This is a genomic window from Flaviflexus equikiangi (assembly GCF_014069875.1).
Taxonomy (GTDB): domain Bacteria; phylum Actinomycetota; class Actinomycetes; order Actinomycetales; family Actinomycetaceae; genus Flaviflexus; species Flaviflexus equikiangi.
Window position 1 is genome coordinate 1,433,168 of the sequence record NZ_CP059676.1, and the last position, 55,533, is coordinate 1,488,700.

A 55,533-nucleotide genomic window follows, 5' to 3' on the forward strand; every position below is an offset into this window, starting at 1 on the left:
CCGAAATCGACAACGACACCGTGTCCACGATCGACAACATGATCGGCGGCGATATCGCCGACGATATTGTTGCTGTCACGAGGGAAGGCCTGTCGAACGCGGCCCGCCACGCGAAAGCTTCCTCTGTCTCCGTGACAGTGAGCGTCGACGCTGCCGAGGTGCGCATCATCGTCGTCGATGATGGCTCAGGACCGTCTCCGTCACGCTCCCGCCGGTCTGGATTGTCGAACCTTGCGGCCCGGGCTCGGCGTCACGGAGGCGGTTTCGAGCTTGCCAGAGGAGATCAGCGCGGTGCCGTCATGACCTGGTGGGCCCCGCTCGGCTAAGGGGTGGGAGCTTCTGCCCCCACCCCACCATGTTCTACGTTCTTATCTGATCAGTGATCAGTGCTGGGCCCGCCACCCGGCGGCACGCTGGCCGGCAACCCATGCCGCAACCTGGGTTCTGCGCTGCAGCCCCATCTTCGAGAGCAGCGAGGTGATGTGGTTCTTCACCGTCTTCTCCGCCACGCCGAGACGTTCCCCGATCTCCCGGTTCGACAGCCCGTCCCCAATAAGGTCCAGGACCTTGCGTTCGGACGGCGTCAGGTCCGCCGTGGGATCATCGTGGTCCGCCCTGCGGCGGGTCAGCGTCCGTTCGTCCAGGAGAACACGGCCAGCCGCGACAGCCTTGATAACCTCGGTGATCTCGGCCCCGCGGACGGACTTGAGAAGATAGGCTTTCGCTCCCGCCTGAAGTGCCTCATCGAGAGCATCATCGTCATCGAAGGACGTGAGGACGATGGGGCGGACGGAGGGAACTTCCTTGGCCAGGCGAGTGATGATGTCGATGCCGGTGCCGTCAGGAAGGCGCAGGTCGACAAGGGCAACATCGGGACGAACGATTTTCGCACGATTGAGGGCCTCTTCAACGGACCCCGCTTCCGCGACGACAGACAGGCCATCGGCCCGTTCCACGACCTCCGAAATTCCCCGACGGACAACCTCATGGTCGTCGATGATCATGACGTTGATATCTACCTTGGCTTCACTCATAAGCCCGATTCTAGCCCAGAGACTTCCGAAACGTACCACCGAGTTGGGTGGATTTGACCGGTTTTGGACAGTGATCCGAGTCGTTGCTGGTCAGCGGTACGAGACTAAGTGCGACTAGCAAAGGGCTGGCAGATCGGACAGTACGTAGACGATCGGTTCATGAACTGAATCTTCCTCATGGTCGTACCGCAGCGGCCGCACGGCTTTCCGCCTTGACCGTAGGCGTTGAGAGAACGGGAGAAATACCCTGATGCTCCGTTGACGTTGACATAGAGGGAGTCGAAAGAGGTTCCGCCAGCCAAGAGAGCTTCCCTCAGAACTTCCCGGGACTGATGCCACAGCTCATCGAGTTGGACGTAGGACAACCCGTTGGTCTTCCGTCTCGGGTTGATGCGGGCCCGATAGAGCGCCTCGTCGCAATAGATGTTTCCCAAGCCCGACACGAGCGTCTGGTCGAGCATTGCCCGCTTGATCTCAGTCCTCTTCGTCCGTGTTCTCTTCGAGAGTGCCACAAGGTCGCAGCCTGGATCGAGTAGATCACGTGCGATATGGGCGACGGGTACGGGGATCAGTCGAGACGTCGTGCCCTGGCCGGCAGGGAAGTCATCGGGGACCTCTGTCAAGGACGATCGCTGCAGATATCCGAATGTTCTCTGGTCGAGGAACCTGATAACGGTCCCGTGGGCGAAGTCGATGCGGGCGCGCAGATGGGGATGGTCGGGGGCAGGGGCTCCCGGCCTACTGACGAGGAGCTGGCCAGACATGCCCAGGTGCACGTTGAGTGCCATCCCCTCCATGTCGAACCACAAGAATTTTCCGCGCCTGGCAACACTGTCGATGGAGCGTCCGGAGAAAGCGGTGAGCCCCTCCGGGCCGCCTTCTGATCGCCGCACCGCACGTGGATGGAAGGTGGTGATCTCCGTGACTGTCGCACCGAGCGTGAGGCGCTCCAGGCCTGCCCGGACCACCTCAACCTCGGGGAGTTCAGGCATTGACTGCCCGCCGGAGCTTCTCGTAGGCTGCTTCCGCCGCCGACATCTCCGCCTTCGCTCGGGAGGTTCCCTGGCCTGTCCCCCAGGCTTTCCCATCGATCATGACTGTCGCCTCATACCTGCGAGCATGATCAGGCCCCGATCCGACGATCTCATAGCTCACGGCGCCCATCTTCCCGTCGTTCGCGAGCATCTGGATCGAGGTCTTCCAGTCGAGGGCAGGGCCAGCATTCGTCGCGTCGATGATGAAAGGCTCTGTCAGCCGTTCGACGACGCTCCTCGTCGCATCGAGGCCCTCAGAGAGGTAGGTGGCGCCGATCAGGGCCTCGAGCGTATCGGAAAGGATCGATGGCTTGTTTCGACCATCTGTCACCAGCTCCCCGTTGCCGAGGAGAATAAACTCATCCAGGCCCAGCTGTTTCGCGATCTCGGCCAGTGGCGCCTCGGAGACCGCGGCTGCTCGAATGGGAACGAGGTCGGCCTCGGACTTGTCAGGGTACTGATGGAAGATCCTGTCCGTGACGATGATGGAGAGCACCGCGTCGCCCAACAGTTCGAGGCGTTCGTTTGTGGGCACTCCCCCGTTCTCGAAGGCCCAGGAACGGTGGGTGAGAGACAGGTCGAGAAGATCGGGGCGAACCTGAACACCCCAGCGCTCCAACAGCACCTCACGGTCTGTCCGTGCCGGCGGGTTGACCTTCCTGCGGCCTTTCGAACGGCTCATTCGCCCTGCTCTTCGGCGACGAGCTTCGCACGCAGCTCATCGAGCGGACTCATGTCAGAGCTGGTGTCGACGTGCTCGTGATCCTCGGGCAGGTCAGCCAGCCGCTCCCCACATCCCGCACACAGGCCGGGGCAGTCCTCACGGCACAGCGGGACGAACGGCATCTGACTGACGATCGTGTCGCGCAGCAGCGCCTCGATGTCGATCGCGTCGTTGACGATAAGCGGGGCTTCTTCCACCTCATCGTCACCCGATTCGAGAAGGGCCTGTGCTCGGTTCTGATAGAAGTACAGTTCCGTGACGTCCGACTGGCCGGAATGCTCCACGTCGATGAGGCACCGCGCGCATTCAGCGACCGTGTCGAAGTCGATCGTGGCAGTGACAAGGACACCCTCGGAGACGGACTGGAGCGCCCCTTCCACCTCGATCGTGTCGACGGTCCTGACAAGTGCGGTCGCGAACGTATCGGGCGCAGGTATCGATCGCTGGAAGTCGAGCCGCGACCCTTCCTGGTGGCGAAGGTCTGCGAGGGAGATGCTGAACGCATCGGACATGGGAACTCCTGTGTGGTTGGGCCCCGAGCTCGTGAAAGCTGCGGGGCCCGGTTGCTTGTCTTCTCTTAATCGGAGATGGATGCTGCCCGCAGCATCCATGCCTGCTTCTCAAGGTCGAACGCGATGCCGATGAGCAGATCTCCCGAGAGCGGATCTGCCTCGTCGACGCTGTCGATCAGCTTCTTGATGTTGTCGGAGGCTGTCTGGAGCTTCGACTCGATAATGTCGTAGGCGTCTGACACCTTAATCCACGTGGACGAGATGTCACCAATACTCGAGTCTGAACTCACGCTTGCAGCGCGACCATCCGGCGCGGTATCGAGAGCTGCCATGCGCTCCGCCACATCGTCGGAAGCCCGGCGTGCGAGATCGACGATCTCGTCGAGCTGCAGATGCAGGGAGCGGAAGCCCTGCCCGCGCAGATTCCAGTGAGCCTGCTTGGCCTGGAGGGAAATATCAATGAGGTCGACGAGAACGGACTGTAGTGCTGAGGTCACGGACATGATGTCTCCTTTCGCGTAGCTTACGTCCCAGTCTCGTGCAGTTCGCGCGAGCTCTCAACCCTTCGGGCACATCACTTCTCGTTGTCGAAGGGAGGCTCGAACTCGTCATCGAAGCGAACTTCGTTGAGGGTCGGCTGGGAATCATCGTCCGAGACGACGTCCTCTCGCACCGCGTCGGACGCTGAGGCGCTGCCGGCGCGCTCTTTCGCAACGCGGTTCTCTTCCCTGCGGGAGAGTTCCTGACGACCCGCGTGGACCTTCGAGAGAAGGCCCTCAAGTTCGCTCTGCAGGTAGGCGAGGGAATCGTCAGAGTACCGGTCCGCCCCGGCATTCATCCGCTGAGCTTGGGAGCGCGTCTCAGCCAGGATCCGCTCCGCCTCGGCATGGGCGGCCTTCGTCACGGCATGCTCCGACACGAGGTCGGCGGCGTGGCGTCGGGCCTGCTGCACGGTCTCCTCAGCATCGGCGTGTGCGCGTTCCAGGATGGTCTTCGCACGCCGCTGAGCGTCAGCCTTGACCTCGGAGGCTTCGGCGATGATCGTATCGGCTGCCTCGATCTGGTCGGGGACGATGTCTCGTGCTGTCTCGAGGAGGTCGAGCACCTCCGACCTGTTGATCATTGCTGATGCTGACATGGGGACACCGCGAGCGAGTGTCACCGTCTCGATGATCTCGTCGAGCACGGCAATGAGAGAGTCCCCCGCCGCCGCGTTGACGATGTCGAATTCGTTCTCAGACATTGCGTACCTTTCTCGTGAGCGCCGCAGCCACTGCTGGCGGCACCAAATCGTCGACCTTGCCGCCGTGGGAGGCTACGTCCTTGACGAGGGATGAGGCGATGTGGCCGAGGCCCGAATCGCCCATGACAAAGACTGTCTCGACGCCGCTCAGGTGCCTGTTGAGGAGCGCCATCGATTGTTCGCTGTCGTAGTCTGCTGACCCGCGCAGGCCTTTGACGATGGCGGAGGCGCCGACCGTGCTCGTGTAGTCAGCGAGAAGCCCGTTGATGAGTTCGACGCGCACGCCGGGCATGTGCGCAACGGCGGTCCGAGCAAGAGAGACGCGTTCCTCCGGCGTGAAAAGGTAGGTTTTGGAGGCGTTATGCGCGACGCCGATGATGACCTCATCGAAAATAGTGCGGGCGCGCCGGACCACGTCGACATGGCCGAGCGTGATGGGATCGAACGATCCCGGGCAGACAGCGATACTCATGATCTAAGACTACGTGCATACTCCCCGTGCAGTGCGTACCACACGACGGTGTCTCCCCATGATCGTTGACCATCCCCCACGATGTCGGCGGGCCAGGGCGGCTCACCCGCATGTTTGTCACGCTCGACGATGAGGAGACCATCATCGACGAGCCGGGGCGCCGAGAGTGCGAGCACCGGCGCCATCTCCTCGTCCGTCATCGCATACGGCGGGTCGAGGAAGATGACATCGAACTGCGCAGCCGATGAGGCGAGGAAGCTCTCGGCCCGCGCCTGGATGACACGAACCTGAAGTGCGCAGGAGGCCGCATTGCGCTCGATGATCGTGGAGGCTTCCCGATTCGCGTCGATTGCGGTCACTGACCGCGCTCCGCGCGAGGCGGCCTCGAGGCCGAAAGCTCCGGAGCCTGCAAAGAGGTCGAGGACATCGGTGTCGTCAAGATATCCGCGGTGCTGCAGGCTTGAGAAGATCGCCTCGCGCACCATGTCCGGTGTGGGGCGAGCAGACTTGGGCACCTTGATCGTCATGCCCTTCGCTGTTCCGCCGATGATGCGAGGCATCAGTTCCTCCCCAAGTAGTCTATCTCGCTGCGCCGCCTGGCCGCGTTCACAGCATCCCTAAGTCCCGGCCACGGCGACAAATCGGGTGCCTGCGCGACGAGCTCGATGGCATCATCTCTCGCCATCTCGATCACCCTCACATCCTTGCGGATCTCGAGGTGGCGCAGGTGCGAATGGGCTCCTGATTGGCTTGCTCCGAGCACGTCGCCCTCTCGACGCAGCTCCATGTCTCTTTCCGCGAGCGCGAACCCGTCTCGTGTGTCCGCGAACGCGGCGAGCCGTTCGGCCGCTATCGTACCCTCCGGCGCCCAGGAGAGCGCCAGGCAGAGGCCCGGTTTGGTGCCTCTGCCGATGCGTCCACGGAGCTGGTGGAGTTGGGAGAGGCCGAACCTGTCCGCGTCGAGGATGATCATGGTGGTGGCGTCCGGGACGTCGACTCCGACTTCGATGACGGTTGTGGCGACGAGGACGGGAGCAGTGCCGTCTTGGAAGGCCGCCATGATGCTCGTCTTGTCCTCGGGGCTCATGGGGCCGGTGAGTGTGCCGATAGTGATGCCTGCGAGTGCGGGGTTGCGGCGCAGCTGGTCTGCCGTGTCGACGACGCTCGAGAGGGGCGGTCGGGGGTTCTCATCGGAGCTCTCCAACCCGGTCGCCTCATCGTCGGGGTCGATGCGGGGGCAGACGACGAAGGCTCGTCCGCCCGCTGTCACGTCTTCTGCGACTCGTTCCCACACGCGATCGACCCACGATGTCTTCCCTGCGGGCACGATGGTTGTCGTCACGTCGCCTCGTCCGCGCGGGAGCTCGGTGAGTTCGGAGACCGCCAGGTCACCGAAGGCTGTCATCGCGAGCGTACGAGGGATCGGGGTCGCTGTCATGACGAGGAGGTTGACTCCCGGCCGCGCTCTGAGGGCTTCCCTCTGGTCGACTCCGAATCTGTGCTGTTCGTCGACGATGGCGAGGGAGAGGAAGGGGATCTGGACGCGGTCCGAGAGGAGAGCGTGGGTTCCGATGATGATGCCGGTCTCTCCCCCCGCGACCCTCCCGAGGACTTCCCGTGTCGCTTTCGCGCCCATCGTCCCCGTCAACAGGTCCACTCTCGTCCCCAGGTCCGAGAGGAGCCCTCCCAGTGCGAGTTCGCCGAGCATCGACGTGATCGAACGGAAATGCTGTTCCGCGAGCACCTCAGTCGGTGCGAGGAGGGCCGCTTGCCCGCCGCCGTCGACGACTTGGAGCATGGCCCGCAGTGCGACGATCGTCTTCCCAGATCCGACATCGCCCTGGAGGAGCCTGGTCATGGGCCGGCTGGATGCGAGGTCGGCGGAGATCTGGTCGCCGACGAGTCGTTGCCCCTCCGTCAGCTCGAAGGGGAGCCGAGCGTCGAATGCTGCCGCGAGTCCGTCGGGGCGGGCGGGCCGGGGTGTTGAATCGACTGCCGCGGCCTCGTGTCCGCGCTGGATGAGAACCGTCTGGAGGATGAGTGCTTCTTCGAACTTCATTCGTTCCCTGGCCCGCTGCCAGTCGGCGTCGAGGCCGGGGCGATGGAGGCCCATCAGTGCGTCGTATGCTCCGAGGAGGCCATGGCGCGTGCGGAAGCTCTCGGGGAGCGGCTCGGGAATGTCGGCAGGTTGGACCTGATCGAGGATCGTGGCGATGGCTTTCTCGATCGTCCACGTCGGCACGTTGACGGCCGAGGGGTAGAGGGGGCGGGGGCGTGCGATCTCGTCCTTGTCGACGTCCCCGCCATCCTCGAGAACCTCGTATTCGGGATGGGTGAGCTGGAGTTCGCCTCGATAGGAGGACACGGTTCCGGAGAAGGTGGCCACGGTGCCGGGTTTGAGCTTCATCTCGTGGAAAGCGAGAGGACGCGACGATTTCGCGAAGAACGTGAGGGACATGTCGACGTTTCCGTCGGAGATCATGACTTTGAGGAGGAAGCCTCTGCGCGCATTCATCGGCCGCATGCTGGTTCCGAGGACTGTCGCGACGACCGTGACGCTGTCGCCCTCGTGCGCGTGCGAGAGGGGAACGAGTTCTCCTCGGCGGACGTAGCGCCGCGGAGCGTGATTGAGGAGATCGGACACGGTCTCGAGCCCGAGCCTGCTGAGCGCTTTTGCCGTGCGGGCGCCGAGAACCCTGTCGAGCGGGCTCTCCAGAAGCGTCCGCCCATCAGTTGCCACTGCTTCCATATCGCCTCCCCGCACTAGAGTAGCGGTTAACCCTGCCAGACTGAGAGGGAGCCCCCGCTGGGGACTGGCGGCAAAAGAGTGTGGGACAACACGTTCCCAGCCGGGCCATATTATTGGTGCTTCGGGCACTGCTCGGTTACTATAAACAAGTTGCATGCCACCGTGTATGTATGTCAGGAGACGCCGCTGGCGTCTTGTCAGCGAGAAGATCAGGAGAGAACCGTGGCCTCAGTATGTGACGTCTGCGGCAAGGGCCCGGGCTTCGGCAAGAGCGTCTCGCACTCCCACGTGCGGACCAACCGCCGTTGGAACCCGAACATTCAGCGCGTCCGCGCCCTCGTCGAAGGAACACCGAAGCGACTTAACGTATGCACGACGTGCATCAAGTCCGACCGGATTGTTCGTAACACGAAGTAACCGTGATGTTTGAGCCCCCACCACTGGTGGGGGCTCAGTCGTACCCGGCCTCAGGAGCCGGTATCGAAGTGGTCCCATCCTCCCAGTGTGTCGGGCTGTCCGCCGTCGACGGTCACACCGTGCCCCACGGCGACGGTGCCGACAGTCCGCCATCCGGGTGGGCAGGTGTCTGGGACGGTCGCGAGGAAGCCATGATCCTCTCCCCCGGTGAGTGCCTCTGTCAGTGTGACGCCCGGGCTCGACGCGGCACGCACGAGCTCGGTATCCAGGTCGATGGCGACGCCTGATGCGGAGGCGAGTCGGCGGCAGTCCCGGACCAGACCATCCGAGACGTCCATCATCGCCGTGGCGGGAATCGTGAGGGCCTGGCGGACGGGTGGCACAGGGCGTGTGAAGAGAGACGTGTGTGATCCTGACCGGCCTGCCGTGAGCAGCGCCAGGCCGTGCGCGGAGGCCCCCAGGTTCCCGCAGTGGACGAGACGGTCTCCGGGTTGGGCTCCTGAGCGGAGGATCGGGGTGCGCCCCTCCATGTCTCCGAGCACGGTGGCACTTGCTGTGATGACGGGGCCGCGCGACATGTCGCCGCCATCAATCGCGATCGGGCCGGTCTGCTGTGCGACATGGTCGCAGGCCTGCCTCAGGCCCCGAGCGAAGTCCTCGATCCACGATGGATCGACATAGTCGGGAATCGTCAGGGCGACGACGAGAGACATGGGCCGCGCTCCCATCGCGGCAGCGTCGGCGACGTTCTGCATGACGCACCGCCATCCCACATCCGCACCCGTCGACCAGTCGGTTCGGAAGTGGACGCCCTCGACGAGGATGTCTGTCGAGACTGCGATGTCACCGACGGGCGACAGGATCGCCGAATCATCCCCCGTGGGGACTGTCGCGGTCGAGGGTGGCAGGTGGCGGCCGATGAGGCGGAGGATCTCGTCTTCACTCATGCCGCCATTGTCTCACCGATCGTGGCGGCCGCCGTTCCGTGCTGGCACCGCTCGTGGCGCGTTCCCGATAGGCTTGGAGAGTGAAGTCCTATTCCCTGCTTGCGATCCTTGCACTCTCGGCCTGTTCCCCCACCGTGGGCCTCGATCCTGCGCCGAACGCCTCCGATCCGATCTGTGCCCGCATGCTTCTCGCCACCCCGGGCGAGATCGGCGGCTTCGATCGCGCGAAGACGACTGCTCAGGCGACGACAGCGTGGAGCGACGGCTCGTCGTTCCGCTGCGGCCTGGAACAGCCGGGACCGTCAACGGACCGCTGTATCACTGTCGCCGGCATTGACTGGCTCAGCCTCGACGCGGGCGATGAGAGGGTTCCCGCCAACGGCGGAGACGGCACGTGGACGTTCGTTTCCTATGGTCGTACGCCGACTGTGGAGATCGTCATCACGACAGAGGCCGTCGGTGCGGGTACCGTGACGGACACGCTGGCACAGTTCTCACCGGCCCTGAGTCTTGTCCCTGCGGAGCGTGAATGCGTCGGTCTCCTCGATGCTCCTGTCGTCGAGGAGTAGCCTCTAGCGCAGGCCCGTCTCCCTTTCGCACGCGAGTGTCAGCAGCGTCTCGATCAGTTCCGCATAGGTCATGCCAGACTTCTGCCACAGCAGCGGATACATCGAGTAGGGGGTGAATCCGGGGATCGTGTTGATCTCGTTGATGGTGGCGCGACCATTGTCGTAGAAGAAATCGACCCGCGCCATCCCCTCGCAGTCCATCGCGTTGAACGCGTCGACCGCCATGGCCTGCAGCTTCTCGACATCGGCGTGGGGAATATCTGCCGGGATCTGGAGGACGAGATCGTCCGTCTCCACGTATTTCGAGTCGAAGTCGTAGAACTCGGCAGGACCATCGGCAAGGATGATCTCCCCGACCGTCGAGGCCTTCGCCGTATCCGTGCCGAAGCCTCCCAGGACCGCGCATTCGACCTCTCGGCCGGAGAGTCCCTGCTCGACGATCACCTTCGGATCGTGCCGCTGCGCTTCACGGATCGCGGCATCGAGATCATCGAGGGACTCGATGCGGGTGATGCCGAGCGATGAGCCGGCTCTCGTGGGTTTCACGAAGAGCGGCATCTTCAGCGCCGAGATCTGCTCGATGAGGGCGTCTCGCCTGTTCTGCCATCCCGCCGCCGTGACAAGCACCCAGGGTCCGACCGGGAGCCCCGCGGCCTGCAGGATGATCTTCGTATAGTGCTTGTCCATGACGGCGGCAGATGCGAAGACACCGGATCCGACATATTTCATCCCCGCCATCTCAAACAAACCCTGGATGGTCCCATCTTCGCCGAATGGGCCGTGCAGGAGCGGGAACACGACATCGATCTCCAGGTCGATATCGCCCGCATACATCCGTCCGTCGCCGTAGGAGACGGTGACGGGAGTACCCGGGCCCACCTCGGCGGTTCCGGTGCCGAGACGCTCGGGGTCGATGATGCCGGTCACCCAGCTTCCGTCTTTGCGGATGCCGACCGGGATGATCTCGTACCGTTCCCGGTCGATCGCGGCCATGACCGAGCCTGCGGTCATGCATGATACCGGATGTTCTCCGGAGCGGCCTCCGTAGACGAGGGCAACGCGTGTTTTTGAACCGTTCTTCACCGCTTGAGCCTATCAAGATAGTCTCTGTTCCATGACGAACCCAGCAACGATTCTCGCTCAATCCGGACGGCCCGATCGCATCCAGGGCAGCCCCGTCAACCCGCCGATCGTCCTCTCCTCGACGTATCGGAACTCGGGGACGGAGCCTGGAAACATCTATGCGAGATGGGACACGGAGACGTGGAATCCGTTCGAGGAGACGCTCGCGGCCTTGGAGGGTTCAGCCTTCCCCGCTCTCGTCCACTCCTCCGGCATGGCAGCGATCACAACCGCCCTTCACGCGGCCCCTCCGGGGAAGATCGTCGCCCCGAGGCACGCCTATCATGCGTCTCTCGTCGTCGCGCGAGAGATGGCGGAACGAGAGGGCGGGCAGGTTGTCACGGTCGATATCGCTGACACGGATGAGGTCGTCGCGGCGCTGCCGGGAGCGTCGGCCGTCCTGATCGAGTCCCCCACCAATCCCATGCTCGAACTGGCCGATATTCCGACGATTGCCGCAGCGGCCCACGATGCTGGGGCGCTCGTCATCGTCGACAACACGTTCGCTACCCCGCTCGGCCAGCAGCCATTGGCCATGGGCGCCGACATCGTGGTCCATTCCGCAACCAAATATCTCGCCGGTCATTCCGATGTCATCCTTGGGGCTGTCCTCGCGGCCACCGAAGATCTCCATACGAGGATGTGGAACTACCGGACCCATACGGGTGCGGTGGCGGGCCCCATGGAAACGTGGTTGGCGCTGCGCGGCATGAGAACGCTCTCCCTCCGTTTTGAGAGGATCACGGCGAACGCCGCTGAGCTTGCCAAGAGACTCAGCGACCATCCCCTCGTCGAGGCTGTCGCCCACCCATCCCTTCCCTCCCATCCCCACCGGGAGCGTGCATCGAAAGGCTGCGGTGTCGTCACCCTTCGCCCCAAGGGTGGACGCGAGGCGGCCGACAGGCTTGTCGAAGCAACACGCCTCTGGCTGCCTGCCACGTCTCTGGGCGGGGTCGAGTCGAGCCTGGAGCGCCGCAGGCGCTTCGTCGACGAAGCCCCAACGGTTCCCGAGGACCTCCTGCGCCTCTCGTGCGGGATCGAGGACATCGAGGACCTGTGGGACGATCTCGATCAGGCGCTCCGCCACGCCGTGGCAGGGTTGCAGTAGAATAACGCTTCCCTCCCAGCGGGGCGCGTCCGTATCGGCACGGCTAGATTGGTGTCATGAAGAGAATTCTTGGCGCTCTGGCCGTGACGAGCCTGCTCGCGGCATGTACGACTGACGAACCTGCCGAGAGCCCGGCAACGGACTCGCAGGCCGCCACGGAAACGACCGAGGCCGCCACGGAAACGACCGAGGCACCTACGGACGATCCGGGCGGCTCAGATCCCGGCACGGAGCCTGCCGAGACGGAATCTGGCGATCCGAGCAACACTGTCGACGCATCCGAGTTCACTCTCGACCCATCATCGTCCGCCGACTATCCCGACCTTGCCGGACAGTTCCTGCCGGTCGGGGCGCGTGTCGGCGGCCACGACGGTTATGACAGGGTCGTCATCGACTATGACGGTTCGGAGGGCGTGCTCAACTGGTCGGCTTCCTATGAGGATGCTGCGATCCAGGACGGTTCCGGTTTCGAGCTGGACATGGCGGGAGAGAAGTTCTTGACCGTCTGGGTGTCCGGGGTGCGCTATCCGACGGAGGCAGACGGCGAGATCACCATCTCGGGTCTCGACCAGTCAGACATCGTTGCGGACATCCGCGTCGACTCAGCATTCGAGGGGATGCACCTCGTCTTCATCGGCGTCGAGGAGCCCGTCCCCTACCGGGTCGAGGTCTTCGACGACCCGACACGGATCGTCATCGATCTGCTTGACGACTGAACTTCCGCCGCGACGCTTGGCGCAGGTGCCGATGGAGTACGGTAGGCACGTAGTGAACCGTCTCAGGTTCTTTGCCGCTTTTATACGGGGAGCAGCTCTCGGTCGAGCGCTGCATAGTAGGTCTGCTCGTACTCATTTGGGTTGACCATCGCTAGGCTACCGTGGAGCCTACGGTTGTTGTACCAATCGACCCACCCTGAGGTTGCGTACTCAACGTCTGTGATCGTCTTGAACGGCCCCTCGTGGAAGATCGTGGTGCGGATGCATTCAGCTTTATAGAGCCCGTTGATCGTCTCCATGAGCGCATTATCAAATGCATCGCCGACGGTCCCGATCGAGGGACTGATCCCTTCCAGGGCCAGGCGCTCGGTGTAGGTCACGGCGGTGTATTGACTGCCCGCGTCCGAGTGAGCCCGTAGCTGTCGTGGTTTGATTGGGTGGCCTTGGCGCTCTCGCTCCCACAAAGCCATCCGCAACGGAGTCATCACCAGATTGGCATGCATCGTGGTCTGGGCATGCCAGGCAACGATCCGCTGCGAGAAAACGTCAAGGATGAAGGCGACATAGACGAAGCCGGCCCAGGTGCGCACGTAGGTGAAGTCCATGACCCAGGTATGGTCCGGGCGGGGAGCTGTGAAGTTCCGATCGAGCAGGTCTCCGGCGCGGTTGCCATCCTTACCAGGAATCGTTGTACGAATGGCTTTCGCACGTGTCACGCCTGACAGGCCAAGGAATCGCATGGCTCGGTCGATTGCGCCCCAGGACGCGTCAGCGATCGCGGTCCTGCGGATCAGGGCGGTCATCTTCTTCCGCCCATACATACCCTCAGGCGTCATCCTCCTGCGCACAGTCCCGTTGGGGAGCTGTTCTTCTTGCCAGGCGGCAGAGCGGACAGCATCGATCACGTGAGCGTCTGTGATGGTGAGCTGGCTGATGGTGCCTTGTTTCCAGGATCGGTAGGTTCGTGCAGCAATCTTGACGCCCTCTTGACGGAGAACGCGAAGAATTGACTCGACTGCATGTCCTTGAGAGCGCACCTCATCAATGAATCCCAAGATCAGCGGTTGCGGGGGTCGAGTTCCCCCACGAAGAAAGTTGTTGCCGCACGCAGCACTGCCACGTCTTCGCGAAGGCGCTTGTTTTCGGCCTTTAGCTGCCTGATTTCGGCGAGTTCTTCGCTGGTCTTTCCTTCACGTTGGCCGGCATCAATATCGGCCTGTGCAACCCAGCGGCGCAATGATTCCCGTCCGATTCCCTCTTGGATTGCAACGGCAGCGATTGCTCGCGCGGTTGAGGGGTAATCCGCGCGATGGTCGCGTACCAGACGTACGGCCCGATCCTTCACTGCGGGGTCAATCTTCTTTGGCATATGGCTATCCTCCACTCAAAAGATAGCGGCATCAAACCTGAGACGGTTCATAGCGTTGTGCGGGCGGTTCCCCCATCGGTCGTCCCAGTTCGTCGCGTAGTCGGGCGACCTCGTATGCAAGAGCCGTCATGACACTGTCGGCCTGCTCCTGGTAGGTATCCCCGGACAGGGCCAGAGGCGGCCCGAAGGAGACGATGACGTGCTCGCTGCGGCGCAGGATCCTGGAGAACCGAATCCTGCCGGTCCACTGGTGGATGAGCCGTTCGTTGCCCCAGTGCGCGACGGGGATGATCGGAACGTCTGGGCGGAGTTCGGCAAGCCTGGCGATACCGGTCTTCCCCCTCATCGGCCATCCCGCCGGGTCGTGGGTGAAGGTCCCCTCGGGGAAGATGATGAGACTGTCCCCGCCGTCGAGGACGGTTGCCAGTTGGTCGATGGCACCGCCGGGCTGATCTCGGTCGATCTCGATCTGCTGGATAAGGCGGAGGAACGCTCCGAGGGGACCCCGGAACAGTTCCTTCTTCGCGACGAAGCGCGGCGGGACACCCGCCTCGTAGATGGAGACGGCCACGACGAAGCCGTCGAGGTGGCTCGTATGGTTGCTGACAAAGATGACGGGCCCAGCCGGGATGTTGTCGGCACCCCTCACGTCGAGGCGCTGGATCGACCGCGTGAAGGCGATGACGGGGCCGGAGAGGATCCTCATCGCCCTCGGCATCACCCGAGACTCGTGCCGGTTCATGGCAGGAGCGTGACGTCCGCACCCAGCTTCGCGAGCTTCTGCATGAAATGCTCGTAGCCGCGGTTGATGATGTCGATCCCGGCCACGTGACTCGTGCCCTCGGCCGCGAGAGCGGCAATGAGATGGGAGAAGCCGCCGCGCAGGTCGGGTACGACGATGTCGGCAGCTTCAAGCTTCGTGGGGCCTTGGATAATCGCCGAATGGTAGAAGTTCTGGCGGCCGAATCGGCACGACAGGCCTCCCAGGCATTCCCGATAGACCTGGATGTTCGCTCCCATGCCGAGCAGGGCGTCGGTGAATCCGAAACGGTTCTCGTAGACGGTCTCGTGGACGATCGACAGGCCTTTCGCCTGCGTCAGGGCGACGACGAGTGGCTGCTGCCAGTCCGTCATGAGGCCGGGATGTACGTCGGTCTCGAGAACGGCGGCCTGGAGCTCCCCTCCCGGGTGCCAGAACCGGATCCCGTCATCGCGGACGTCGAAGGCTCCGCCGATCTTCCGGTAGTAGTTGAGGAAGGTCGTCATGTCCTTCTGTTCGGCGCCCTTGACGACGATATCGCCCCGGGTTGCCAGTGCGGCGGATGCCCAGGAGCCTGCTTCGATCCTGTCCGGCAGCGCCGTGTGACGGTAGGAGTCGAGCTTGTCGACGCCTTCGATGCGGATGGTGCGGTCCGTATCGACGGAGATGATCGCCCCCATCTTCTGCAGGACGGCGATGAGATCCATGATCTCGGGCTCGATCGCGGCGTTCGTGAGCTCCGTGATTCCCGAGGCCATGACGGCCGTGAGAAGGGTCTGCTCGGTTGCGCCGACAGACGGGTAGGGCAGGCGCACCGGGCGCCCCTTGAGGCCCTTCGGAGCGGTCAGGTGCATGCCGTACGGGGTCGATGTGCGCGTCGCACCGAAGTCTTCGAGAACCTTGAGGTGGAAGTTCACGGGACGGTCGCCGATGTGGCATCCGCCCAGGTCCGGAACGAACGCTTCCCCGAGACGGTGCAGGAGGGGGCCGCAGAAGAGGATGGGAATACGGGAAGATCCTGCGAGCGCGTCGACCTGGAGCGGGTCGGGGAGCGACAGCGTCCCCGGTGTGATCGACAGTTCACCAGCATCCTGGTCGAAGTCGACCTCAACCCCGTGCATCTGCAGCAGCTCTGACACGACTTCGACGTCCCGGATCTGGGGGACGTTGCGGAGCGTGGAGGTGTCTTCCGAGAGAAGCGCCGCCACCATCGCTTTCGGGACGAGGTTCTTCGCCCCGCGGACAAAGATCTCGCCGACCAACGGCTTACCGCCGCGCACTTCAAGCACTGACGCCATAGTTCCTCCTCAACATACTCCTCCAAGGATACCGGGCGGAGGGCGCCAGATGAGCTTACCGCTGGTCGGGGCGCGCCGGTAGGAGCTGTGCGCCAAGCGCGTAAAGGTCGCCCTCGCCGTTCTCATAATTGGTCGACGACAGCTCGCGAACCTGTTGGTACATCTCGCCCATCTGCTCGACCAGGCGTTTGCGCTGATCAGAGGTGAGATAGACGACACCGAGCATAACCGACTGGTCCTGGTCCTTGTCCATGAGGTCTGGGACGAGGCTGCGCAGGTATTCGAGGATCGCGAACGACGCGGCCCTGCCCTCTTCGGAGCCCCTCTCCGACGGATCCGGCTCGGGCGGATTGAGCTTCTCTTCGTTGACGGACCACCACGTCTCCCGCGCGTCCTCGCCCACCCGCCTGTTGATGAGTCCGCCCGATTCGAGGATGGACAGATGGTAGGAGACCTTGTTGGCCGCCGCTCCGAGCTCCGAAGCGAGGTCCGAGGTCCGCCCCTCCTTCATCGCATCGAGTAGGACGAGTATCTGCAGCCTAAGCGGATGCGACAGTGTCTTCAGACGACTCATCTCGGTCATAGCTCTCCCATTCTGACGGCCGGGGAATGCGGCGCACTCGTGGCGATAGTATCGCGATGACGGCGCCCGCCGCTGAGATCGCGACGAAGATGATCGCAGCGAGGTGATAGCTGTAGGCCTCGAGGGTGATGCCGGCGATCAGCGGCGCGAACGCCGATAGAGCCTGGGCGACGACGCCGAGGAGGCTGCTGACCCGCCCCTGGAAGGACTGGGGCGTGCGGCCGAGAACGTAACCGAGAAGGGCGGCGTTGGTGATTGGCACGCACAGCCCGATCGCGAACGAGATACCCATCATCACCCAGTATCCATCGGAGAGGAGAAGCGGGGCCGTGCTCAGGGTGAACCAGGCGAGGGAGCCGACCGTGATGAGACCGGTGGGGTGCTCGCCGGCGATGCGGCCCGCCACAGTCGAGGAGAGGATGACACCGAGGCCGATCGCCATGCCGAGGTATCCGACCTCGACCGCCGGGTAGCCCTGGGCGATGAGGGAAAGCATCATGAGCGACTGGACGCCCGCCATGCCGAGATTGACGAGCGTGATGATGACGCCGAGCACGAGGAGTGTCCGCCTGCTCGAGAGGTAGCGAAGGCCCTCGAAGAAGTCCTCCCGCATGGTCGACCGCGGCGGCTGAGCTTCGACGGGCAGGTCCTCGACAATATCCTGTGCCGCTCCGCCGTCCGCAACTGCCGCAGCCGGGACGGGCTGCATCTCGTCGGCGGGGACGAGAGACGTCTTCACACGCGTGAAGACGAGGCCCTGGGCGGCGGAGAAGACCGTGGAGATGAGGAAGGGCAGCCAGGCGAACAGCCCGTAGAAGAAGCCCGACAGGGGCCGCGCGATAAGCTGGACGGCCGCATCCCTCCCCTGGTTCGCGGCCTGCGCCTTGACGAAATCCCCGCCCGACATGATCGATCGAAGAGCGGCGTTTGTCGCCTCACCGAAGAAGCCGTGGACGAGCGCAAGGACGCTCATGAGGATGGTGAAGGCGAGGTAGGTGAGATTTCCCGAGTACACGTAGAGGAAGATCCCGCCGCTGACGACGGACCCGAGGATGGCGTAGATGTAGATGAGCCGCCGGCGGTCCATGCGGTCGACGACGACGCCGCCCGGGATCGATGCCACCAGCATGAGCACGAGGATGATGGTCTGGAGTGTGCCCGCGGACGCCTCGGAGGCCGTGAGGTCGAAGACGACGAAGCTGACGATGAGGAGCGAGAACACGCGCCCGATCATTCCGGTCGTATCCCCCGCCAGCCACCACACGTAATCACGGTTCGACCAGATCGAGGCGGAGCCATGTTTCGTTTCCATGGCACGACGGTAGACGCTCGCTCACAATAGTTCAAGACTTTTGCGCAAATTGCTTTGCGCAATTTATTCAGTGCAGTTCTATCGGACGATGACGGGCTCTCCGTCCCTTCCCTTGACCGCCTCTGCGAGGATGCGCTCGAACACGAGGTGGTCGCGTCGCTCCCCCGCGATTTCCATGTAGGAGCGCGCCGTGCCGCAGAGGGCGAATCCGTTGCGGCGCAGGACGGTGATCGACGGCTCATTCTCCGGGAGCGTTGCGGCCTGGATCCGGCACAGACCCAGCTCGTGCCACGCGTAGTCGAGCACCTCCGAGACTGCCCTTGTCGCTATGCCGCGGCCGCAGTGGTCCTGGGCGACCCAGTAGCCGATGTCGGCGCTCTGGAGGGGCCCGAACTCGATCCTGTCGAGTGTGAGCTGGCCGACGATCATTCCATCATGAAGGATGAGGAAGGGAACTTCGGAGCCTGATTCGTGGGCCGCGAGCTTGGCTGTGATGAGCTTGCGCTGATATTCGGCCGAGAAATAAGAATCCTCGCGCCGCGGTTCGAACGGCGCGAGGTATTCTCGCGATCGCACCAGGAGGTCAGCGAGTTCATCGACATCCGCAGTGGTGACAATCTTCAGGGTTTCCATGGCCCTAGATTAGGCGAGAGGAGCTTCCTCATCGACAGGGCGTGCCGAGACGATGGAGACAGGCGGGAGGCTCTTCGCGGGCAATGTGGCCGGCTTGAACGACTGTCTCGACTTCTCGAACTCGGTGATGGCGGCTTCTTGGCGGAGCGTCAGGCCGATGTCGTCGAGGCCCTCCATGAGCCGCCAGCGCGTGTAGTCGTCGATCTCGAACGTGGTCGAGAAGCCGCCCGCGGTCACGGTCCGTTCGACGAGATCGACTGTCACCTCCGTGCCCGGTTCCGTTTCGAGAATCTTCCACAGCTGTTCGCAATCGTCCTGGGTGATGATTCCCGCGACGAGACCTTGTTTCGCGGAGTTGCCGCGGAAGATATCGGCGAAGCGGGGCGCCAGGACAACGCGGAACCCGTAGTCCTTCAGAGCCCATACGGCGTGTTCGCGCGAGGATCCCGTGCCGAAGTCCTCCCCTGCCACGAGGACGGACCCTGCCTTGTATTCGTCCTGGTTGAGGACGAAGTCGGGATCGTTGCGCCACGCAGCGAAGAGAGCATCCTCGAAGCCGGTCCGCGTCACCCTCTTGAGGTAGACGGCGGGGATGATCTGGTCCGTGTCGACGTTCGAGCGGTGGAGCGGGACGCCGATGCCGGTGTGTGTGCTGAACTTTTCCATGATCAATCCTTACAGGTCCGACGGGGTGGAGATAGTGCCGCGAATAGCGGTGGCGGCTGCGACGAGCGGGGACACGAGGTGGGTACGCCCACCCTTTCCTTGGCGCCCTTCGAAGTTGCGGTTCGACGTGGAGGCGGCGCGTTCGCCCGGCTGCAGCTGGTCCGGGTTCATGCCGAGGCACATCGAGCATCCCGCGTTCCGCCATTCGGCGCCGAACTCGGTGAAGACACGATCAAGGCCCTCAGCCTCGGCCTGGAGGCGGACGCGTGCCGATCCCGGCACGACCATGACACGCACGTTCGGATCCTTCTTCTGTCCCTTGATCACCTCGGCAATGTTCCGCAGGTCTTCGATGCGGCCGTTGGTGCACGAGCCCATGAAGACGGTGTCGACGCGAATGTCCTTGATCTTCGTTCCCGGCTCCAGACCCATGTAGTCGAGGGCGCGCTGGGCTGCGTGGCGCTGGCTCTCGTCGGCGAAATCCTCGGGATCGGGGATCGAGGCCGAGATCGGCAGGCCCTGCCCTGGGTTGGTCCCCCAGGTGACGAACGGTTCGAGGTCATCGGCATCGAGGTCGACTTCCGCATCGAATGTCGCATCGTCGTCGGTGCGGAGCGAACGCCAGTATTCGACGGCACGATCCCACTCCTCGCCCTCGGGGGCGTGCGGGCGGCCTTTGAGATAGTCGAAGGTTGTCTCGTCGGGTGCGATCATGCCTGCGCGGGCACCCGCTTCGATCGACATGTTGCAGATGGTCATGCGCGCCTCCATCGACAAGGCCTCGATCGCTTCCCCGCGGTATTCGAGGACGTAGCCAGCGCCGCCGCCCGTGCCGATCTTCGCGATGATCGCGAGAATGATGTCTTTCGCGGTCGTGCCCGGACGGAGGGTTCCGTTGACGTTGATCGCCATGGTCTTGAACGGCTGGAGTGGCAGAGTCTGCGTCGCCAGGACGTGCTCGACCTCGGAGGTGCCGATGCCCATGGCGAGAGATCCGAACGCACCGTGCGTCGATGTGTGGGAGTCGCCGCACACGACGGTCAAGCCGGGCTGGGTGAGACCGAGCTGAGGCCCGACCACGTGGACGATGCCCTGCTCGGAGTCTCCGAGAGAGTGGAGGCGGATCCCGAAGTCTTCGGCATTCTTGCGCAGCGTGTCGATCTGTTTCGCGGAGATGCGGTCAGCGATCGGCAGATCGATGTTGAGGGTCGGAACGTTGTGGTCTTCGGTTGCGATCGTGAGATCGGGCCTGCGGACCGGGCGCCCCGCCAAGCGCAATCCTTCGAAAGCCTGCGGGCTGGTGACCTCGTGGACGAGATGAAGATCGATATACAGGAGATCCGGAGCGCCGTCTTCGCCGCGTGAGACGATGTGCGACTTCCAAACCTTCTCGGCCAGGGTCGTCCCCATGACTTTCTCCTTTGTTTCGTTGGTAATGTAAGAATCTGCCTTTCCCAACTGTAGCGCACTTGCGTATCAATGGGCGAGATGACAATATCAGCACATGGACACTTCACAGGGATCAGGCGTCGGCGTTCTCGACAAGGCCGCATCGGTTCTCGGCGCTCTCGAGTCGGGCCCGCACACTCTCGCCCAGCTGGTCAGCGCCACTCATCTCGCGAGACCAACAGCACACCGTCTCGCCGTCGCCCTGGAGTATCACCGCTTCGTGACGAGAGACATGCAGGGGAGGTTCATCCTCGGCCCGCGCATGGAGGAGCTCGCAAGCGCGGCAGGCGGCGATCCCCTTCTCGCCGCCGCGAAACCCGTCCTCATCGCACTGCGTGACCACACGGGCGAGTCCGCTCAACTCTTCCGCCGCCAGGGCGACGTCAGGATCTGCGTCGCGGCCGCTGAGCGCAATCTCGGCGGACTGCGGGACTCGATCCCGGTCGGGGCGGCCCTGTCGATGCTGGCAGGATCGGCAGCTCAGGTGCTCCTCGCATGGGAGGAGCCCGATCGCCTGCACCGCGGCCTCCATGGCGCGAACTTCACGGCGACAACGCTCTCTGCCGTTCGCCGCCGCCGGTGGGCCCAGTCCGTGGCCGAGCGGGAAGCCGGCGTCGCCTCGATCTCTGCCCCCGTGTGGGGACCGAGCGGGCGTGTTGTCGCCGCCGTCTCGATCTCCGGCCCGATCGAACGCATGGGACGCCAGCCCGGCCGGCAGCATTCCGTCTCGGTCGTGGCCGCAGCCAACCGGCTCACCGAGGTTCTGAAGCGCTCCGAGGACTACTGATCTGACAAGATAGAGGAATGCAGCGCACCCTCCTCGTCACGAATGATTTTCCCCCGCGCGCGGGTGGCATCCAGACCTATCTGGAAGGCTTCGTCGGTCATCTCGATCCCGACAAGCTCGTCGTCTATGCCTCCACTCCGCCTGATGGCGGAGCCGCGGAATATGACGCCAGCGTGCCCTACGAGGTCATTCGATACCCGGGGACGATGATGCTTCCCACCCCTGCCGTGCGGAAGACGATGGAGGGGATCATCGCCGAACGTGGGGTGAAGAACGTGTGGTTCGGTGCCTCGACTCCGCTCGGCATCATGGCCTCGGCGGCGAAGCGCGCAGGAGCCACCCAGACGATCGCGACGACCCACGGCCACGAGATCGGCTGGTCGATGATCCCGGGAGCCCGCCAGGTGCTGGCTGCCATCTTCCGTGACAACGACGTGGTGACCTACCTGACGAAGGCCACGAAGGATCGACTGTCCCCTCTTCTGGGTGATACCGAGACGCTGCGCCTGCCCGGCGGGATCAACCCCGAGGCGTTCGCCTTCGATGAGGGGGTACGCCGCAGCCTGCGAGACCGGTACGGAATAGCGCAGGACGCGCCGGTTGTCGTCTGCATCTCCCGCCTTGTCGAGAGGAAGGGCCAGGATCTCCTCATCGCGACCTGGCATCGGATCGCGGCCGCATTCCCCCAGGCCCGGCTCGTCATCGTCGGCAAAGGCCCCTACCGGGGCAAGCTCGATGCCCTCCATGCAATGTCCCCCGCGCGTGACTCGATCATCTTCACCGGGCAGGTCTCCTACGCTGAACTCGCGGGCCATTATTCTCTCGGCGACGTGTATGCGATGCCGTGCAGGACGCGGGGCGGGGGCCTCGACATCGAGGGCCTCGGAATCGTCTATCTCGAAGCATATGCGGCAGGCCTGCCGGTGATTGCCGGGGATTCTGGGGGCGCCCCGGAGGCTGTCATCCCCGGGGAGACAGGGCTCGTCGTCAACGGGCGGTCGGGCAATGCGCTGGTATCGGCCCTCACGTATCTTCTCGAGGATCCCGATCGCGCGCGGGCCATGGGAGCTCGGGGCCGTCAGTGGGTCGAGGATGAATGGCGCTGGGAGCACCTCATCAAACCCCTCCAGGCGATCCTCTAGCGGAGGCGGTGCTCTCGCCGGCCACCACTGTCAGTGCCCTGCCGCTGCAACACGACACGCACGTCGCGTTGCGGCGTGGTCTTCGCGCTTAGGATCGAGGAATGAATCCCTGGTCCCTGTACGACGATCTCATCTCACCCATCCCGCCCGATATCACGGTGCGCGACTATAGCGTCGGGCACGTGTGGACTTGGCTCGAGTCCGATGAGGGGACGATGGGAGTGGCCATGACAACCAACGTCAGGTCCCGTCCCAGCATCGCCATGGACGACGTGGCGGGAGCTCCCCTGCGGGAGGTTGCCGAGCTGGCAAAATCCTGGAATCTCATCGATGCCAGCATCGGCGTCGCGGCGATCAACGCGTGGCACAACCACTCCGGCAGGGTGGACAAGGCTGGCCTTCGGACGGCGACGGGCGGGGCCTTCGACACGTATGCGGATCTCGTCAAAGGGAAGAGGGTCGCAACGATCGGGCATTTTCCCGCGATCGAGGAGCGGCTGTCGGACGCCGCCGCCTTGACGATCCTTGAACGCAGCCCCCGCCCGGGGGATTTCATCGACACCGCCGCGGAATATGTCCTGCCTGACCAGGACGTTGTGTTCGTGACAGGCTCGACGATGGTGAACAAGACACTGCCGCGACTCCTCGAACTGGCGAAGCAGGCCACCGTCATCGTCACGGGCCCGAGCACACCCCTCTCCCCCGTCCTCTTTGATCATGGGGCGAGCGGACTGTCTGGACTCATCGTCACGGACGCTGCCGGGCTGACGAGATCACTGCGCGGTGCCGGCAGAGGCAGGCCCGGACATTTCGGGCACATGATGGATCTCGCTCGAGGCTAGGGCATCACGGTGCCAGGCGGTCAATCCTCCACGAGTCGGCATCCCTGCGATAGCGGAAGCGATCGTGGAGCCGACTCGGCCGGCCCTGCCAGAACTCGACCTCGTCGGGGACGACGAGGTAGCCGCCCCAGTGCGCTGGGCGCGTCAGCTCGATCTCCCCGGATTCCACGCCGGCAGTCAGGGCGGTGATCCGAGCAGCGAGCTCATCCTTCGTGATGACGGAAGACTGCGGAGAGGCGGTCGATCCGATCCGCGAGAGCGGATGGCGGGAGTCGAAATACGCGTCCGATTCTTCTTCGCTGACTCGTGCGGCTCGACCCTCGATGCGGACGACGCGATCGAGCTCTCGCCAGTGGAAGAGAAGGGACACGCGGGGGTTCTGGGCGATCTCTCGGCCCTTGCGGGATTCGTAGTTCGTGTAGAACACGATCCCCCTCTCATCCGCGCCTCTCGCAAGCACGACCCGGCTCGACGGGATGCCGCGATCGTCAACGGTCGAGATCACCATGGCGTTCGGATCACGAAGACCATGATCGAAAGCCTCGGATAGCCAGGACTCGAACAGGACACGCGGAGAGGCTGGCAGGTCGCTCTCCCCCAGGGTGCCGCTGTCATAGTCGCGCTGATCGTAGATCTTGCCATTCTCCAGAGCCATGGCCCCATTATCGGCCACGGCAGGGTTCTTGACCATCCCCACCCGAGCAGACCGCCGCAGCGCCGTGACCTTTCTTACGAACAGAGGTCCACGGTGTGGGATCTCTTGGATCTCGAAAGAAGATCTGCCTACCATTTCGTAACTTACCGATTCGTAACTTCGAAAGGCGGCTCGTGTCTTCACCTGCTATCACCGCTGGCGTCCTCTCTGATCACCTTCCCGTGTCCCGTCTGCGCGACGTCACGCTCGTCCTCACAGGCACCCTCTTCGTCGCTCTGGCCTCCCAACTCATCATCCCGCTCTGGTTCACGCCGGTGCCTCTCTCCATGGCAACATTCGCCGTCATGCTGACGGGCGCCTCCCTCGGCCCCGCCAAGGGAGCGCTGTCCCTGGCCCTCTATATGCTCCTCGGCATCGCCGGCGCGCCGGTCTTCGCCGATGGTGCATCAGGTTGGGGCGGAGCATCCTTCGGATATGTCATCGGCTACGTCCTTGCCGCTGCTGCCGCGGGCGCGCTCGCGGAGCGCGGATTCGACCGCACGCTCGGAAAGACCGCACTCCTTGTCATCGTCTCCTCCGCCCTCGTGTACGCCATCGGCCTGCCGTGGCTCATGGTGTCGACGGGAGCGGGACTCGGTGCGGGACTGCAGATGGGAGTGCTGCCGTTCCTTATCGGCGATGCGATCAAGGGACTTGCCGCCGTTGCGCTGCTGCCCTCTGTGTGGCGCTTGATCAAGTAGCACGTGAAGAGTTCAGGGCCCCCGGTCGTCACCGCCGGGGGCCCTGCGCACACCATCCACGCTGTGAGACCGGGGCCACATGAGAGACGGTGTTGAGTACTCTGTGGCGTACCGGATCCACCAACGAAGGAGGACCTCGTGACGCACTGGCGCATCCGAGATTTCCAGCCCACCGACCTCGATGGGTTCCTGCGGCTGTGGGAGCAGTACGTCAGCCAGGTCGAGGTTCCGGTCTACGCCCTCAACGAAGTCATCGCATCCACGCGGGCTGACACGGCGGTCGTCGCGACTGTCGGGGACGACGTCGTCGGCGTGACGGTGGCCCGGGCGGCGCACGACCAGGCATGGATCGTGTTCTTCGCCGTCGACGAGAGCTGGCAGCGCCGCGGCATGTCGCGCGCCATGCTCAGCGCGATCGAGCAGCGCCTGGCCACGCAGGGAATCCATCACATGTCGATCCTTGTTCCCGATAATGTCGAGCCGAGCGCCGCACTGACCCGGGCAGGATTCGCCGATCAGAGACACCTGCGCTATTTCGAGCGCACGATACCGATCCGGCAGGAGGAGATCCTGCTCCTGCGCGAACTCGGCGGGCGCATGGTGGGCCGCGACAGGTGGGATTCGATCGGCGGCATGACGGTCGAGAAGTCTCTCCTGGAGCGACGCCTGGTTCTGCCGCTCTCCAATCCGGAGAAAGCCGCACAGTTCGGGGTGGTGCCACCTCGCGCGATTGTCCTTTTCGGCCCGCCAGGCACCGGCAAGACGACGTTCGCGAAAGCGGTCGCGTCGCGGCTCGAGTGGCCCTTTGTGGAAGTGTTCCCATCCAGGCTCGCTTCTTCCCCGCGTGGCCTGGCAGGCGAACTCAGGGAGGCGTTCGAGCGGATCGAGGGCCTCGACCATGCTGTCGTCTTCATCGACGAGGTTGAAGAAATCGCGTCCCGACGCGGCGGGGAGCCGCCCTCTCCCACGCAGGCCGTGACGAACGAACTGCTCAAGGTCATTCCGGCGTTCAGGGAGAAGCCCGGCAGGCTCCTGATCTGTGCAACGAACTTTATCCGGGCAATCGACCCCGCGTTCCTCCGGCATGGCCGATTCGACTATGTCATCCCCATCGGGCTTCCCGATGAGGAGGCCCGGCGCGCGATCTGGCTCATGTTCGTTCCCCCGACTGCGAGAGTCGATATCGACGCCCTCGTGGAGGCCACCGACGGCTTCTCGCCGGCCGACATCGAATATGCTGCTCGCCGAGCTTCACAGGAGGCATTCGAGCGTGCCATCGGATCATCGTCGACGGGAACCGATGATGGTCCGAGCGTCGAGGACTACCTGTCGGCGATCTCGCATACAAAGGTGACCGTGTCATCGGAGACTGCGCGGGAGTTCGAGGACGACATCGCTGCCCTGGCAAGGATCTAGCAGTATCCACGATTGTTGGCAAAGGAAAAAGGTCTGAGCATTGCTCAGACCTTAGCCTTGTACCCCGTACCGGATTTGAACCGGTGTTACCGCCGTGAGAGGGCGACGTCCTAGGCCGCTAGACGAACGGGGCCTACCGACAGTTCGCACTGCCGTGCCGACAGCTTGCACTGTCATAGTAGCTTGCGCTACCTGTACCCCGTACCGGATTTGAACCGGTGTTACCGCCGTGAGAGGGCGACGTCCTGGGCCGCTAGACGAACGGGGCCTCGGCTTCCGAAGAAACCTTGCTGGGGTACCAGGACTCGAACCTAGACTAAATGAACCAGAATCACTCGTGCTGCCAATTACACCATACCCCAATTGCTCACAACCTCGGTTGCGCGCAGAACTAGACTCTACCGGGTCGGCATTTTGATCGCAAAACGGTGGAGGGTGAAGGTGATCACTGCACCGCCGTGCACCGCCCGGAAAGGCGTGGCCCCGGAGGAAACCCCGGGGCCACTGTTCACTCAGCCGAGATGATCGGCAAGCTTCTGCAGCCGGGCGAGCGTCTCAGCCTTTCCGAGGATCTCCATCGAGTCGAAGACGGGAAGGGACACGTTGGTGCCCGTCACGGCCACAAACAGGGGCGCAAAGGCGATCCGAGGCTTGATGCCGAGTCCGTCGATGACAGCGACCGACATCCTGTCCTTGATCTCGGACGCCGCGAACTCTTCGAGCGCCGCCAGGTGCTCGATCGCGGCCTGGAGAACCAGGGGCGCCTGGTCGCGGAGCTTGCCGAGAGCCTTCTCGTCGTAGACGATATCGGCCGCGTCCTTGAACAGGAATCCCATCATGGGGCCGGCTTCTGAGAGGACCTGGATGCGGGTCTGGGCGAGCGGGACAGCTCGGTCGATGATGCTGCGCTCAGCGTCCGTCAGGTCGTCGTAGGACCCGGAGGAGACGGCGTCGCCGAGGAAGGGGACGATGCGGCGGGCAAGGTCATCGGTGTCGAGGCGGCGAATGTGCTCGGCGTTGATGGCGATGGCCTTCTTCTCGTCGAAGCGCGCCGGGTTCGGATTGACGTCCTCGATATCGAACGCCTCGATCAGTTCGCTGACGGTAAAGATGTCGCGGTCCGGGGCGATCGACCATCCGAGCAGGGCCAGGTAGTTGACGAGACCTTCCGGGATCATGCCGTGCTGGCGGTGCAGGAAGAGATTCGATTCTGGATCGCGCTTGGAGAGCTTCTTGTTCCCCTCCCCCATGACATACGGCAGGTGCCCGAAGATCGGGACCTGGGTGGAGATGCCGAGCTCGACGAGGGCGCGATGAAGGACGACCTGGCGGGGAGTCGATGACAAGAGGTCTTCTCCGCGCAGGACATGCGTGATGTTCATGAGAGCATCATCGACCGGGTTGGTGAGCGTGTAGAGCGGCTGCCCGTTGCCTCGCACGATGACGTAGTCGGGGACGCTGCCCGGTGAGAACGTGATCTCCCCGCGCACGGCATCGACGAACGACACATCCTCGTCTGGCATGCGGATCCGCAGCACGGGCTCGCGCCCCTCGGCACGGAACGCCGCCTTCTGCTCCTCTGTCAGATCACGGTCGTATCCGTCATAGCCGAGTTTCGGGTCACGCCCGGCTGCGCGATGACGGGCCTCGACCTCCTCGGGCGTGGAGAACGACTCGTAGGCATATCCGGCCTCGAGGAGTTTCGCGGCAACATCCGCATAGAGCTCCATTCGCTCCGACTGGCGGTAGGGACCATCCGGACCGCCGACTTCCACCCCTTCATCCCAGTCCATTCCGAGCCATCTCATGGCATCCAGGAGCTGGTGGTAGGACTCCTCCGAGTCACGCTGAGCATCCGTGTCTTCGATGCGGAAGACGAACGTGCCTCCCGTGTGCCGAGCATAGGCCCAGTTGAAGAGAGCTGTGCGGATGAGGCCGACGTGGGGGGTTCCCGTCGGCGAAGGGCAAAAACGAACGCGAACATCAGTCATAGTGCAAGACTACCGCGCTCAGGGTTCCCGCTGTTTCGCCAAAGAGCTTTAGAGTAGTCACATGTTTGAGAACGTCACCCCCGAAACTCTGCGCGCCACGGGCTCGCTCAAATGGACTGCTTTTCCGGACTGCCTCGGTATGTGGGTGGCGGAAATGGACTTCGGGGTGCCGCCCGCCGTCTCGCAGTGCTTGCGCCAGCGCGCCGACAGCGGCGCTCTCGGGTATCTCCCCTCACATCTCGCCGAGGAGCTGAGGAGTGCGACCGCCGATCTTCTAGCCCGCGACTACTCGTGGACTGTCGATCCTTCAGGCGTGCTCCTCTTTCCCGACGTGTTGACGGGCCTGCGGGCAACCCTCACTCACGTTGTCCCGGACGGCCCGGTCGTCGTTCCCACCCCTGCCTACATGCCGTTCCTCACGATCCCCGGTGAAGAGGATCGGGAACTCATCGAAGTTCCCAGCATCGTCGAGGACGGACGCTGGATACTCGATTATGAAAGGCTTGATCGTGCTCTCGCGGGCGGCGGTCTCCTGATCCTGTGCAACCCGTGGAATCCGGTCGGTCGTGTCCTCGACCGGGAGGAGCTGGCCGCGGTGAGCGAGATCGTGTCCCGGCGCGACGCCATCGTGTTCTCCGATGAGATCCACGCACCCCACGTGTTCGAGGGAACGCATGTGCCCTACGCGAGCCTCTCGGAGCAGACAGCGGCCCACACTGTCACGGCCACATCCACCTCGAAGGGATGGAACACGCCGGGCCTGAAGAGCGCGCAGGTCATTGTCAGCGAACCGATCCGTGCGCTCTTGGCAGCACCGGCCTCGATCATCGAACGCCAGATCAACACGGTCGGCGTGGAGGCCGCGATCGCGGTCTATCGTGACTCGACGGACTGGCTCGATGCGGTGAAGGACGAGTTAGAGAGGAATCGGCACCGTCTGACGGACGTCATCAACACCCTCCCCGGCCTCTCCACGGCCCGCCCCGAGGGCACCTATATCGCGTGGATCGATGCAAGCGGGCTCGCGGCCACCGTGGGGTCCCCGGTCGAGTTCTTCAGGCGCCACGGGGTTGCCCTCACGGACGGTGCACTGTGCGGCACAGGTTACGACTCGTATCTGCGTCTAGTCTTCGGAACGACGGGCACCATTCTCGACGAGGCGCTGGACCGCATGGCTGCAGCGGTGGCTGAGGCCACCGGGTAGCGCAGGCCCGCCCGCGACTCGCCTCGCTTTAGTTCGTCCGCACCTCGTTGGACAGCACTCCGAGACCCTCGATCTCGATCTCGACCACATCACCGGATTGCAGGGTTCCGACTCCCTCTGGCGTGCCCGTGAGGATCACGTCGCCGGGCAGGAGCGAGAACGAGTGGGAGATGTAGGAGACAAGCTCAGTCACGCCGCGGATCATGAGGGACGTGCGGCTGTCCTGCCTCAGTTCTCCGTTGACCCTGGATTGGATGGAGACGTCGGTCGGATCGAAGTCAAGATCGATGACGGGGCCGAGGGGGCACGATGTGTCGAACCCTTTCGCTCTCGACCACTGGGGCTCCTCGCGCTGGATGTCTCGGGCAGTCACATCGTTCGCGATCGTGTAGCCGTAGATGACCTCGGGGACGCGCGCCGGCGGCACATCCTTGCAGGGGCGTCCGATGACGATTGCGAGCTCAGCCTCATAGGCGATCTCCTGGGACCACGACGGCTGGATGATGAAGTCATCGGGGCCGATGACAGACGTGTTGGGCTTGAAGAACAGGAGGGGCGTCGCAGGTTCCTCCGACCCCATCTCTTCGATGTGGGCGGCATAGTTCCGTCCGACAGCGACGACCTTCGAGCGCGGAATAACAGGTGATAGGACGCGGGTTCCCTTCCGCGGCACACGCTGGCCCGTCGTGTCGAGACCTTGGAAGATCGGGTCGCCGGCGAGGACGACATATTCGTCGCTGTCGTGATCGACGATGGCGTAGCGGGGTCCGGATTCGAGTGAGATACGAGCAATCTGCATAGCCCTAGCCTAGCGTGGCAAACTGGGAGCGATGACTATTCTTTCCCCCGACCTGTGGTGGTCTCTGCACACAGACCACGTCGAGAAGGCCCGGCAGCGCTCGGCTGGACACGAGGCGAGACGGCGCAGCGCCGAGAAGCATGCGATCGAGGACTTTCTGTGGGAGTATTACCCGCTCCGCCCCGGCCTCCTCGCACGCTGGCATCCCGGCGCGGGCGTGGGGCTTCTGAGGCCTCCCTCGAATCATGTCGGGGCGGAGGAATACGAGAAGCGTCTCGCGTGGCGGTGGCATCGGGAGGTCGATGGTGTTCTCAGACTTGACCTCGACGACTATCTTGCCGCCCGGGGCCGGGGCGTTCGCTTCGTCCACGATCTGACCCGCAGCGTTCTCGATCGGACACCGACATTCGCGTGTTTCGGCTGGCACGAATGGTGCATGGTGTATGGCGGGGAGAAGCGGCACGACATTCCCCTTCGTCTTGGCCAGGCAGGCACTGACCGTGCTGTCGACAGTGCGCACGTCAGGTGCTCCCACTATGACGCTTTCCGTTTCTTCACAGAGCCCGCCATGCCGCACAATACGGTCCATCCCACACGGGAGAGGGTGCTCGACATGGAGCAGGGCGGCTGCCTCCACACCAACATGGATCTTCTCAAGTGGTGCCTTCAGCTGGGGCCCGCGATTCCCGGGGACCTCCTCCTTGACGTCTTCGACCTTGCGCGAGAGATCCGGTGGATGGACATGGCGGCCGCGCCCTACGATCTGTCTGGTCTCGGTCTTGAGCCCATCCCGATCGAGACGACGGAGGGACGAGTGGCCTATGTGTCTCGCCAGAAGGAGTTCGCCGGCCGCGCACATCCCCTGCGGCAGCGTCTCCACGCGATCACGGTCCGCCTCGCGGCTGTGCCAAAACCTGGCGGGAACGCCAGCGATGAGAAGGCGATCTAGGCCCTATTGCGACGTGGTCGTCCCGACTGCCACACGTAGGCCGCGAGAAGGGATAGTCCGAGGCCGAACCAGACGGCCCACCACGGGAAGCCTGGAATATCGGGGGCTGCTCCCACATTCGCCATGTCGCTGAGCGGTGTGGGGGTGATGCGGTCACCGGTGACGAGGATGCGATGCGTGTTGACACCCAGCGGTGTACACGTGACGAGGGTGACCATGTCACGGCCCGACTGGGCGTAGAGGGATTCCGTCTCATGGGGCTGGACGACCTTCGTCTCGGACACGCGATAGGTGAGAACCTCTCCGAACACTTCGATGGTGAACGTGTCGCCGATGTCGAGCTGGTCGAGATTGTTGAACATGGTGGCGGACGCGAGCCCGCGGTGGGCGGTGAGGACGGAATGGGTGTCGATGCCGCCGACTGGCAGCGATGTTCCTTCGAGGTGTCCGACGCCCTCGAGGAGGGTTTGGTCGGAGGTGCCGTGATAGACGGGGAGATCGAGGTCGATGGTCGGGATCTTCAAGCGTGCCATGACGTCGACGCCGCGAGCGCTCAGCATGTCTCGATAGGAGAGCCTCTCGTTGACGGTCGCCCCGTCGCCGGTGGGCACTCGCTCGTTGACGCCGAGAAAGGCGCCGGCCTGCAGGCTTGCGTTGTATTCGTGCGCGAGTGCGAGCTGCTCTGTTGCGGTGGGGTGAAGATCGGAATCGACGACGACCGAGTATTGTCCGATGATCTGCGACTGGTTGTACTGGGATACCCAGGCGGCTGTCGTCGGGTAGAGGAGCATGACCATGCCGACGAGTGCGATGACGGTGACGACGGCGGGCACGAGACGCAGCCGCCATCTCTCGCGCTCAGTCTTCTCACGCTCTGCTACGAGTGTTGCCATGACCAACTCCCATGGGTCGGCGGGGAGGAGAACCTCCCCGCCGTCCTGCTAGATGACTATCGGATTGTCTTGCGTCGGTGGTTGACGAGTGCTGTGCCACCGGCGATGGAGAGGAGGCCAGCTCCGCCCAGGGTGAGGAGGAGGACGCCGCTCGCGCCCGTCAGGGGCAGGTCCACGGAGGGCTTCTGCACGTTCTCCACCTCGACGAGGACTGCCTGCTCGAGGGAGCCAGCCGTCACTGTGACCGCGATGGGTCCCGCGTCGCCGGTCGTGTAGCCGACGGGGGGCTGGGTCTCGACGAGCCAGTAGTCGCCGGCCCTGAGGCCGCTGAGGATGATCTCGCCATCGGCATCCGTGCTGAAGGTCGACGTGCCCGAGATGCTGACTGGGTTCGTCAGCGCGTTCGCGTCGGCGAGAGTGGAGAAGACCTGGAACTGTGCTCCCTGGAGGTAGTCGGTCTCTTCCCCATTCATCGCGTACTTGAGGATCTGGACGGCACCCCAGTCGGTGACCGCGTCCGCGGTGCCCTCGAATTCGTTGATGAAGAAGGTTGCTTCGTTCTCGATCGTGCCGTCGCCGATCGACAGGACGGTGGTTCCGACCTCGACCGTGAGTGTTCCGCCCTGCGCGCCGGCAAGCTTGGCAAGGCCACCGGTGGTGAACGTGAGGGAGATGAGCCCGCTCGAGCCGACAGGCGGCAGGACGAGGTCGAAGTCTGTCGCGAGTAGCGCGACCGTCGCATCCGTTGCATCCGTCAGGGTGAGGGATGCTGTGGCGAATCCCAGCCTGGAATCGAGAGTATCGGTGATGGAGAAGAGGTCGAAAGTATCTCCTTCGGCGAGGTAGGGAACCTCTGACGTGATGGTCCAGTCGACGACATCGCCGAGGCCGAGGGCAGCAGCATCATCAACGACCTTGTCGATGGTCGTCACCGCGTTCTTCGGGTAGACGTTGACGTCGTAGATCCACTGGTTGTCTCCCGTGGGAAGGGGGACGCTGACGAGGAACGGCTGTGCCTTGATCGCGATGGGATTGTCGCCGACATTCGTTTCCGTCACGAGGTAGAGACCCACGGGAAGGTCGGCGAATGTTGCGGTTCCCGCTGCCTCTGCACCGGCGCCGGTCACGCCCGTATCTGCCTCGCCAAGCGGGTAGGTGACGGGGTCGGCCATGACCGCGGCAGCCGTGAGGCCCTCTGTCATGTCCCACCCCTGGTAGGTGGTGAGATCGATCGAGGTCACCTGTTGCACCGTGAACTCCACGCCGTTCAACGGGGTGTATCCCGTCATGTCCTGCGCCGTGCCATCGTTGGGAAGGCCGGTCGCCTCGGCAGGCTCTTCGTACTTGTGCACGATGATCGAGCCCGAATCTCCATCCAGGTTCGGCCCGTCGATCAGGGCAGCGGATGCTGCCATGCCGCCCCCGAGGGCCCCTATCAGTCCGAGGGTGATGGCCCCGAACCCTGCCGCGATGCGCCGCGACAATGACTTCCGTTGTGTCTGCATGAGTTCATCTTTCGTGTGCTGCCGCGTAACGCGGGATGGGTTGAATCGTCGTTGAATCGAGTGATGGGACATTTAGGCCGCCTTATCCATGCGGTTGCGATGCCGCCATGCCACCAGGAGTGCTGCACCGAGCAGTCCCCCGCCGAAGGAGAGATAGACCCCCGCCCCGGTACCGCCTGTGATGGGGATATCGATGGGAGGGATGGGTTCGTTGACGAAGCGATAGATCTCGGACGCTCCCGCGTCCACCTGGATATCGGCGGTCGTCACATCGACCCAATGCGCACTGTTCGTGTGATCCGGATTCTCAGGAGTGTCACCGATGTAGCGCTGAATGCCCCGCTGGATGAAGGCGAGTTCATTCGTGCCCGTGGTCTCTTCAGACACGGTGTAGGTGTGTGCGGGACGGACCCAGACTGTGTTCGCCGCCGCGGGATCCTCCGATCCCGTCACGGGGGCGGGGCTCGCCAGTCCGGGGACCACCGGGCTGTCGGAGGCTGCCGCCGTCAACTGCCATGAGTCGGGCCCTTGGGCCGATATCCCTTGGGGATCGTCCACGAACTTCAGGAGTGTGAGCTGGGAGGTCTCGTTCGCGATCTCGCAGTCGACCGTTCCGCCGAGCGGAACGCTGACAGCACCGTCGACGGGGGTCACTGTCTCCCCGGAGGCTTCCTCCGTGCAGACCCAGCCATCATCGGTCGGGACGTAGATCGCCGAGTATGCTCCTGCGCTCGGCCCCGCGGCATTGTCTGCCTCGGCGAGAACGTAGGGCGTGTCCGCATCGACCTCCCCTGTCACGGTGCCAGCACCGGATATCGGTGCCCCCTCCAGCGGAGTCCCCGACACTGTCCAGTCGGCGGGGACTGCCGGGCCGTTGCTCACGGTCTTCGTGAGGACGAGCGTCTGGACGCAGTCGACCGTGTTCGTGATCGTGTAGGTGTTGTCCCCCGCAGCGAGGGTGGCAAGGTAAGCCAGCGAGGCGGGTTCGATGAGAGTCTCGCCGTTGACCGCGGTCACAGCCGCCGAGACGGTACAGGCTTGGGGAATACCCGAGGTGGTCTCGTTGATTGTGACGGTGTCGCCCTCCGTGTACCCGGTCCGTGTCACTCCCCATCCCTGGTTCGTTGCGGCTGCCCCCTCGGGGCCGGTGAGCGTCAGCTGGGCGTTCCAGCCTGCCGGCTGGTCACCATTGGCCACGCTCTCGCCTTCGATGATCCACTCCTTGTCAACCGTGACAGAGGCATCGACGGGCAGAATCCTGTTCTGCACGAGGCAGCTGACGATGCCCTGCGCGGACACATTGACCGTGAATCCGAGCTCGCCCGAGTTCGTGACTGGCACCTGCTGCCCGTTGACGAAGCAGCTCGCATTCGCGGACTGTCCGTTGAAGACTTGCGGAACGATCTCGTAGCCATCCTGCTGGGTCTCGACGAACGTGACAGGCCTGATCGCTGTCGGTTGCGCATCGAAGTTCACGCCGACGTTGAAGTTGCCGTCCGGCTCGGTCGTCTCGACGATGAGCTGGTTGACGAGGGTTCCCGTGCCGGGTGTCTCCAGGTAGCTGCCGGCGGTCGATGCGGTGAACTCCCAGCCCGCCGCAGTGGGGTCGATGATCTCGTTGTTCTCGTCAACGGTCTGCTTCGTCACGGTCACCGTTCCGCCGCAGTTCTCTGTCGCGAAATCTCGAAGATTCTGCTCGAGATCTTCGAAGTTGGAGCGGACGAAGTCGACGCCCTCGTTGGGTCCCGAGATCGAGCTGAGCCTGTTCGTTGCCGCCTGTGTGAAGGCGGCGCCGCCGATACCGACGGCAATGATCGCCGGTTGGCCTGGCATCGCCTTGACGGCGTTTGCCGAGTGGATGGCCTCGTTCACTTCCGCGATCGACGTCGAGTTGCCAGTGCCCTGCTGGTTGCGATGGAATGTCGGCGCGCCGTCCGTCAAGAACATGACGATGTCATAGCTCACGCCGGACTCGGCGACCTGGTGGAATCCGCGATCCCAGTTCGTTCCGCCTTGAATGTTCTCCGGGGTATCTCCCCAGGCATTGATCCGCGCCGTGATCGGCGCCGCGCTCTCGGGAGAGCTCACCGACGTCAACGGCAACCCGACGTTGTTCGCGCCGTTGGCGGGCGCGTTCGTCGCGAACGTGTAGAGGCCGATTCTCGATGGCGTGCCGGTCAGGGCAGTGACGAAGCCGTTGGCCGACTGCTTGTACTGAGCCAGGAGCGCCGCGTCGTCCGTCACCGAATTGGAGAGGTCCATGACGAGCGCGATGTCGATGCCGCATTGGTCAGGCAGCGGGTTGTTTGCACGGACATTGGCCCAGCGGGGAGTCGTCACCGTCGAGTTGAACTGTCGGGGAATCGTCACGGTGCGAGCCGCAGCCGACGCAGTCGTGGAAATGAGCCCGGAACTGAAGCGGTAGTTGTTCGCCACCTCGGTGAAGGAGGTCGGCGCCGTCCATCCCGCCGGCACGCCGGTCGGGACAGCATAGAAGGAGCGGCTCTGCGACCCTGTCGTCGAGGGTGCAATGTCGACGATAATCCCGCACTCGCCGTTGGCGTCCGTCGTGCACTCGCCCGCGAGAGTACCTCCCGCGATCGTGCTTGTCGTTGTGCGATAGAACTGGTAGGTCACGCCCGGCAGGGGGCTGACCGTCTGGGTCGCGTTTCCGGCGCCAGTTCGGGAGCCGCCCGCCCGGACGATGAGTTTCGTCTGCCTCTCACCCGGGTCCCCCAGTGGAACACCGACCGCAAGGGCCACGATGTCGCGGGAGGCCTCCATCCCTTCGTCGTTCGCTAGTTCGCTCGGATCTGCGGGCGGGGCAAGGATGTCGAACTCGGGATCCTCCGCGGGCGGTGCCTCGACGGGTTCCTCGACCGGGGCAGGCTCCCCTTCGTCGACTGGCTCGACGATCGGTTCGACTGTCGGCTCAGTTTCCGCTGGGGGCGAGACGGGCTCCTCTTCGGCGGTCGGGTCTTCTGTCGGGTCTTGTGTCGGCTCCTCGACCACGGGCTCCTGCTGGAAGACAAACATGTCGCTGTCCACCGGCTGCTCGTCGGAGGCAGATGCGAGAATAGCTCCCGATCCGAGGGTCATGGAGGCGACGAGCAGTCCCGCGAATGTGGCACTGAACGTGGCTCTGGTCAGGCGCCATCGATTCGATAGGTCAGCCGGCTTCGATGAGGGCTGTGGTTCTCTGAGTGGTCCATCGGTATACACAATTGCTCCCTTGTCAGGAGTGCTAGCAGTGATCACGAGGCATGCCATCAAGGCAAGCCGGGAAGAGCGTGCTGGCATCAGCGCCAGTGCCCCGCGTCGACACCCGCGATCGGGCACCGAAGTAGTGGTGATGTGAAACACTACGCATTGCTGAGAATATTCAAACCCCCAGGGCGCAAAGTGTGACGTAATTCACAGATTTATCGCTAGACTAATTGCGCTTAGTTATGTATATGCCAAATGTCCGCTTTATCCGGTTCCCGACAACACACGTACGATCTTCCCAGAAGAGATAAAACAACATAAGAATCTAAATTGACCTTATGTAGCATCATCGGGACCCGATATGCACAGTACACAAAAGGCAATTCTCAGTCTTTGTACTGCACAAATGGTCTAATCTGACGATGTAAACACTGTCAACAGGCATTTACTAGCACCTTTGTACTATCCAAGCTCTTGGATCACCGTTCGGTTAAAAAGCGCGACCATGGTCAGCATGTTTAGCAAAATCGAGCCGGAGACGATCACCGACTGGACATGCAGCTGCCCTAGGCATGCGAATACTTATGCACAGTCTCTGTATAGCAGGTGGGGTTGATATAGAGTCACCTCTCGGCCGGGACCAGCTCCGACAGCATCGTCCACACGGGCGGCCCCGACGGCGTCGTGCGCTCCGCGACGATACGGAACCCGTGGCGCTCGTAGAGGCGGACGTTTCGCGGGTCGGACGTGTCCAGCACGATCTTCCCGGCGCCGCGTCTCGCCATCCCGTCCAGCGCGAAAGCGAGAAGCTCGCTGCCGCGACCATGGCCGCGCGACAAGGGGTGCACACCGATCGCTTCGATCGTCCAAGCGTCGTCGCACACCATCCCACCGCCCAGGCGATCAACCCTGTCGCCGTGGAGAGCGATGATCTCGTCGACAGCTGCCGGCTCTGGGGCTCGAGGCGCCAGCACGGCAACAGCACCATCGTCCGCCGCTGCCACAAACCCGTGCCGATGGGCGTGGCCCAAATAGTGCGCATACAAACCGCGCAGCCGCTCGTCGTAGTCCTCCTCCGGGACGACATAGCGGGTCCATGGATAGTCACGGAAAGCGACAGCGAGGAGCTGGGCAGCTCCCGCAAGATCGGATGCATCAGCATATCGGACAGATGTCACCGAACCTCCTGGGCGACGATGTCCCGACCGCGAGTACGGGACAGCATGGCGGTGCGAGAGTGGAGACGCGAATCGGGGCGTCTCCGTGGAGATGCCCCGAATGGTGCGCGAGGCGGGACTTGAACCCGCACGTCCGAGGACACTGGAACCTAAATCCAGCGCGTCTGCCAATTCCGCCACTCGCGCGCGACTACCAGAATAGAGTACGCGCGCCGACTACACCCACACGGTTCAACCGATAATGTTCTTTGTCACGCGCGCCACATGGCCGGTCGCCTTGACGTTGTAGAGCGCGTCGACGATCGTTCCGTCCTTGTCGATGACGAACGTCGAACGGATGACGCCGACGACGACGCGGCCGTAGTTCTTCTTCTCTCCCCACGCCCCGTAGGCCTCCATCACCTCGTGGTCAGGGTCTGAGCCGAGAGGGAAGGTCATCGATTCGGCCTGCGTGAAGCGCTCGAGAGCCTCGACAGGATCCGGTGAGATGCCGATGACCGAGTATCCTGCGTCCGAGAGGTTGGCGTCCCGGAAGTCACAGGCCTCCGTCGTACATCCCGGCGTCATCGCCTTCGGGTAGAAGTAGACGATGACGCCCTTGTCCGATTGGTCAAGGAGATCGCGGAGGCTCAGCGGGCCCTCCGCCGTGTCGACGGTGAACTCGGGTGCGCGGTCGCCTGTCTGTAGCTGTGTCATGCCACCACTCTAACGAAAACGTTCCGCGGTGGCCGATAATCCGCCCGTGGCTGACTACGATCGTGGTGTGACCGCACAACACCTGCCCGCAGATGTCCCGTTCTTCGCCCAGTGGGCGCAGCGGGGATCGAAGCCGCGCACGCTCGACTCCGCCATTGCCCTCATGACGCTCCTCGACTTCTCTCCCCCGCCGTCACTAGCGGTCGTCGGGTCGAAGGGCAAAGGCACAGCGGCCGCCGCCGCATCGACCTCCCTCTCCGCCTCTGGGCTGACGACGGTTGCGGTCACCTCCCCAGCATTTCGCAGCAACCGCGAGCGCATTCGTCTCGATGGTCGCGCAATCTCGGACGCCGACTACCGTCTCATCTCCTCCCGCCTCTCCGAGGTTCTCGGCTCGCTGCCGTCTGAGCATTACCTCTCTCCCTCGGGAGCGTTCACGATCATGGGAGCGTGGTGGGCGTCGATGATCGGCGCAGACGTTCTCGTCCTCGAGGAAGGCATGGGCGGGAAGACGGATGAAGTCTCCCTCTTCTCCCACCGTGCGATGGCCGTGACACCGATCTTCGAGGAGCATATCGGCATCATCGGGGACGATCTCCGCAGCGTTGCCGAGAACCTGCTCGGAGCGGGTTCGGACACGATCGAGTTCGTCGGAACCGCGCGCCAGTCACCGGTCGTGAATGCTCTCATCGAACAGAACGTGTCGGACTGGGGCGCGGATGTGGTTCCGTCCTCCCCTATCGCCCACGCCAATCCACTGATCGGGGAGAATCTCGGGCTCGGTCACGCCATTGGAGCGGCACTGAGCGAAGCACTGGGCCGAGAGGCTCAGCCCGTTCCCTCCCTCCATCTCCCCGGCCGCACCTCGATCCACCATGGCCCGCGCGGCACCTGGTGCGTGGATGCGGCGATCTCCCCGGCGGGGGTCCGTGCCGCACTCGCCGCAGCTCCCCTCACCAACCCCACAATCGTGGCGTCGTGGCCTCTCTCGAAGGACGTCGCGGCTTGCCGCGAGATCCTGCCCGGCGCGATCCACGTGTCCGTCCCTGGCCTGCCCTACCCGGATCTGCCCCGCTTCGCCGAGGTGGTCGAGGGCCTGGAGGGGGACGTTCTTGCTCTCGGCACGATTTCCTTCATCGCTGAGGTTCTCGAATACCTGAAAGTCCCGACCGACTTGTGGTAGGACACAATCCCTAGGTGCCCTCATTTTCACCGGATAGCCTTAAGGCGTCAGTATCTTTATTGAAGGGATTACCTGTGCGTATTGGTGTACCGGCTGAACCGGGCCAAACCCTCGTCGCCGCAACTCCCGACACCGTCATCCAGCTCATCAAACTCGGTTTCGACGTTGCCGTCGAGGCTGGTGCCGGGGCGCAAGCCCAGTTCCCGGATGAACAGTATGTCGCTGCGGGTGCCAGGATTGTCGGAAGCGAAGAGGCCTGGTCGTGCGACATCGTGACGAGCCTCCGCCCACCGGCCGATCTGACGCAGATTCGGCGTGGCAGCGTTCTCATCTCGAAGCTGTCCCCCGGCGCGAACCCTGGACTCGTCGAGGCTCTCGCGGATCAGGGTGTGACGGCGATGGCGATGGATGCCATCCCCCGAATCTCTCGCGCCCAGTCGATGGACGTGCTGTCGAGCCAGGCCAATATCGCAGGATATCGGGCTGTTGTCGAGGCCGCTCACGCGTTCGGCAGGCTCTTCACGGGCCAGGTGACAGCCGCGGGCAAGGTTCCCCCTGCCACGATCTACGTCATCGGTGCCGGTGTCGCCGGTCTCGCGGCGATCGGCACGGCCGGCTCGATGGGTGCCATCGTGCGAGCCACCGATATTCGCTCCGAGGTGGGCGAGCAGGTGGAGTCGATGGGCGCCGAGTTCGTCGCGATTCCCGCTCCCGCCCAGGAATCATCGGATGGCTACGCGAAGGAGATGACGGACGCCCAGGCTCAGGCCGCGGCGGCGCTCTACGCCGACCAGAGTGCCCGTGCCGATATCGTCATCACGACGGCCTCGATCCCGGGCCGACGCTCCCCCGTTCTCTTGACGCGCGAGATGGTGGACGGAATGAAGCCCGGTTCCGTCATCGTCGACATGGCCGCCGCTGGTGGCGGCAACTGTGAGCTGACAGAACCCGGCCGCATGATCGTCACGGATAACGGCGTCACCATCATCGGTATCGAAGATCTCGCCGCACGCCTGCCTGCCCAGTCGTCCCAGCTGTATGCGCAGAACATCGTCAACTATCTCAAGCTCTTGACGCCGGAGAAGAACGGCAAGGCTGCCATCAACTTCGATGACGTCATCATCCGCGCCGTCACGGTTGCGGATGCTGGGCAGGTGATGTGGCCGCCGCCGCCGATCCAGGTCTCTGCCGCCCCGGCGCCCGCCAAGCCTGCCGCGCCCGAACCGGTCGAGGATGCTCCCCAGCGGGTCAAGAAGTCGACGATCTGGCTGGCTCTCGCCACGGTTCTCGCCGCGGCCCTCGTCCTCGTCACCCCCATCGAGATGACAGGGCACTACATTGTTCTCGCTCTCGCGATCATCGTCGGGTTCTACGTCATCACGAACGTCACCCATGCGCTCCACACGCCCCTCATGAGCGTGACGAACGCGATCTCCGGCATCATCATCGTCGGCGCCATCCTTCTTATCGGCAGCGGCAACTGGTTCGTGACGATCTTCAGCTTTATCGCGATCGTCATCTCGTCCATCAACATTTTCGGTGGTTTCGCCGTCACACATCGCATGCTCGGCATGTTCAGGAGGGCATAAACATGGATACGCAGAACTTTGTCGCCTTGGCCTATATCGCCGCGGCGCTCTTCTTCATCAACGCGCTCCGCAACCTGTCTCGGCACGATACGGCACAGGCAGGCAACACGTCCGGTGCGATCGGTATGGGCATTGCTCTCGTGGCAACAGTGTGGCTCGCCATCGATTCCGATCCGGAGCGCGGCGTCGCCGCCACTCTTATCCTCATCCTTCTCGCTCTCGCAATCGGAGCCGTTGTCGGCCTGCGGATGGCGAAGAAGGTCGGCATGACGGAGATGCCGCAGCTTATTGCGCTCCTGCACTCGTTCGTGGGTCTCGCCGCGGTCCTCGTCGGCTACAACACGTTCCTCACGAGTGCCTCCGAGGCCGGCCCGTCCCACGCTTTCCACATGGGAGAGATCTTCCTCGGAGTCTTCATCGGAGCCGTCACCTTCACGGGCTCGATCATCGCCTACCTCAAGCTCGCTGCGAAGATGAAATCATCGGCGCTGACGCTCCCCGGACGGAATCTCCTCAACATCGGAGCGATGATCCTGACCGTCGCCCTCATGGTGTGGTTCATGAACACGGACTCGACCGGTTCCGGCCTTCTTCCCCTGCTCCTCATGACCGTCATCGCACTCGCACTCGGCCTTCACCTCGTTGCCGCGATCGGCGGCGGCGACATGCCGGTCGTGGTCTCCATGCTCAACTCGTATTCGGGATGGGCGGCGGCAGCGGCGGGCTTCATGCTGCAGAACGACCTCCTGATCATCACGGGAGCTCTCGTCGGATCCTCGGGCGCCTTCCTCTCCTACATCATGTGCAAGGCCATGAACCGCTCCTTCGTCTCCGTCATCCTCGGCGGATTCGGCCAGCCCACGGCGAGCGCTGAGGCACGCGACTACGGATCCCATACGGAGACAAGCGCGGACGAGGTAGCCCAGCTCCTCTCCACCGCACGCAAGGTCGTCATCACCCCCGGCTACGGCATGGCTGTCGCCCAGGCACAGTACCCCGTTGCGGAGATGACGAAGCGTCTGCGCGACATGGGTGTCGACGTATCGTTCGGCATCCATCCCGTCGCCGGCCGCCTGCCGGGCCACATGAACGTGCTGCTTGCCGAGGCGAAAGTTCCCTACGACATCGTGTACGAGCTCGACGAGGTCAACGACGAGTTCAGCGACGTCGATGTCGTCCTCGTCATCGGCGCCAACGACACCGTGAACCCGGCCGCCGAGGAGCCCGGCTCACCGATTGAGGGCATGCCCGTCCTCACCGTGTGGGAAGCGAAGAACGTCATCGTGTTCAAACGGTCGATGGGCAACGCAGGCTACGCCGGTGTCGAGAACCCGCTGTTCTTCAACGACAACACCCGCATGCTCCTCGGGGATGCGAAGGCCTCGGTCGACGCGATCAACGTCGAACTGGCCGTTCCCGCGAACCAGTAGAAGCCGAGGTGTGGGTGGAGGGGGAGGTTGTCGCCCCCTCCACCCATATCTTCAGCTCCCCGCTTCTCTCCCCGCTGTGTCGGTGACCTGGTCGGCGGCAGTGCGGTCCGCGGGCAGTCCCGCGGCGGGTCAGTCCTGGCTGGGCCGGATCCGGCCGGACCTCCAGTGCATCCACGAGACGATGAGGACGGCGAGAAGCGACACGACCATGGGGATGATCCCCCACACGGTGGGGGTGATGAAGCCCGTGATGAGGACGCCCGCGCCCCACCATGCCATATCCTCTCGCCGCGCACCGTGCACGGCGATCGCGGCGCCGATGAGCGAGAAGAGGCAGGCGACGACGAGCCCTGGCGCGAAACCGACGGTTGCCGAAATGACGAATCCAGAGATCGAGTAGAGAGCGGCTGTGCCTGCCCCGATCCAGTAGGCGCGACGTATTTTCTCCATACGCTGAGAATCTCATAGATTGCTGGGAAGCCTGGCACAATCGTGTTGTGAGCGATATTGCATCAGGAGACATGGGCCCGTGGCTGTCACCGGAGGACCTCGAGTTCGTCCGCAGGAAAGTGCCGATGGTGTACGTCGACGTCGTCCCCATCAGAACCGACGAGGTGGGCAGGGTCGAATCTATCGGCCTGCTCCTCGAAGCACAGAACGACGGGATCTCTCGCGCTCTCGTGACCGGCAGAGTCCTCTATCACGAGTCGATTCGCGAGGCTATTGCTCGCCACCTCGAGAAGGATCTGGGGCCGATGTCGCTCCCGCAGCTGCCTCCGAGCATCGCGCCGTTCACGGTGGCCGAGTACTTCCCCACCCCGGGTGCCGACAAGTTCGACGAACGCCAGCATGCTGTCTCGCTCTGCTATATCGTTCCCATGCTCGGCGAATGCGATCCTGCCGCTGACACGCTCGAGGTCACATGGTTCACGCCCGGGGAGGTTCGCACTCCCGAACTGCAGGCTGAGATGAGCGAGTCGCACGCCCAGATCCTCCGCCAAGCGCTCGGCCATATGGGATGTGCATAGTGAGAGCATTCATTCTTGATCTTGCCCTGACAGCAGTCTTCGTCGCCATCGGCATGTCCTCCCACGGCTCGTCGCCCGCGGACTATCCGATGACGGCCCTGCCGTTCATCATCGCGCTCCTCGCGGCCTGGCTGGTCCCAGCCGTCCGCCGCGCACCATCTTCCCTTCCGTCCGGGGCGATCGTGTGGGTCGTGACAGCAGGCGGCGGGCTCGGACTGCGAGCGGTCTTCGGTGACGGAGTCTCGGGGGCGTTCCCCATCGTGACGGCGGTCGTCCTCGCGTTCTTCTTCTTCGGTTGGAGGCTTGTCTCCTCCCGTCTGCACGGGCGGTCTCACCAGACTAGATAACGGGGACCGGAGCCCGTCATCGGTTCCGCCTTCTCGTAGAGTTCCCGGGAGGAGGCCCCATGACTATGACAACGTATCTCGCCCAACTCGGCAACCGCCGCGATCCCCAGACCGGTGCGATCAGCATGCCGATCCATCTGTCGACAACCTTCGAGCATCCCGAACTGGGACGTTCGACGGGCTTCGACTACACGCGGACCAAGAACCCGACGCGCCAGGTGCTCGAAGAGGGCCTGGCGGAACTCGAGGGCGGGACGCACGCCGTCGCGACCAGCTCCGGCATGTCCGCCATCCAACTCGTCTTCGGGCTCTATCCCGTGGGCTCGCACTTCCTCGTGACGCGGGATGTCTACGGCGGCTCCTACCGATATTTCGCGCACCTGGAGAGCACGGGACAGGCCACGTTCGACTATGTCGATTCTTGTGAGGAGCTCGAGTCGATGATCACCGATCGCGTGACGGCCGTCTTTCTCGAGACTCCCACCAATCCCCTCATGAGGGAGATCAGCATTGCCGAGGTGTCCACGATAGCGTCCTCCGTCGGCGCACATGTCATCGTCGACAACACGTTCCTCACACCGTTGAGGCAGCGTCCGCTCGACGAAGGAGCCACGATTTCGCTCCACTCGGGCACGAAGTATCTCACCGGTCATAACGATCTGCTTGCCGGGGCAGTCATCACCAACGATCCTGGCCTTGGCGAGAAGCTGCAGTGGCTCGCGAACACGACAGGACCCACGCTCTCCCCATTCGATTCGTGGCTGTTCGTACGCTCCCTCAAGACTCTGCCGATTCGTCTGGACCGGCAGGAGGCAACAGCCCGTGCCGTGGCGGACGCGTTGGCAGAGCATGAAGCCGTCACGGAGGTGTTCTATCCGGGCCGGGGCGCCATGATCTCGATCAAGGTGACGGGTTCGATCGCCACGATCCTCTCTCGGCTCAACCTCTTCACGTATGCGGAGAGCCTCGGCGGCGTCGAGAGCCTCATCACTCATCCAGTCACCCAGACCCATGCCGACATCCCGGTCGAGATCAGGGAAAGCTATGGGCTGACAGATGATCTGCTGCGTCTCTCGATCGGACTGGAAGACCCCGAGTGTCTCATCGCTGACCTCACGCAGGCTCTTCGCTGACAGCTGCGGCTGATCGGGTGGGCGCCTGCGCCCCCCCGATCAGCTGAGGCCCAGTCTCTCCAGCTCGAGCGCAAGCGCACGGAACGCCTGGCCGCGATGGGAGATGAGATTCTTCTCCGTTGCCGACAGTTCAGCCGCTGAACGGTCGTAGCCGTCGGGCACGAAGATCGGGTCGTAGCCGAAGCCTCCAGCACCACGAGGCTCCGTCAGGAGGGTTCCCGTCATGGTTCCCGTCGCGATGATCTCCCGACCACCCGGCTGGACGAACACTGCAGCGCAGACGAACTTCGCGCCGCGATGCTCTGGCCTCACATCCGCGAGCTGGGCGAGAAGCAGATCGAGGTTCTCCTGGTCCGCTCCATGGCGTCCGCACCAGCGCGCAGAGAAGACGCCAGGCGCCCCTCCCAGGACGTCGACGCAGATGCCCGAATCGTCGGCGAGTACCGCCTCGCCTGTTCGCTCTGCGACGTAGCGGGCCTTGATGAGGGCGTTACCCGCGAAGGTCACGTCGTCTTCGACGGGTTCGCCAAGCCCCTGCGGCGACAGCTGGATGTCGTCGCGGCCGAGAATGTGACACACCTCGGCAAGCTTGTGGGCGTTTCCGGAGGCGAGAATCATGCGAGTGCTTCCTTCTGGAACTCGGTGAGCCGGGCTGTTCCCGCGAGGGCGAGATCGAGGAGTGCGTTGAGCTCGTCTCGATCGAACGTGCCGTCTTCCGCCGTTCCCTGGATCTCGACGAAGCTGCCCGATCCTGTGACGACGACATTCATGTCGGTCTCCGCACGAACGTCCTCTTCGTAGGGCAGGTCGAGCATGGGGGTGCCGTCGACGATGCCGACCGACACGGCCGCCACAGAATCCGTCAACGGGGACTCGGTGAGGATCTTGTTGTCCAGTGCCCATTCGACAGCAAGGGCGAGTGCGACATAGGCTCCCGTGATCGAGGCCGTCCGGGTCCCACCATCGGCCTGGAGAACGTCGCAGTCGAGGACGATCGAATTCTCGCCCAGCTTGCTCATGTCGACGACAGCGCGAAGGGAGCGTCCGATAAGACGCGAGATCTCGTGGGTTCGTCCACCGATCTTGCCTTTGACGGACTCTCGAGCACTGCGGGAATCGGTGGCCCGGGGAAGCATCGCATATTCCGCTGTCACCCAGCCCTCACCGGAGCCCGATTTCCATCGGGGCACACCCTCGGTGAAGGACGCCGTGCACAGCACCTTCGTCCTGCCGAACTCGATCAGGCAGTTGCCTTCCCCAGCATCCTGCCAGTTGGGTGTTATTCGAATGTCTCGCAGGTCGTCAACGGATCGGGAATCGTGTCGTGTCATGACTCCAGTGTAGTGGGGTACGTGACGTGGAACGTACCGCCCGGGATCGCGACAGCGATAGGGCCGGAGTATTCATCACGGGCTTCTGCACACACCGTGTCGGGGTTCGTCCAGGGCTGCAGGTGGGTGAGGACAAGATTGTGCACGCCGGCCTCTGCCGCGATACGCCCTGCCCGGCCGCCCGTCAGATGGATGTCCCGGACCGTATCCCGGCTCGACTCGAAGGCCGCCTCGCACAGGTACAGGTCCGCGCCTTGCGCCGCCTCGACCTGACCGGTGCAGTAATCGGTGTCACCCGAATACGTGAGGACTCCGCCTCGAGGACCGGTGATCCGCATGGCGACAGCGGGGACGGGGTGGACGGCGTCGAAGAACTCCACGCTCAGGTTCCCAACCTCGATGACGTCGCCTGCGACGACTGTTTGGAAAGCGAACTCTCCGCCATAGTTCTCGTCCGGACCATCCCCACCGATTTGACGGGTGCGATGGAGACCATCGCCGGGGCTGTAGACGGGTACCGGTCCGAGCGGGCCGGACGGGAGCCACCGGCGATACACCTGCATGCCGATGATGTCCGCGCAATGGTCTGTGTGCAGGTGGGAGAGGAAGATCGCATCAATCTCGGCCGGATCGACATAGTTCATGAGCTGGCCCATGCTTCCGGGCCCCAGGTCGAGGACGATCGTCGTCGTCTCGGTTTGGACGAGGTAGCACGATGCGGCTCCCTTGGGGCCTGACATCGACCCGGTGCAGCCGACAACGGTAAGTTTCACGAGACCTCCACGCGGTCAACGGAGCCCACTTCGGGCCCCAAGAATCGGCGTGCGAGTGCCTGGAAGGCTCTCGCATCGCCTGTTGATAGGAAACGGTGCTCTGGTGGGGACTGCTCTGTCCTCATGAGCCCGCCGGCCACAAGTGCCCGATAGGTATCTTTCGCTGTCTCCTCAGCGGACGACACGAGCATGACAGAATCTCCCATGACGTAGGAGATCACGCCGGTGAGAAGCGGATAGTGGGTGCAGCCGAGGACGAGAGTGTCGACGTCGGCGGCCTTGATCGGTTCGAGATATTCCGCGGCCACGTCGATGAGTTCGGCGCCGCTTGTCTGGCCGGACTCGACGAACGCGACGAACCGCGGCGCCGCCGCCATCGTCACCCGCAACGAGGGTGCTGCTGCGAAAGCATCCGAGTAGGCGCCGGAGTTGATCGTCGCCTGGGTTCCGATGACACCGATCCTGCCCGAACGCGTCGCGGACGCGGCGCGCCTAACTGCGGGTTGGATGACCTCGATCACGGGTATCCCCATACCCACCTGGTAGCGCTCCCGGGCGTCATGGAGGGCCGCCGCGGAAGCGGAGTTGCAGGCGAGAACGATCATCTTGACGCCGGAGTCGACGAGAGCATCGAGGACCGACAGGGATAGTTCACGCACTTCCGCTATCGGCCGGGGGCCGTACGGGGTGTGCGCCGTGTCCCCGACGTAGGTGATGGACTCGCCGGGAAGCTGGTCGAGGATGGCGCGCGCGACTGTCAGTCCCCCGACACCGGAGTCGAAGATCCCAATAGGCGCGTCGCTCATGAGCTGACTTTATCCGCGCGGGCGGCCAAACCGCACCGCGTCGAGGAGTGAATCCTGCCACCAGCTCATCATGGAATAGACGAGCATGAGCTGGTTCTCGACCTCTTCGTCCTCCGTCAGCGCAGCGTCGCTATACTCCCCGTCGGCTATCTTCCCTGCCTTGACCGCCACATCGTCGGCGCGCTCAGCATCATCGATGTCGAGTCGCGTGCCGAGCACGAGGCGCAGGTCGTTGAGCGCGGAGAGCCACGCGGGAATATCGGCTTCAGGGACGAAGACTTCGCCTGCCGAGTTCGCGAGCGTGCGATAGACGAGGGTGAGGTCGGAAACTTTTGTCGATCGGATACCAGATTCGGTGAGTTCACGCAGCTCGCGCGCTTCCTCCGGGTCCTCGCTCATGTCCGGCAGCAGACGATCGAGGACAGGATCGAAGGACGGTTCGGCGATCGGCGCGAGCTCCTTCTCGAGCGCGGCCAGGGGATCATCGGACATGTCGACCACGGCCACATCATCGCCCAGGATCGAGACGACGTCCCTCATGAGGGACGCGATGAGTTCGAGTTCGAACAGTTCCCCGCCGGACCTGACGCCGCCTCGCACACGCTTGAAACTAAACATCAGTGCTCTTCCTCAAGGGTGGCATGCAGCCCGAACGTGTGCATGGCCTGGACGTCGGTCTCCATCGCCTCGCGAGACCCCGAAGAGACGACGGCGCGCCCGCGGGAATGGACTTCCATCATGAGCCGGTTCGCTGTTCTCGCGTCGAAACCGAAATATGACTGGAACACCCAGGCGACATAGCTCTGGAGGTTGATCGGATCATCGTGCACGACAGTGCGCCACGAAGGGGCAGCGGTCTGCTCTTCGGTTGGAGTCGGGGAAGGTACTGGCTGTGTCATTACCGTCCATTCTACGCATCCCGGGACGTTTTGCCGTGTGAGGTTCCTCCGGCACATTAGGGTTGTCGTATGCATAAGTCCACCGCACTGCTCACCGACATGTACGAGCTCACCATGCTCGAATCAACACTGAAGTCAGGGGCCGCGAATCGCGCCTCCGTCTTCGAGGTGTTCTGCCGCCGCCTGCCTTCGGGACGCCGCTACGGGGTCGTTGCCGGGACCGGCCGCATCCTCGAAGATCTTCTCGATTTCCGGTTCACCGATGAGGAGCTCGACTATCTCCGACAGTCCCGCATCGTCTCGGAGGAGACCATCGACTGGCTGGCGGACTATCGCTTCACGGGCGATATCTACGGTTATCGCGAAGGGGAGTGCTTCTTCCCCAACTCCCCCATTCTGACCGTCACGGGAACATTCGCCGAGGCCGTCCTCCTCGAAACCCTCATCCTCTCCATCCTCAACCACGATGCTGCGGTCGCCGCAGCCGCCTCCCGTATGACGATCGCGGCACACGGCCGTCCCTGTCTGGAGATGGGAGCGAGACGGACCCACGAACGGGCGGCCGTCTCGGCAGCCCGCGCGGCTGTCGTCGGCGGTTTCGCCGGGACCTCCGTTCTCGAGGCTGGGCGCACGTATGGAGTTCGGGCTATCGGTACGGCGGCGCACTCGTTCACTCTCGTCCACGACACGGAAGAGGATGCGTTCGCGGCGCAGATCGAGACGATGGGACCGGGAACGACACTGCTCGTCGACACGTTCGATGTCGAGCAGGGCGTGGTCCGAGCAGTCGCCGCGGCACGTGCAGCGGGCGGGGAACTCGGTGCAGTGCGCCTCGATTCGGGCGATCTCGTCGCCCAGGCCTTCACCGTGCGCAAGCAGCTGGACGACCTCGGTGCGACGTCCACGAAGATCACGGTCACGTCCGATCTGGACGAATATGCTATTGCGGCGCTCGGCGCGGCCCCCGTCGATTCCTACGGAGTGGGAACGAAACTCGTCACGGGCTCGGGTTTCCCCACGGCCGAGCTCGTCTACAAGCTCGTTGCGCGCGAAGACTCAGAAGGCGCGATCAAAGAGGTTGCCAAGCGGTCGAAGTCGAAAGCCTCCCACGGTGGCCTCAAGGTTGCCGGCCGAGTGCTCGACGAGACGGGCGTGGCCCGCGAAGAGCTCATCGTCTCCTGTCAATCCTGGGAGCAGGGACGCGCCGCGCTTGAGGAGAGGGGAGCGCGCCCTCTCCAGGTCCCGCTCGTCCTCGGCGGCGAGATCCAGGCCCACGACAGCGTGCAAGAGGCTGCGCAGCATCACGTGGCCTCCCGCAACGAGCTCCCCTATCAGGCGTGGCGATTGTCAGACGGCGAACCCGCCATCCCCTCCACCATGATCGACATCTTCCCCGGGGACGATCGCGTCTACGACGGCACGTAACGAACAACGGTCCGGCGCTGGATAGCACCAGTGCCGGACCGTCGAGGCGATGATCTAGGAGTTCTCGCCCCCGCCCTTCATCTGCGCATAGATCTTCTTGCACTCGGGGCAGACGGGAAACGCTTCCGGGTTGCGCACCGGGATCCAGACCTTGCCGCAGAGGGCGATGACGGCCTTGCCGGTCACATTCGACTCGGTGAGCTTGTTCTTGCGCACGTAGTGCGCGTAGCGCTCCGTGTCGCCAGGTGCGATCTTGTGTTCTTCGCGGGTCTTTGTCGCCGCATCGCCCGCGGGGCTCAGTTCACTCATGCTGAAAACTATAGTGCTGGCCCCCCGCGGGGGGCCAGCACTATCGATCACACGCGTGGAACTACTTGGTGACGGCCTTCTTGAGAGCCGAACCTGCGGAGAGCTTGACTCCGTAGCCTGCGGGGATCTCGATCTCTTCGCCCGTGCGGGGGTTGCGGCCCTTGCGAGCTGCGCGCTCGGTGCGCTCGATCGACATGAGGCCCGTGATCTTGACTGCCTCACCAGCAGAGAGGGACTCGACGAGAACCTCCTGGAGTGCGGAGATCGCGGCATCGGCATCGGTCTTGGTCAGGTTGGCGCGCTCAGCGATTTTGGCGATGAGCTCGGTACGGTTCAGGGACATAGTGCCCACCTCTCCTCGGTTGATGTACTGGACCCGGTTGGGTCACTAGGACGAATGTAGCGGAAACTCGGGGAAACCGCGCGGAACACGTGGCAGATTCACGGAATTCTCAGGTTCCTCACACCTTGCACCCACCACGATAACCGCCCTTTAGATAATGTTTCATTCATTTTGATGGAATTCCGCCACAGTTTCGCGGGTGGTCTCAAGCCGAGGGCGAAATGTCGACATCAGACCGACACGATGACATTGACGAGCAGGATCTTCACGATGATGCAGAGGGCAAAGAGGGCTGCATAGCCCGACTCGATCCGTTCATCGTCCCGTCGTCCCGTCGCATAGGAAAGGATGGCGGGCTGGCCGACCATTCCTGCCACAACGCCGGCCGTGCGCGGGGCCGACAGGCCCGACAGCCTGCCCGCGAGCGCGAGGCCGCCTGCCGAGGCGATGACGACGACAGCGGCGATCAGGACGGAGAGGAGGCCCTGCGCGGTGAAGGCGGTATCCATGAAGGCTGGGCCTGCCGTGATCCCGACGGCCGCGAGGAAGATGAGGAGGCCGAGCTGGCGGACCGTGAGGTTCGCCGCCTGGGGCACCTGCCAGATGATGGGGCCGGTTCGGTGCAGGGCGCCGAGAATCATGCCGACGACGAGGGGACCTGCCGCGGAGCCGAGGGAGAAGCTCATCTCGCCGGGGAGAGAGATCTCGACCATGCCGACAAGGAGGCCGAGCGCCATCCCCACACCCACGGACAGCGCGGAGAAGGTCGAGACTCCTCTGACGGAGTCACCGAAGAACGATGCGACATCGTCGAAGGATTCGCGGGGCACGACGACGAGGGCACGGTCACCGAGTTCGAGGATGAGGTCGTCTCTGGCGAGCATCTCCAGATCGCCGCGGTTGACCCTCGTTACCACACCGCCGAAGCGTGCGGCAAGGTTGAGTTCGGCGATGTTCCTGCCCGCAAGCTTGTCGTTGGAGACGACGAAGTGGCGGAAATCGACTTGCGCGCGATCATGTGCCAGATGTTCTGGGATCCGCTCCCCCACCTGGTCGACGGCCTCGGCGACGATGGGGCCGTTGCCGACGAACAGCACCTCGTCACCCGCCATGAGCTCCTCCCCGGGAGAGATGACCCGGGTTCTGCCGTTGCGGCGCAGATAGCTCATGCGCAGCTCCTGATCCGCGAATCCGACGACGGAGCGGACCGCCATCGGCGTCTTGACGAGAACCGAGACTGCCACGATGTCCTGCCCGGACAGGGAGCCGGTGTCTTTCGCACCAGGCCAGTCCTTGCCCACGATCCAGGCGACGATGAGGATGGCAAGAATGACGCCGACCGGGTAGCCGATCGCGTAGCCGACCGAGGGCAGTCCCGATGCTGTTGCATCGTTCGCCGCGGCCAAGGCCGGTGTGGAGGTGAGGGAACCGGCGAAGATTCCGGCGACCATATCGCCCTCGAGTCCCACGAGGCGCCCGAGGAGGATTGCCGCTCCCGCTGTGAGCGCGAGTATCAGCCCCGCCCATCCCATGATGGGGGCCTGCCGTTTGAGGTCGGAGAAGAACGTCTGCCCTGCCGAGAGCCCGACCATGTAGACGAAGAGGGCAAGGCCGAGGGATTGCAGGAGACCAAGATTCGCACCGACATCGGGAACGATCGCACCGATGAGGAGACCGACGAAGAGGGCTCCCGCGGCGCCGAGCCGGAGCGGGCCGAAGGGAATGGAACCGAGCGCGGCTCCGAGGGCGACAACGATGAAGATGGTGAGGAGGGGCGATGTTGACAACAGGTCAGCCACGAGTCCGGCTCTCTTCCCGTGGCAGGCTGCCACTGTGGCGTGCGGATGTGATCTGTTCCATTATCTCTCGATCCCGTATATGCGGAGCTTCTTCTTCGCCGCTTTCGTTCCCTCTTCCTGCAGCTGGAGGAGCTGGGCGTAGATGCCGCCGGATTCGGCGAGTTCCGCGGGCGTGCCGATCTCGTCGACGCGGCCGTCCTTGAGCGTGACGATCCTGTCGACGGTCGAGATGGTCGAGAGGCGGTGGGCGATGATGAGGGAGGTCCGGTTCTCCATGAGGGACTCGAGGCCAGCCTGGACGAGTCGCTCCGATCGTGTGTCGAGCGCAGATGTCGCTTCGTCGAGGACGAGAATGGCGGGGTCTTTGAGTATCGCGCGCGCAACGGATATGCGCTGCTTCTGCCCTCCGGACAGTTTGAGTCCGCGCTCGCCGATCACGGAGTCGAGACCATCTGAGAACTTCTGGATGAAGTCCCACGCATTCGCCTTCTGCGCGGCGGCAATGATCTCCTCGTCCGTCGCCGACTCGTCGGCGTATCCGATGTTCTCTCGGATCGTTCCCGAGAACAGGCTCGACTCCTGGAAGACGACGCCGATCTGGGAGCGCAGCTCCAGGAGCGACATGGTTGAGACGTCTCGCCCGGCAACCGTGATGGACCCGGCTCGCAGGTCGTACATGCCGAGGAGGAGGTTGATAAGGGTCGTCTTGCCTCCCCCGGACTCTCCGACGAAGGCGACGCGCTCACCCGCGTTGACGGAGAATGTCACCCCGTTGAGAACGTCCTCGTCCTGGTCGTAGCCGAAGGTGACGTTGTCGAATGTCAATGCGGGGCCGTCGATCGTGCGGAGGTCCAGGCGTTCGATTCCCCCCGGACGCCTGGCCTGTTCGATCAGGGCGGGTTCCTTCTCGATCTCGATGGCCATGACATCGAAATAGTCTCGGGACCCTGCGATGGCGCGCTGGCCGGAGTCGACGATGTAGGACATCATCGTGACGGGCTGGCGCGCCATGGCGACGAGCTGAACAAGGAGAACCATGTCGCCGACGGTGAAGGCACCGCGGACGGTGTAGGTGAAGATGATGGCGTAGATGCCGAAGAAGATCAGCGCCATGACGCCGCGGCGTATCGCGTCCATGCCGTGCCAGTGCGCAGACTGGGACGTGGTTGTGCGGATCGTGTTTTCGTAGCGTCTCGTGAAGACGGTCAGTTCGCGGAGCTCTGCGACGAAGGACTTGACGACCTTGATCTGGCCGATGACCTCGGTGAAGCGTCCGCCAGCCGTATCGACGTCCTCGTTCTTGACCGCCTCGTAACGCTGCCATCTCGTCGATGTCAATGCCGTCAGCCAGAGGTAGATCGGGAAGATGATGAGGAGGAGCAGAGCGAGCGGCCACGCATACCATGCGGCGATGACGAGTACGGCGACCGTCGTCATCAGCATCGTGAAGAAGCTGTTCGAGAACGCCTTCGCGAAGTTTGTCACTTCCGTGATCGACCTGTTGAGGCGGGACACGATCGTCCCCGTCAACTCATTGTCGAAATAGCTCTGCGGAAGGGAGAGGAGCTTGCGATAGTAGCGAGTGGACAGGATCGTCCGCATTCTCGCACTCATCACATCGCCCACGTAGCCCCCGATGGCAGATATGAAGGTCGAGAAGACCTCGATCGCCAAGAAGGCGCCTGCCAGCCAGAGAACGGCGGTGATAGCAGAGGATTCAGTCCGTGCACCCGACAGAGCATCGACAACAACATCCGTTGCCGCCCCGATGATAAAAGGCACCGCGAGCGCGGCGATGGCGGTGAGGATGGAGGCGGCGACAATGGCGATATAGTAGCCGCGCAGCTCCTTCGTAAACGTAAGAATTCTGAACAGTGAGCGCACGTGACCTCCATAGTGACAACATCACCTGGAACGCGCGCGCGGCGCGGCTTAGTCCGAGAGGTCGCTCATAGTCCCAATGCTCCGCCGTGCTCCTCCCAGCGGTTGCGATCTCGATCACACAGAGTAACGTGTCCCCCGAGAGGAGCACTCATGATCCGACACAGTATCTACCTCACGTTCCCGGGCAATGCCGCCCAAGCATTCACCTACTATCAGTCCGTCTTCGGCGGCGAACTCACCATGCAGACCTATGGCGAGCTCGACACCAGCGATTTTCCGTTCGACCCTGACCCGTCGTGGATAGCCCACGGGGAGCTTCGCGGTCCGGTCTCGCTCTCGGGAGGCGATGGTGGGGACCAGCCGCTCGGCTCCCCCGTCTACTCGATGCTTCTCTATGGCACGGACGTCGAGGAGGGACGAGCTCTGCTCGCTCGACTCGCAGAAGACGGCGGGGAGAGCATCATGCCCTTCGAGCAGGCTCCCTGGGGAGACTTCTATGGCCAGACACGCGACCGTTTCGGCATCACCTGGGC

Annotated in this window: 58 protein-coding genes and 4 tRNA genes (2 of these 62 only partly in view); 20 read left to right on the forward strand and 42 right to left on the reverse strand. The window is 63.5% G+C overall.

From position 1 onward, the window contains the following. Positions 1–326, forward strand: partial view of a GAF domain-containing sensor histidine kinase gene (locus tag H2O75_RS06715; protein WP_182169962.1) — the final stretch only. It extends 1,351 nt beyond the left edge of the window; only the last 326 of its 1,677 coding nucleotides appear in the window; its start codon lies off the left edge, out of view; it ends in the stop codon at positions 324–326. A 57-nt stretch (positions 327–383) separates the two neighbouring features. Here H2O75_RS06715 and H2O75_RS06720 read toward each other — a convergent pair whose 3' ends face one another. The 9 genes from H2O75_RS06720 to H2O75_RS06760 all read right to left on the reverse strand — a co-directional run bounded on the left by H2O75_RS06720 (position 384) and on the right by H2O75_RS06760 (position 7,768). Next, the gene (locus H2O75_RS06720) at positions 384–1,004 is read right to left on the reverse strand and encodes a response regulator (protein ID WP_220462835.1); all 621 of its coding nucleotides are present in this window, start codon (positions 1,002–1,004) and stop codon (positions 384–386) included. Between the two features lie 134 nt (positions 1,005–1,138). Next, positions 1,139–2,026: a bifunctional DNA-formamidopyrimidine glycosylase/DNA-(apurinic or apyrimidinic site) lyase gene (mutM, locus tag H2O75_RS06725; protein WP_182169966.1), complete on the reverse strand. Its 888-nt coding sequence runs from the start codon at positions 2,024–2,026 to the stop codon at positions 1,139–1,141. After that, a complete protein-coding gene (gene rnc / locus H2O75_RS06730; protein ID WP_182169968.1) occupies positions 2,019–2,750 on the reverse strand; it encodes a ribonuclease III in 732 nt (243 codons plus the stop codon). The genes mutM and rnc overlap by 8 nt, the downstream gene beginning before the upstream one ends. After that, positions 2,747–3,304 carry a YceD family protein gene (locus tag H2O75_RS06735; RefSeq protein ID WP_182169970.1) on the reverse strand — a complete coding sequence of 186 codons (558 nt, stop codon included), beginning with the start codon at positions 3,302–3,304 and terminating at the stop codon, positions 2,747–2,749. Before H2O75_RS06735 ends, rnc begins: the two co-directional genes overlap by 4 nt. Positions 3,305–3,369: 65 nt before the next feature. Then, on the reverse strand, positions 3,370–3,801 hold the full coding sequence (locus tag H2O75_RS06740; protein WP_374971572.1) for a Dps family protein: 432 nt from the start codon (positions 3,799–3,801) through the stop codon (positions 3,370–3,372). Between the two features lie 77 nt (positions 3,802–3,878). Continuing rightward, positions 3,879–4,547, reverse strand: coding sequence for an ATP synthase subunit B family protein (locus H2O75_RS06745; protein WP_182169976.1), 669 nt, complete (start codon positions 4,545–4,547; stop codon positions 3,879–3,881). Further along, positions 4,540–5,019 carry a pantetheine-phosphate adenylyltransferase gene (gene coaD / locus H2O75_RS06750; RefSeq protein WP_182169979.1) on the reverse strand — a complete coding sequence of 160 codons (480 nt, stop codon included), beginning with the start codon at positions 5,017–5,019 and terminating at the stop codon, positions 4,540–4,542. Before coaD ends, H2O75_RS06745 begins: the two co-directional genes overlap by 8 nt. Then, entirely contained in the window at positions 5,016–5,579 is a 564-nt protein-coding gene (rsmD, locus tag H2O75_RS06755; protein WP_182169982.1) for a 16S rRNA (guanine(966)-N(2))-methyltransferase RsmD, read from the reverse strand. Before rsmD ends, coaD begins: the two co-directional genes overlap by 4 nt. Continuing rightward, a complete protein-coding gene (locus H2O75_RS06760; protein ID WP_182169985.1) occupies positions 5,579–7,768 on the reverse strand; it encodes an ATP-dependent DNA helicase RecG in 2,190 nt (729 codons plus the stop codon). The genes rsmD and H2O75_RS06760 overlap by 1 nt, the downstream gene beginning before the upstream one ends. Positions 7,769–7,990: 222 nt before the next feature. Here H2O75_RS06760 and rpmB point away from each other — a divergent pair, with 222 nt between their 5' ends. Further along, positions 7,991–8,185 (forward strand): 50S ribosomal protein L28, encoded by a 195-nt coding sequence (gene rpmB / locus H2O75_RS06765; protein WP_182169987.1) that lies wholly within the window; start codon positions 7,991–7,993, stop codon positions 8,183–8,185. Positions 8,186–8,235: 50 nt separating this feature from the next. Here the strand turns inward: rpmB and thiL are convergent, their stop codons facing one another. Next, a complete protein-coding gene (thiL, locus tag H2O75_RS06770) occupies positions 8,236–9,132 on the reverse strand; it encodes a thiamine-phosphate kinase (protein WP_182169990.1) in 897 nt (298 codons plus the stop codon). An 80-nt stretch (positions 9,133–9,212) separates the two neighbouring features. On the opposite strand from thiL, the gene H2O75_RS06775 reads away from it, so the two are divergent. Beyond that, on the forward strand, positions 9,213–9,701 hold the full coding sequence (locus H2O75_RS06775) for a DUF3515 family protein (RefSeq protein ID WP_204736266.1): 489 nt from the start codon (positions 9,213–9,215) through the stop codon (positions 9,699–9,701). A 3-nt stretch (positions 9,702–9,704) separates the two neighbouring features. Here the strand turns inward: H2O75_RS06775 and H2O75_RS06780 are convergent, their stop codons facing one another. Then, on the reverse strand, positions 9,705–10,784 hold the full coding sequence (locus H2O75_RS06780) for a D-alanine--D-alanine ligase family protein (protein ID WP_182169993.1): 1,080 nt from the start codon (positions 10,782–10,784) through the stop codon (positions 9,705–9,707). 31 nt (positions 10,785–10,815) lie between these two features. Between H2O75_RS06780 and H2O75_RS06785 the strand changes: the two genes are divergently transcribed. Beyond that, positions 10,816–11,931 carry a trans-sulfuration enzyme family protein gene (locus H2O75_RS06785; RefSeq protein WP_182169996.1) on the forward strand — a complete coding sequence of 372 codons (1,116 nt, stop codon included), beginning with the start codon at positions 10,816–10,818 and terminating at the stop codon, positions 11,929–11,931. A 56-nt stretch (positions 11,932–11,987) separates the two neighbouring features. Further along, a complete protein-coding gene (locus tag H2O75_RS06790; protein WP_182169998.1) occupies positions 11,988–12,647 on the forward strand; it encodes an AMIN-like domain-containing (lipo)protein in 660 nt (219 codons plus the stop codon). A gap of 80 nt (positions 12,648–12,727) precedes the next feature. Here the strand turns inward: H2O75_RS06790 and H2O75_RS06795 are convergent. The 8 genes from H2O75_RS06795 to leuC form a co-directional block, all read right to left on the reverse strand. Further along, positions 12,728–14,016, reverse strand: a protein-coding gene (locus H2O75_RS06795) for an IS3 family transposase (RefSeq protein ID WP_182170001.1) whose coding sequence is annotated in 2 segments (ribosomal slippage) — positions 12,728–13,743 and positions 13,743–14,016 — 1,290 coding nt in all. Because the reading frame shifts where the segments join, the coding sequence is not laid out codon by codon here. 31 nt (positions 14,017–14,047) lie between these two features. Beyond that, positions 14,048–14,758, reverse strand: coding sequence for a lysophospholipid acyltransferase family protein (locus H2O75_RS06800; protein ID WP_182170004.1), 711 nt, complete (start codon positions 14,756–14,758; stop codon positions 14,048–14,050). After that, a complete protein-coding gene (murA, locus tag H2O75_RS06805) occupies positions 14,755–16,074 on the reverse strand; it encodes a UDP-N-acetylglucosamine 1-carboxyvinyltransferase (protein ID WP_182170007.1) in 1,320 nt (439 codons plus the stop codon). The genes H2O75_RS06800 and murA overlap by 4 nt, the downstream gene beginning before the upstream one ends. A gap of 55 nt (positions 16,075–16,129) precedes the next feature. After that, positions 16,130–16,657: an ArsR/SmtB family transcription factor gene (locus H2O75_RS06810; protein ID WP_182170010.1), complete on the reverse strand. Its 528-nt coding sequence runs from the start codon at positions 16,655–16,657 to the stop codon at positions 16,130–16,132. Further along, on the reverse strand, positions 16,614–17,969 hold the full coding sequence (locus H2O75_RS06815) for an MFS transporter (RefSeq protein WP_182170013.1): 1,356 nt from the start codon (positions 17,967–17,969) through the stop codon (positions 16,614–16,616). Before H2O75_RS06815 ends, H2O75_RS06810 begins: the two co-directional genes overlap by 44 nt. A gap of 78 nt (positions 17,970–18,047) precedes the next feature. Beyond that, on the reverse strand, positions 18,048–18,602 hold the full coding sequence (locus tag H2O75_RS06820; protein WP_182170016.1) for a GNAT family N-acetyltransferase: 555 nt from the start codon (positions 18,600–18,602) through the stop codon (positions 18,048–18,050). A 9-nt stretch (positions 18,603–18,611) separates the two neighbouring features. Continuing rightward, positions 18,612–19,268 (reverse strand): 3-isopropylmalate dehydratase small subunit, encoded by a 657-nt coding sequence (gene leuD, locus H2O75_RS06825; RefSeq protein ID WP_182170019.1) that lies wholly within the window; start codon positions 19,266–19,268, stop codon positions 18,612–18,614. Between the two features lie 9 nt (positions 19,269–19,277). Beyond that, positions 19,278–20,678: a 3-isopropylmalate dehydratase large subunit gene (gene leuC / locus H2O75_RS06830; protein ID WP_182170022.1), complete on the reverse strand. Its 1,401-nt coding sequence runs from the start codon at positions 20,676–20,678 to the stop codon at positions 19,278–19,280. A gap of 94 nt (positions 20,679–20,772) precedes the next feature. Here leuC and H2O75_RS06835 point away from each other — a divergent pair, with 94 nt between their 5' ends. The 3 genes from H2O75_RS06835 (at position 20,773) to H2O75_RS06845 (ending at position 23,488) form a co-directional block, all read left to right on the forward strand. Further along, positions 20,773–21,504 carry an IclR family transcriptional regulator gene (locus H2O75_RS06835; protein WP_182170025.1) on the forward strand — a complete coding sequence of 244 codons (732 nt, stop codon included), beginning with the start codon at positions 20,773–20,775 and terminating at the stop codon, positions 21,502–21,504. Positions 21,505–21,521: 17 nt separating this feature from the next. Beyond that, entirely contained in the window at positions 21,522–22,646 is a 1,125-nt protein-coding gene (locus H2O75_RS06840; protein ID WP_182170028.1) for a glycosyltransferase family 4 protein, read from the forward strand. Positions 22,647–22,747: 101 nt separating this feature from the next. Then, on the forward strand, positions 22,748–23,488 hold the full coding sequence (locus H2O75_RS06845; RefSeq protein WP_182170031.1) for a DUF364 domain-containing protein: 741 nt from the start codon (positions 22,748–22,750) through the stop codon (positions 23,486–23,488). 4 nt (positions 23,489–23,492) lie between these two features. Here the strand turns inward: H2O75_RS06845 and pdxH are convergent, their stop codons facing one another. Then, positions 23,493–24,143, reverse strand: a complete 651-nt coding sequence (gene pdxH / locus H2O75_RS06850) for a pyridoxamine 5'-phosphate oxidase (RefSeq protein ID WP_182170035.1) — start codon at positions 24,141–24,143, stop codon at positions 23,493–23,495. Positions 24,144–24,316: 173 nt separating this feature from the next. Here pdxH and H2O75_RS06855 point away from each other — a divergent pair, with 173 nt between their 5' ends. After that, entirely contained in the window at positions 24,317–24,883 is a 567-nt protein-coding gene (locus tag H2O75_RS06855; RefSeq protein ID WP_182170038.1) for a biotin transporter BioY, read from the forward strand. 138 nt (positions 24,884–25,021) lie between these two features. Next, positions 25,022–26,299, forward strand: coding sequence for an ATP-binding protein (locus tag H2O75_RS06860; RefSeq protein ID WP_182170041.1), 1,278 nt, complete (start codon positions 25,022–25,024; stop codon positions 26,297–26,299). A gap of 60 nt (positions 26,300–26,359) precedes the next feature. Here H2O75_RS06860 and H2O75_RS06865 read toward each other — a convergent pair. The 4 genes from H2O75_RS06865 to gltX form a co-directional block, all read right to left on the reverse strand. Beyond that, positions 26,360–26,432: transfer RNA gene (locus H2O75_RS06865), tRNA-Glu, on the reverse strand. 62 nt (positions 26,433–26,494) lie between these two features. Beyond that, a tRNA-Glu gene (locus H2O75_RS06870) sits at positions 26,495–26,567 on the reverse strand. Between the two features lie 22 nt (positions 26,568–26,589). After that, positions 26,590–26,661, reverse strand: a tRNA-Gln gene (locus H2O75_RS06875). A gap of 150 nt (positions 26,662–26,811) precedes the next feature. Next, positions 26,812–28,290 carry a glutamate--tRNA ligase gene (gene gltX, locus H2O75_RS06880; protein ID WP_182170044.1) on the reverse strand — a complete coding sequence of 493 codons (1,479 nt, stop codon included), beginning with the start codon at positions 28,288–28,290 and terminating at the stop codon, positions 26,812–26,814. A gap of 61 nt (positions 28,291–28,351) precedes the next feature. Between gltX and H2O75_RS06885 the strand changes: the two genes are divergently transcribed. Next, positions 28,352–29,494, forward strand: coding sequence for a MalY/PatB family protein (locus H2O75_RS06885; protein ID WP_182170047.1), 1,143 nt, complete (start codon positions 28,352–28,354; stop codon positions 29,492–29,494). A gap of 28 nt (positions 29,495–29,522) precedes the next feature. Here the strand turns inward: H2O75_RS06885 and H2O75_RS06890 are convergent, their stop codons facing one another. Continuing rightward, on the reverse strand, positions 29,523–30,293 hold the full coding sequence (locus H2O75_RS06890; protein ID WP_182170050.1) for a fumarylacetoacetate hydrolase family protein: 771 nt from the start codon (positions 30,291–30,293) through the stop codon (positions 29,523–29,525). Between the two features lie 31 nt (positions 30,294–30,324). Between H2O75_RS06890 and H2O75_RS06895 the strand changes: the two genes are divergently transcribed. Further along, on the forward strand, positions 30,325–31,242 hold the full coding sequence (locus H2O75_RS06895; RefSeq protein ID WP_182170053.1) for a 3-methyladenine DNA glycosylase: 918 nt from the start codon (positions 30,325–30,327) through the stop codon (positions 31,240–31,242). Here the strand turns inward: H2O75_RS06895 and H2O75_RS06900 are convergent. From H2O75_RS06900 to bcp, 6 genes are all read right to left on the reverse strand, one after another. Next, entirely contained in the window at positions 31,239–32,135 is an 897-nt protein-coding gene (locus H2O75_RS06900; protein WP_182170056.1) for a class C sortase, read from the reverse strand. The two genes, H2O75_RS06895 and H2O75_RS06900, sit on opposite strands and share 4 nt — an antisense overlap. Positions 32,136–32,191: 56 nt before the next feature. Next, positions 32,192–33,640 (reverse strand): SpaH/EbpB family LPXTG-anchored major pilin, encoded by a 1,449-nt coding sequence (locus H2O75_RS06905; RefSeq protein WP_182170059.1) that lies wholly within the window; start codon positions 33,638–33,640, stop codon positions 32,192–32,194. Positions 33,641–33,712: 72 nt separating this feature from the next. Then, positions 33,713–36,739 carry a hypothetical protein gene (locus H2O75_RS06910; protein ID WP_182170062.1) on the reverse strand — a complete coding sequence of 1,009 codons (3,027 nt, stop codon included), beginning with the start codon at positions 36,737–36,739 and terminating at the stop codon, positions 33,713–33,715. 731 nt (positions 36,740–37,470) lie between these two features. Then, on the reverse strand, positions 37,471–38,025 hold the full coding sequence (locus H2O75_RS06915; RefSeq protein WP_182170065.1) for a GNAT family N-acetyltransferase: 555 nt from the start codon (positions 38,023–38,025) through the stop codon (positions 37,471–37,473). 101 nt (positions 38,026–38,126) lie between these two features. After that, a tRNA-Leu gene (locus H2O75_RS06920) sits at positions 38,127–38,211 on the reverse strand. A gap of 45 nt (positions 38,212–38,256) precedes the next feature. Next, positions 38,257–38,721, reverse strand: coding sequence for a thioredoxin-dependent thiol peroxidase (bcp, locus tag H2O75_RS06925; protein WP_182170068.1), 465 nt, complete (start codon positions 38,719–38,721; stop codon positions 38,257–38,259). Positions 38,722–38,767: 46 nt separating this feature from the next. Here bcp and H2O75_RS06930 point away from each other — a divergent pair, with 46 nt between their 5' ends. From H2O75_RS06930 to pntB, 3 genes are all read left to right on the forward strand, one after another. Then, on the forward strand, positions 38,768–39,904 hold the full coding sequence (locus H2O75_RS06930) for a folylpolyglutamate synthase family protein (protein WP_182170071.1): 1,137 nt from the start codon (positions 38,768–38,770) through the stop codon (positions 39,902–39,904). A 74-nt stretch (positions 39,905–39,978) separates the two neighbouring features. Further along, on the forward strand, positions 39,979–41,493 hold the full coding sequence (locus H2O75_RS06935) for a Re/Si-specific NAD(P)(+) transhydrogenase subunit alpha (protein WP_182170074.1): 1,515 nt from the start codon (positions 39,979–39,981) through the stop codon (positions 41,491–41,493). A gap of 2 nt (positions 41,494–41,495) precedes the next feature. Beyond that, positions 41,496–42,923, forward strand: coding sequence for a Re/Si-specific NAD(P)(+) transhydrogenase subunit beta (pntB, locus tag H2O75_RS06940; protein WP_182170077.1), 1,428 nt, complete (start codon positions 41,496–41,498; stop codon positions 42,921–42,923). Between the two features lie 129 nt (positions 42,924–43,052). Here the strand turns inward: pntB and H2O75_RS06945 are convergent, their stop codons facing one another. Continuing rightward, positions 43,053–43,373, reverse strand: a complete 321-nt coding sequence (locus H2O75_RS06945; protein WP_182170080.1) for a hypothetical protein — start codon at positions 43,371–43,373, stop codon at positions 43,053–43,055. Positions 43,374–43,420: 47 nt separating this feature from the next. Here H2O75_RS06945 and H2O75_RS06950 point away from each other — a divergent pair, with 47 nt between their 5' ends. From H2O75_RS06950 to H2O75_RS06960, 3 genes are read left to right on the forward strand one after another with little or no spacing between them, the layout of a single operon-like run. Next, positions 43,421–43,951 (forward strand): DUF4916 domain-containing protein, encoded by a 531-nt coding sequence (locus H2O75_RS06950; protein WP_259365217.1) that lies wholly within the window; start codon positions 43,421–43,423, stop codon positions 43,949–43,951. Then, positions 43,951–44,298, forward strand: coding sequence for a DUF3054 domain-containing protein (locus tag H2O75_RS06955; protein ID WP_182170084.1), 348 nt, complete (start codon positions 43,951–43,953; stop codon positions 44,296–44,298). Before H2O75_RS06950 ends, H2O75_RS06955 begins: the two co-directional genes overlap by 1 nt. A gap of 59 nt (positions 44,299–44,357) precedes the next feature. After that, positions 44,358–45,431: a PLP-dependent transferase gene (locus tag H2O75_RS06960; RefSeq protein WP_182170087.1), complete on the forward strand. Its 1,074-nt coding sequence runs from the start codon at positions 44,358–44,360 to the stop codon at positions 45,429–45,431. A 39-nt stretch (positions 45,432–45,470) separates the two neighbouring features. Here H2O75_RS06960 and rdgB read toward each other — a convergent pair whose 3' ends face one another. From rdgB to clpS, 6 genes are read right to left on the reverse strand one after another with little or no spacing between them, the layout of a single operon-like run. Beyond that, the gene (rdgB, locus tag H2O75_RS06965; RefSeq protein ID WP_182170090.1) at positions 45,471–46,049 is read right to left on the reverse strand and encodes an RdgB/HAM1 family non-canonical purine NTP pyrophosphatase; all 579 of its coding nucleotides are present in this window, start codon (positions 46,047–46,049) and stop codon (positions 45,471–45,473) included. Continuing rightward, complete coding sequence (rph, locus tag H2O75_RS06970; protein ID WP_182170093.1) at positions 46,046–46,762, reverse strand: ribonuclease PH; 717 nt, start codon at positions 46,760–46,762, stop codon at positions 46,046–46,048. The genes rdgB and rph overlap by 4 nt, the downstream gene beginning before the upstream one ends. Continuing rightward, the gene (locus tag H2O75_RS06975; RefSeq protein ID WP_182170096.1) at positions 46,759–47,535 is read right to left on the reverse strand and encodes an MBL fold metallo-hydrolase; all 777 of its coding nucleotides are present in this window, start codon (positions 47,533–47,535) and stop codon (positions 46,759–46,761) included. Before H2O75_RS06975 ends, rph begins: the two co-directional genes overlap by 4 nt. Beyond that, on the reverse strand, positions 47,532–48,341 hold the full coding sequence (murI, locus tag H2O75_RS06980; protein ID WP_182170099.1) for a glutamate racemase: 810 nt from the start codon (positions 48,339–48,341) through the stop codon (positions 47,532–47,534). Before murI ends, H2O75_RS06975 begins: the two co-directional genes overlap by 4 nt. Positions 48,342–48,350: 9 nt before the next feature. Beyond that, positions 48,351–48,959: a DUF2017 family protein gene (locus tag H2O75_RS06985; RefSeq protein ID WP_182170102.1), complete on the reverse strand. Its 609-nt coding sequence runs from the start codon at positions 48,957–48,959 to the stop codon at positions 48,351–48,353. Next, positions 48,959–49,240, reverse strand: a complete 282-nt coding sequence (clpS, locus tag H2O75_RS06990; protein ID WP_182170105.1) for an ATP-dependent Clp protease adapter ClpS — start codon at positions 49,238–49,240, stop codon at positions 48,959–48,961. Before clpS ends, H2O75_RS06985 begins: the two co-directional genes overlap by 1 nt. A gap of 69 nt (positions 49,241–49,309) precedes the next feature. Between clpS and H2O75_RS06995 the strand changes: the two genes are divergently transcribed. Then, a complete protein-coding gene (locus H2O75_RS06995; RefSeq protein ID WP_182170108.1) occupies positions 49,310–50,665 on the forward strand; it encodes a nicotinate phosphoribosyltransferase in 1,356 nt (451 codons plus the stop codon). A gap of 54 nt (positions 50,666–50,719) precedes the next feature. Here the strand turns inward: H2O75_RS06995 and H2O75_RS07000 are convergent, their stop codons facing one another. The 4 genes from H2O75_RS07000 to H2O75_RS07015 all read right to left on the reverse strand — a co-directional run bounded on the left by H2O75_RS07000 (position 50,720) and on the right by H2O75_RS07015 (position 55,000). Then, positions 50,720–50,974: a DUF3039 domain-containing protein gene (locus H2O75_RS07000; protein ID WP_182170111.1), complete on the reverse strand. Its 255-nt coding sequence runs from the start codon at positions 50,972–50,974 to the stop codon at positions 50,720–50,722. A 61-nt stretch (positions 50,975–51,035) separates the two neighbouring features. Next, entirely contained in the window at positions 51,036–51,317 is a 282-nt protein-coding gene (locus H2O75_RS07005) for an HU family DNA-binding protein (RefSeq protein ID WP_182170114.1), read from the reverse strand. A gap of 230 nt (positions 51,318–51,547) precedes the next feature. Beyond that, the gene (locus H2O75_RS07010; protein ID WP_182170117.1) at positions 51,548–53,116 is read right to left on the reverse strand and encodes an aspartate:alanine exchanger family transporter; all 1,569 of its coding nucleotides are present in this window, start codon (positions 53,114–53,116) and stop codon (positions 51,548–51,550) included. Between the two features lie 60 nt (positions 53,117–53,176). Beyond that, on the reverse strand, positions 53,177–55,000 hold the full coding sequence (locus H2O75_RS07015; RefSeq protein WP_182170120.1) for an ABC transporter ATP-binding protein: 1,824 nt from the start codon (positions 54,998–55,000) through the stop codon (positions 53,177–53,179). Positions 55,001–55,150: 150 nt separating this feature from the next. On the opposite strand from H2O75_RS07015, the gene H2O75_RS07020 reads away from it, so the two are divergent. Then, positions 55,151–55,533: the 5' portion of a VOC family protein gene (locus H2O75_RS07020; RefSeq protein WP_182170123.1), read on the forward strand. 19 nt of this gene lie beyond the right edge of the window; 383 of the gene's 402 nt are visible here — the first part of the coding sequence; it begins with the start codon at positions 55,151–55,153; the stop codon falls past the right edge of the window.

Excerpts from the sequence above, each read along its gene's own strand:
- clpS (WP_182170105.1), bottom strand. The coding sequence starts at position 49,240 with ATGACACAGCCAGTACCTTCCCCGACTCCAACCGAAGAGCAGACCGCT.
- H2O75_RS06960 (WP_182170087.1), top strand. The coding sequence starts at position 44,358 with ATGACTATGACAACGTATCTCGCCCAACTCGGCAACCGCCGCGATCCC.
- H2O75_RS06885 (WP_182170047.1), top strand. The coding sequence starts at position 28,352 with ATGTTTGAGAACGTCACCCCCGAAACTCTGCGCGCCACGGGCTCGCTC.
- H2O75_RS06810 (WP_182170010.1), bottom strand. The coding sequence starts at position 16,657 with ATGACCGAGATGAGTCGTCTGAAGACACTGTCGCATCCGCTTAGGCTG.
- rph (WP_182170093.1), bottom strand. The coding sequence starts at position 46,762 with ATGACACGACACGATTCCCGATCCGTTGACGACCTGCGAGACATTCGA.
- H2O75_RS06800 (WP_182170004.1), bottom strand. The coding sequence starts at position 14,758 with ATGAACCGGCACGAGTCTCGGGTGATGCCGAGGGCGATGAGGATCCTC.
- mutM (WP_182169966.1), bottom strand. The coding sequence starts at position 2,026 with ATGCCTGAACTCCCCGAGGTTGAGGTGGTCCGGGCAGGCCTGGAGCGC.
- H2O75_RS06735 (WP_182169970.1), bottom strand. The coding sequence starts at position 3,304 with ATGTCCGATGCGTTCAGCATCTCCCTCGCAGACCTTCGCCACCAGGAA.
- H2O75_RS06815 (WP_182170013.1), bottom strand. The coding sequence starts at position 17,969 with ATGGAAACGAAACATGGCTCCGCCTCGATCTGGTCGAACCGTGATTAC.
- rsmD (WP_182169982.1), bottom strand. The coding sequence starts at position 5,579 with ATGCCTCGCATCATCGGCGGAACAGCGAAGGGCATGACGATCAAGGTG.
- pntB (WP_182170077.1), top strand. The coding sequence starts at position 41,496 with ATGGATACGCAGAACTTTGTCGCCTTGGCCTATATCGCCGCGGCGCTC.
- H2O75_RS06995 (WP_182170108.1), top strand. The coding sequence starts at position 49,310 with ATGCATAAGTCCACCGCACTGCTCACCGACATGTACGAGCTCACCATG.
- H2O75_RS06820 (WP_182170016.1), bottom strand. The coding sequence starts at position 18,602 with ATGGAAACCCTGAAGATTGTCACCACTGCGGATGTCGATGAACTCGCT.
- H2O75_RS06840 (WP_182170028.1), top strand. The coding sequence starts at position 21,522 with ATGCAGCGCACCCTCCTCGTCACGAATGATTTTCCCCCGCGCGCGGGT.
- H2O75_RS06900 (WP_182170056.1), bottom strand. The coding sequence starts at position 32,135 with ATGGCAACACTCGTAGCAGAGCGTGAGAAGACTGAGCGCGAGAGATGG.
- H2O75_RS06845 (WP_182170031.1), top strand. The coding sequence starts at position 22,748 with ATGAATCCCTGGTCCCTGTACGACGATCTCATCTCACCCATCCCGCCC.
- bcp (WP_182170068.1), bottom strand. The coding sequence starts at position 38,721 with ATGACACAGCTACAGACAGGCGACCGCGCACCCGAGTTCACCGTCGAC.
- H2O75_RS06760 (WP_182169985.1), bottom strand. The coding sequence starts at position 7,768 with ATGGAAGCAGTGGCAACTGATGGGCGGACGCTTCTGGAGAGCCCGCTC.
- leuD (WP_182170019.1), bottom strand. The coding sequence starts at position 19,268 with ATGGAAAAGTTCAGCACACACACCGGCATCGGCGTCCCGCTCCACCGC.
- pdxH (WP_182170035.1), bottom strand. The coding sequence starts at position 24,143 with ATGGCTCTGGAGAATGGCAAGATCTACGATCAGCGCGACTATGACAGC.
- rnc (WP_182169968.1), bottom strand. The coding sequence starts at position 2,750 with ATGAGCCGTTCGAAAGGCCGCAGGAAGGTCAACCCGCCGGCACGGACA.
- H2O75_RS06985 (WP_182170102.1), bottom strand. The coding sequence starts at position 48,959 with ATGTTTAGTTTCAAGCGTGTGCGAGGCGGCGTCAGGTCCGGCGGGGAA.
- coaD (WP_182169979.1), bottom strand. The coding sequence starts at position 5,019 with ATGAGTATCGCTGTCTGCCCGGGATCGTTCGATCCCATCACGCTCGGC.
- thiL (WP_182169990.1), bottom strand. The coding sequence starts at position 9,132 with ATGAGTGAAGACGAGATCCTCCGCCTCATCGGCCGCCACCTGCCACCC.
- H2O75_RS06890 (WP_182170050.1), bottom strand. The coding sequence starts at position 30,293 with ATGCAGATTGCTCGTATCTCACTCGAATCCGGACCCCGCTACGCCATC.
- rdgB (WP_182170090.1), bottom strand. The coding sequence starts at position 46,049 with ATGATTCTCGCCTCCGGAAACGCCCACAAGCTTGCCGAGGTGTGTCAC.
- H2O75_RS06835 (WP_182170025.1), top strand. The coding sequence starts at position 20,773 with ATGGACACTTCACAGGGATCAGGCGTCGGCGTTCTCGACAAGGCCGCA.
- H2O75_RS07005 (WP_182170114.1), bottom strand. The coding sequence starts at position 51,317 with ATGTCCCTGAACCGTACCGAGCTCATCGCCAAAATCGCTGAGCGCGCC.
- H2O75_RS07000 (WP_182170111.1), bottom strand. The coding sequence starts at position 50,974 with ATGAGTGAACTGAGCCCCGCGGGCGATGCGGCGACAAAGACCCGCGAA.
- leuC (WP_182170022.1), bottom strand. The coding sequence starts at position 20,678 with ATGGGGACGACCCTGGCCGAGAAGGTTTGGAAGTCGCACATCGTCTCA.
- murA (WP_182170007.1), bottom strand. The coding sequence starts at position 16,074 with ATGGCGTCAGTGCTTGAAGTGCGCGGCGGTAAGCCGTTGGTCGGCGAG.
- H2O75_RS06745 (WP_182169976.1), bottom strand. The coding sequence starts at position 4,547 with ATGTCTGAGAACGAATTCGACATCGTCAACGCGGCGGCGGGGGACTCT.
- murI (WP_182170099.1), bottom strand. The coding sequence starts at position 48,341 with ATGAGCGACGCGCCTATTGGGATCTTCGACTCCGGTGTCGGGGGACTG.
- gltX (WP_182170044.1), bottom strand. The coding sequence starts at position 28,290 with ATGACTGATGTTCGCGTTCGTTTTTGCCCTTCGCCGACGGGAACCCCC.
- H2O75_RS06905 (WP_182170059.1), bottom strand. The coding sequence starts at position 33,640 with ATGCAGACACAACGGAAGTCATTGTCGCGGCGCATCGCGGCAGGGTTC.
- H2O75_RS06790 (WP_182169998.1), top strand. The coding sequence starts at position 11,988 with ATGAAGAGAATTCTTGGCGCTCTGGCCGTGACGAGCCTGCTCGCGGCA.
- H2O75_RS06720 (WP_220462835.1), bottom strand. The coding sequence starts at position 1,004 with ATGATCATCGACGACCATGAGGTTGTCCGTCGGGGAATTTCGGAGGTC.
- H2O75_RS06910 (WP_182170062.1), bottom strand. The coding sequence starts at position 36,739 with ATGACCCTCGGATCGGGAGCTATTCTCGCATCTGCCTCCGACGAGCAG.
- H2O75_RS06945 (WP_182170080.1), bottom strand. The coding sequence starts at position 43,373 with ATGGAGAAAATACGTCGCGCCTACTGGATCGGGGCAGGCACAGCCGCT.
- H2O75_RS06895 (WP_182170053.1), top strand. The coding sequence starts at position 30,325 with ATGACTATTCTTTCCCCCGACCTGTGGTGGTCTCTGCACACAGACCAC.
- H2O75_RS06785 (WP_182169996.1), top strand. The coding sequence starts at position 10,816 with ATGACGAACCCAGCAACGATTCTCGCTCAATCCGGACGGCCCGATCGC.